General features: G+C 62.3%; 49 protein-coding genes, 1 tRNA gene and 1 riboswitch (2 of these 51 only partly in view). Of the genes, 27 read left to right on the top strand and 23 right to left on the bottom strand.

Going from position 1 to position 57,671, the window contains the following annotated elements; translation table 11 throughout:
- The 8 genes from FQV27_RS16275 to ilvA form a co-directional block, all read left to right on the top strand.
- Positions 1-537, top strand: partial view of a maleylpyruvate isomerase N-terminal domain-containing protein gene (locus FQV27_RS16275; protein ID WP_147100583.1) — the 3' portion only. It extends 27 nt beyond the left edge of the window; only the last 537 of its 564 coding nucleotides appear in the window; its start codon lies beyond the left edge, outside the window; its stop codon occupies positions 535-537.
- A gap of 26 nt (positions 538-563) precedes the next feature.
- Positions 564-1,517 (top strand): MBL fold metallo-hydrolase, encoded by a 954-nt coding sequence (locus FQV27_RS16270; protein ID WP_147100580.1) that lies wholly within the window; start codon positions 564-566, stop codon positions 1,515-1,517.
- Positions 1,518-1,552: 35 nt separating this feature from the next.
- Entirely contained in the window at positions 1,553-2,248 is a 696-nt protein-coding gene (locus FQV27_RS16265; protein ID WP_147100578.1) for a fumarylacetoacetate hydrolase family protein, read from the top strand.
- A complete protein-coding gene (gene maiA / locus FQV27_RS16260) occupies positions 2,245-2,883 on the top strand; it encodes a maleylacetoacetate isomerase (RefSeq protein ID WP_147100576.1) in 639 nt (212 codons plus the stop codon). Before FQV27_RS16265 ends, maiA begins: the two co-directional genes overlap by 4 nt.
- 41 nt (positions 2,884-2,924) lie before the next feature.
- On the top strand, positions 2,925-3,923 hold the full coding sequence (locus FQV27_RS16255; protein ID WP_222611718.1) for a TRAP transporter substrate-binding protein: 999 nt from the start codon (positions 2,925-2,927) through the stop codon (positions 3,921-3,923).
- Positions 3,920-4,438, top strand: a complete 519-nt coding sequence (locus FQV27_RS16250) for a TRAP transporter small permease (protein ID WP_147100574.1) — start codon at positions 3,920-3,922, stop codon at positions 4,436-4,438. The genes FQV27_RS16255 and FQV27_RS16250 overlap by 4 nt, the downstream gene beginning before the upstream one ends.
- Positions 4,435-5,697, top strand: coding sequence for a TRAP transporter large permease (locus FQV27_RS16245; protein WP_147100571.1), 1,263 nt, complete (start codon positions 4,435-4,437; stop codon positions 5,695-5,697). The genes FQV27_RS16250 and FQV27_RS16245 overlap by 4 nt, the downstream gene beginning before the upstream one ends.
- A 173-nt stretch (positions 5,698-5,870) precedes the next feature.
- On the top strand, positions 5,871-7,121 hold the full coding sequence (gene ilvA / locus FQV27_RS16240) for a threonine ammonia-lyase IlvA (protein WP_147100569.1): 1,251 nt from the start codon (positions 5,871-5,873) through the stop codon (positions 7,119-7,121).
- 23 nt (positions 7,122-7,144) lie between these two features.
- On the opposite strand, the gene FQV27_RS16235 is transcribed toward ilvA, so the two are convergent.
- Positions 7,145-7,477 carry an Hpt domain-containing protein gene (locus tag FQV27_RS16235; RefSeq protein ID WP_147100567.1) on the bottom strand — a complete coding sequence of 111 codons (333 nt, stop codon included), beginning with the start codon at positions 7,475-7,477 and terminating at the stop codon, positions 7,145-7,147.
- A gap of 125 nt (positions 7,478-7,602) precedes the next feature.
- Between FQV27_RS16235 and FQV27_RS16230 the strand changes: the two genes are divergently transcribed.
- The gene (locus tag FQV27_RS16230; RefSeq protein ID WP_147100565.1) at positions 7,603-8,826 is read left to right on the top strand and encodes an argininosuccinate synthase; all 1,224 of its coding nucleotides are present in this window, start codon (positions 7,603-7,605) and stop codon (positions 8,824-8,826) included.
- A gap of 48 nt (positions 8,827-8,874) precedes the next feature.
- Here the strand turns inward: FQV27_RS16230 and FQV27_RS16225 are convergent, their stop codons facing one another.
- Positions 8,875-10,050 (bottom strand): MFS transporter, encoded by a 1,176-nt coding sequence (locus FQV27_RS16225; protein WP_246133138.1) that lies wholly within the window; start codon positions 10,048-10,050, stop codon positions 8,875-8,877.
- A 94-nt stretch (positions 10,051-10,144) separates the two neighbouring features.
- Here FQV27_RS16225 and mog point away from each other — a divergent pair, with 94 nt between their 5' ends.
- Positions 10,145-10,690, top strand: a complete 546-nt coding sequence (mog, locus tag FQV27_RS16220; RefSeq protein ID WP_147100561.1) for a molybdopterin adenylyltransferase — start codon at positions 10,145-10,147, stop codon at positions 10,688-10,690.
- A gap of 327 nt (positions 10,691-11,017) precedes the next feature.
- Here the strand turns inward: mog and gcvP are convergent, their stop codons facing one another.
- From gcvP to gcvT, 3 genes are all read right to left on the bottom strand, one after another.
- The gene (gene gcvP, locus FQV27_RS16215; protein WP_147100560.1) at positions 11,018-13,855 is read right to left on the bottom strand and encodes an aminomethyl-transferring glycine dehydrogenase; all 2,838 of its coding nucleotides are present in this window, start codon (positions 13,853-13,855) and stop codon (positions 11,018-11,020) included.
- Positions 13,856-13,942: 87 nt separating this feature from the next.
- A complete protein-coding gene (gcvH, locus tag FQV27_RS16210; RefSeq protein WP_147100557.1) occupies positions 13,943-14,302 on the bottom strand; it encodes a glycine cleavage system protein GcvH in 360 nt (119 codons plus the stop codon).
- A gap of 11 nt (positions 14,303-14,313) precedes the next feature.
- Positions 14,314-15,426 (bottom strand): glycine cleavage system aminomethyltransferase GcvT, encoded by a 1,113-nt coding sequence (gene gcvT, locus FQV27_RS16205; protein WP_147100555.1) that lies wholly within the window; start codon positions 15,424-15,426, stop codon positions 14,314-14,316.
- 117 nt (positions 15,427-15,543) lie between these two features.
- Positions 15,544-15,632: riboswitch (glycine riboswitch) on the bottom strand.
- An 85-nt stretch (positions 15,633-15,717) separates the two neighbouring features.
- Between gcvT and FQV27_RS16200 the strand changes: the two genes are divergently transcribed.
- Together FQV27_RS16200 and rsfS are read left to right on the top strand one after the other, a co-directional pair.
- Entirely contained in the window at positions 15,718-17,067 is a 1,350-nt protein-coding gene (locus FQV27_RS16200) for a mechanosensitive ion channel family protein (RefSeq protein WP_246133137.1), read from the top strand.
- Between the two features lie 112 nt (positions 17,068-17,179).
- Complete coding sequence (gene rsfS / locus FQV27_RS16195) at positions 17,180-17,563, top strand: ribosome silencing factor (protein ID WP_186827338.1); 384 nt, start codon at positions 17,180-17,182, stop codon at positions 17,561-17,563.
- Between the two features lie 248 nt (positions 17,564-17,811).
- Here the strand turns inward: rsfS and FQV27_RS16190 are convergent, their stop codons facing one another.
- Positions 17,812-18,651: a DUF899 domain-containing protein gene (locus tag FQV27_RS16190; protein ID WP_246133136.1), complete on the bottom strand. Its 840-nt coding sequence runs from the start codon at positions 18,649-18,651 to the stop codon at positions 17,812-17,814.
- 203 nt (positions 18,652-18,854) lie between these two features.
- Here FQV27_RS16190 and FQV27_RS16185 point away from each other — a divergent pair, with 203 nt between their 5' ends.
- Positions 18,855-19,286, top strand: coding sequence for a winged helix-turn-helix transcriptional regulator (locus FQV27_RS16185; RefSeq protein ID WP_147100553.1), 432 nt, complete (start codon positions 18,855-18,857; stop codon positions 19,284-19,286).
- A gap of 230 nt (positions 19,287-19,516) precedes the next feature.
- Positions 19,517-19,984, top strand: coding sequence for a 23S rRNA (pseudouridine(1915)-N(3))-methyltransferase RlmH (gene rlmH / locus FQV27_RS16180; RefSeq protein WP_147100550.1), 468 nt, complete (start codon positions 19,517-19,519; stop codon positions 19,982-19,984).
- On the opposite strand, the gene FQV27_RS16175 is transcribed toward rlmH, so the two are convergent.
- From FQV27_RS16175 to FQV27_RS16150, 6 genes are all read right to left on the bottom strand, one after another.
- Positions 19,972-20,358: an MliC family protein gene (locus tag FQV27_RS16175; RefSeq protein WP_186827337.1), complete on the bottom strand. Its 387-nt coding sequence runs from the start codon at positions 20,356-20,358 to the stop codon at positions 19,972-19,974. The genes rlmH and FQV27_RS16175 overlap by 13 nt on opposite strands.
- Positions 20,359-20,515: 157 nt before the next feature.
- Complete coding sequence (gltB, locus tag FQV27_RS16170) at positions 20,516-25,063, bottom strand: glutamate synthase large subunit (protein ID WP_147100546.1); 4,548 nt, start codon at positions 25,061-25,063, stop codon at positions 20,516-20,518.
- Positions 25,064-25,148: 85 nt separating this feature from the next.
- Positions 25,149-25,760, bottom strand: a complete 612-nt coding sequence (locus tag FQV27_RS16165) for a hypothetical protein (RefSeq protein WP_246133135.1) — start codon at positions 25,758-25,760, stop codon at positions 25,149-25,151.
- Positions 25,761-25,951: 191 nt separating this feature from the next.
- Positions 25,952-27,433 (bottom strand): NAD(P)-dependent oxidoreductase, encoded by a 1,482-nt coding sequence (locus FQV27_RS16160; protein ID WP_147100543.1) that lies wholly within the window; start codon positions 27,431-27,433, stop codon positions 25,952-25,954.
- 246 nt (positions 27,434-27,679) lie between these two features.
- Positions 27,680-28,474, bottom strand: coding sequence for an undecaprenyl-diphosphate phosphatase (locus tag FQV27_RS16155; protein ID WP_147100541.1), 795 nt, complete (start codon positions 28,472-28,474; stop codon positions 27,680-27,682).
- 35 nt (positions 28,475-28,509) lie between these two features.
- On the bottom strand, positions 28,510-29,496 hold the full coding sequence (locus tag FQV27_RS16150; protein WP_147100539.1) for a complex I NDUFA9 subunit family protein: 987 nt from the start codon (positions 29,494-29,496) through the stop codon (positions 28,510-28,512).
- A gap of 171 nt (positions 29,497-29,667) precedes the next feature.
- On the opposite strand from FQV27_RS16150, the gene FQV27_RS16145 reads away from it, so the two are divergent.
- The 3 genes from FQV27_RS16145 to FQV27_RS16135 all read left to right on the top strand — a co-directional run bounded on the left by FQV27_RS16145 (position 29,668) and on the right by FQV27_RS16135 (position 32,367).
- Positions 29,668-29,752 (top strand) — tRNA-Leu (locus FQV27_RS16145).
- A 119-nt stretch (positions 29,753-29,871) separates the two neighbouring features.
- On the top strand, positions 29,872-31,410 hold the full coding sequence (locus tag FQV27_RS16140; protein WP_147100537.1) for a phospholipase D-like domain-containing protein: 1,539 nt from the start codon (positions 29,872-29,874) through the stop codon (positions 31,408-31,410).
- 51 nt (positions 31,411-31,461) lie between these two features.
- Positions 31,462-32,367 (top strand): sulfotransferase family protein, encoded by a 906-nt coding sequence (locus tag FQV27_RS16135; protein WP_281290032.1) that lies wholly within the window; start codon positions 31,462-31,464, stop codon positions 32,365-32,367.
- Here FQV27_RS16135 and FQV27_RS16130 read toward each other — a convergent pair.
- The gene (locus FQV27_RS16130; protein ID WP_147100533.1) at positions 32,352-33,617 is read right to left on the bottom strand and encodes an O-antigen ligase family protein; all 1,266 of its coding nucleotides are present in this window, start codon (positions 33,615-33,617) and stop codon (positions 32,352-32,354) included. The genes FQV27_RS16135 and FQV27_RS16130 overlap by 16 nt on opposite strands.
- Positions 33,618-33,776: 159 nt before the next feature.
- Between FQV27_RS16130 and FQV27_RS16125 the strand changes: the two genes are divergently transcribed.
- Positions 33,777-34,946, top strand: coding sequence for a glycosyltransferase (locus tag FQV27_RS16125; protein ID WP_186827336.1), 1,170 nt, complete (start codon positions 33,777-33,779; stop codon positions 34,944-34,946).
- Here FQV27_RS16125 and FQV27_RS16120 read toward each other — a convergent pair.
- The 5 genes from FQV27_RS16120 to FQV27_RS16100 are packed head-to-tail and all read right to left on the bottom strand — an operon-like array spanning position 34,919 to position 39,478.
- On the bottom strand, positions 34,919-36,043 hold the full coding sequence (locus FQV27_RS16120; protein ID WP_147100529.1) for a response regulator: 1,125 nt from the start codon (positions 36,041-36,043) through the stop codon (positions 34,919-34,921). The genes FQV27_RS16125 and FQV27_RS16120 overlap by 28 nt on opposite strands.
- Before the next feature lie 35 nt (positions 36,044-36,078).
- Complete coding sequence (locus tag FQV27_RS16115) at positions 36,079-37,251, bottom strand: DegT/DnrJ/EryC1/StrS family aminotransferase (RefSeq protein WP_147100527.1); 1,173 nt, start codon at positions 37,249-37,251, stop codon at positions 36,079-36,081.
- A 3-nt stretch (positions 37,252-37,254) separates the two neighbouring features.
- The gene (locus FQV27_RS16110; protein ID WP_147100525.1) at positions 37,255-37,941 is read right to left on the bottom strand and encodes a PIG-L deacetylase family protein; all 687 of its coding nucleotides are present in this window, start codon (positions 37,939-37,941) and stop codon (positions 37,255-37,257) included.
- Positions 37,941-38,870 carry a methionyl-tRNA formyltransferase gene (locus FQV27_RS16105; protein ID WP_186827335.1) on the bottom strand — a complete coding sequence of 310 codons (930 nt, stop codon included), beginning with the start codon at positions 38,868-38,870 and terminating at the stop codon, positions 37,941-37,943. Before FQV27_RS16105 ends, FQV27_RS16110 begins: the two co-directional genes overlap by 1 nt.
- Entirely contained in the window at positions 38,867-39,478 is a 612-nt protein-coding gene (locus FQV27_RS16100; protein ID WP_246133141.1) for a sugar transferase, read from the bottom strand. Before FQV27_RS16100 ends, FQV27_RS16105 begins: the two co-directional genes overlap by 4 nt.
- Positions 39,479-39,695: 217 nt before the next feature.
- On the opposite strand from FQV27_RS16100, the gene FQV27_RS16095 reads away from it, so the two are divergent.
- The 8 genes from FQV27_RS16095 (at position 39,696) to FQV27_RS16060 (ending at position 51,111) form a co-directional block, all read left to right on the top strand.
- On the top strand, positions 39,696-40,865 hold the full coding sequence (locus FQV27_RS16095) for a glycosyltransferase (protein WP_147100519.1): 1,170 nt from the start codon (positions 39,696-39,698) through the stop codon (positions 40,863-40,865).
- Complete coding sequence (locus FQV27_RS16090) at positions 40,862-42,733, top strand: GumC family protein (RefSeq protein WP_147100516.1); 1,872 nt, start codon at positions 40,862-40,864, stop codon at positions 42,731-42,733. The genes FQV27_RS16095 and FQV27_RS16090 overlap by 4 nt, the downstream gene beginning before the upstream one ends.
- Complete coding sequence (locus FQV27_RS16085) at positions 42,720-44,114, top strand: pectate lyase family protein (protein WP_147100515.1); 1,395 nt, start codon at positions 42,720-42,722, stop codon at positions 44,112-44,114. The genes FQV27_RS16090 and FQV27_RS16085 overlap by 14 nt, the downstream gene beginning before the upstream one ends.
- Positions 44,111-45,412, top strand: a complete 1,302-nt coding sequence (locus tag FQV27_RS16080; protein ID WP_147100513.1) for a polysaccharide biosynthesis/export family protein — start codon at positions 44,111-44,113, stop codon at positions 45,410-45,412. Before FQV27_RS16085 ends, FQV27_RS16080 begins: the two co-directional genes overlap by 4 nt.
- Positions 45,413-45,418: 6 nt before the next feature.
- Positions 45,419-46,252: a sulfotransferase family protein gene (locus FQV27_RS16075; protein WP_147100511.1), complete on the top strand. Its 834-nt coding sequence runs from the start codon at positions 45,419-45,421 to the stop codon at positions 46,250-46,252.
- 425 nt (positions 46,253-46,677) lie between these two features.
- Positions 46,678-48,705, top strand: coding sequence for a polysaccharide biosynthesis protein (locus FQV27_RS16070; RefSeq protein WP_186827333.1), 2,028 nt, complete (start codon positions 46,678-46,680; stop codon positions 48,703-48,705).
- A complete protein-coding gene (locus tag FQV27_RS16065) occupies positions 48,702-49,946 on the top strand; it encodes a glycosyltransferase family 4 protein (RefSeq protein ID WP_147100507.1) in 1,245 nt (414 codons plus the stop codon). Before FQV27_RS16070 ends, FQV27_RS16065 begins: the two co-directional genes overlap by 4 nt.
- A 58-nt stretch (positions 49,947-50,004) precedes the next feature.
- Positions 50,005-51,111: a glycosyltransferase gene (locus FQV27_RS16060; protein ID WP_186827332.1), complete on the top strand. Its 1,107-nt coding sequence runs from the start codon at positions 50,005-50,007 to the stop codon at positions 51,109-51,111.
- Here FQV27_RS16060 and FQV27_RS16055 read toward each other — a convergent pair.
- From FQV27_RS16055 to FQV27_RS16045, 3 genes are read right to left on the bottom strand one after another with little or no spacing between them, the layout of a single operon-like run.
- A complete protein-coding gene (locus tag FQV27_RS16055) occupies positions 51,081-51,749 on the bottom strand; it encodes an HAD family hydrolase (RefSeq protein WP_147100503.1) in 669 nt (222 codons plus the stop codon). The two genes, FQV27_RS16060 and FQV27_RS16055, sit on opposite strands and share 31 nt — an antisense overlap.
- Positions 51,750-51,757: 8 nt before the next feature.
- The gene (locus FQV27_RS16050; RefSeq protein ID WP_147100501.1) at positions 51,758-52,729 is read right to left on the bottom strand and encodes an ATP-grasp domain-containing protein; all 972 of its coding nucleotides are present in this window, start codon (positions 52,727-52,729) and stop codon (positions 51,758-51,760) included.
- On the bottom strand, positions 52,726-53,742 hold the full coding sequence (locus FQV27_RS16045; protein ID WP_147100499.1) for an NAD-dependent epimerase/dehydratase family protein: 1,017 nt from the start codon (positions 53,740-53,742) through the stop codon (positions 52,726-52,728). Before FQV27_RS16045 ends, FQV27_RS16050 begins: the two co-directional genes overlap by 4 nt.
- Positions 53,743-54,164: 422 nt before the next feature.
- On the opposite strand from FQV27_RS16045, the gene FQV27_RS16040 reads away from it, so the two are divergent.
- Positions 54,165-55,448: a lipopolysaccharide biosynthesis protein gene (locus FQV27_RS16040; RefSeq protein ID WP_186827331.1), complete on the top strand. Its 1,284-nt coding sequence runs from the start codon at positions 54,165-54,167 to the stop codon at positions 55,446-55,448.
- Here FQV27_RS16040 and FQV27_RS16035 read toward each other — a convergent pair.
- Together FQV27_RS16035 and FQV27_RS16030 are read right to left on the bottom strand one after the other, a co-directional pair.
- Entirely contained in the window at positions 55,445-56,323 is an 879-nt protein-coding gene (locus tag FQV27_RS16035; RefSeq protein ID WP_147100495.1) for an amidohydrolase family protein, read from the bottom strand. The genes FQV27_RS16040 and FQV27_RS16035 overlap by 4 nt on opposite strands.
- 1 nt (position 56,324) lies before the next feature.
- A protein-coding gene (locus FQV27_RS16030; RefSeq protein WP_147100493.1) for a TRAP transporter permease crosses the window boundary here: on the bottom strand, positions 56,325-57,671 show its 3' portion. The gene runs 585 nt beyond the window's last position; the window shows 1,347 of its 1,932 coding nt (coding positions 586-1,932); its start codon lies off the right edge, out of view; the stop codon is at positions 56,325-56,327.

Below are 57,671 nucleotides of genomic sequence, written 5' to 3'. Positions count from 1 at the left end.
GATCTGCGCGCACGGCAAGGGGCCGGCGCGCGCTATGACGCGGCGGCTGCCCCAGCCGAGGCGCTGCAACTCGCGCGGCGCGGCGTCGCCTATATGGCGCGCCTCATCAACGGTCTGGACGATACGGAGCTTGCCGCGCCGTCCGCCCGCGATGGATGGAGCCGCCGGCGCGTCATCGCCGCCTCTGCCCTGCAGGCGAGAGAAATCGCGCAGGCCCTTGAAGATGCGACGGGCCAGCAGGGCGACCGCGCGCCAACCGACGCAGCCGCGCTTGATCTGGCCGAGACGCTGCCCCCGCGCGCCTTGCGCCATCTTGTCAACCACGCGGACATCCACCTCAACGTGGTCTGGCGCGATTTGGGCGACGACGACTGGGACGCCCCGGTCACACTCGCAGGGCACAAAATCAGCGCACGCGACACCGCGACTTTGCGCGCCGATGCGCTGTGGCAGGCAGCGCTCGATCTCGACGCGGGCGCCCGCCTGCGCGATCTGCCCGAGGGCGTCCGCGTGACTGCCGCCAAGGCCCGAAACTGAAACGAAAATAGACGGAGAAGCCTGAAATGATCGGAAAACTCAGCTACGCTATCGCCGCCGCAACAGCATGCCTCATGGCCGTTCCCGCACAGGCGGGCGATTTCATGGTCACGCTTCTGGGCACTGCCAGCCCTGCGCCCCGGCCCGACCGCTCTGGCCCGTCGATCCTTATCGAAGGTGGTCAAAAACGCGTGCTGATCGACGCCGGCCGCAACGCGCCCGTCCGGCTGTGGCAAGCTAAGGTTCCGATCGGCAGTATTGATGCGACCTTCATCACGCATTTCCACTCTGACCACACCTCCGGGCTTGCGGATCTGTGGCTGACCGGCTGGATTGCGCGCCCCTTCGGTGGTCGCGACGCGCCAATGCGCGTCATTGGGCCGGTCGGTACCAAGGCGCTGACCGACGGGCTTCAGGCCGCTTATGACGGCGACATCCAGATTCGCCTCGTTGATGAGGGCAACCCGCCCGACGGCGTGAAAATCGAGACGACCGAGATTTCGGAAGACGGCGTGATCTTTGACGAGGGCGGGCTGAAGGTGACCGCATTTGCCACCAATCACGGCGAGAATATCAAGCCGAACTATGGCGTGATGGCCGAATATGACGGGCGCAAGGTCGTCATCTCGGGTGACACGACCTATGACGAGCGCATCGCCGAAAATGCGAAGGGCGCGGATCTTCTGATCCACGAACTTGGCGCGGCGCAACCCGGACTGCTTGAGGAAGACCACGCGAAACGCGTCATCGCCCATCACACGACGCCGCAGCAGGCCGGTCAGATCTTCGCGGCGGCCTCTCCCCGGCTGGCTGCCTATACGCATCTGGTCATGCTCTCGAACCCCGAATACCCCGAGCTTACGCTGCCCGAGATCGTCGCGCAGACACGCGAAACCTATGGCGGCCCGCTGGCAGTGGGCGAGGATCTGATGAACTTCGACATCGGCCCCGACGGAATCGCCACCTATATCCGCGACTGAACGATGCGGAACCGAATGAAAGGACCAAGCCAGAGATGACACAGACTGTTTTTGCCGCACCCGAATGGCCGACCGTTGACGTGAAAGGCGAAGCCGCTCGTTTCCCGGTGCGCCGCATCTTCTGCGTGGGCCGCAACTATGCCGCTCATGCCGCCGAAATGGGGGTCGAGGTGGACCGCGAAGCGCCGTTCTACTTCACCAAATCGCCGCTGACGATTTTGCCGACGGGCCAGGAATACCCATACCCGCCCGGAACCGACAATTTCCATTACGAGATGGAATTCGTCGTCGCCATCGGCAAGCCCGCTTTCCGTGTCGGCGTCGATCAGGCGATGGATGCGGTTTACGGCTATGCGACCGGGCTTGATATGACGCGGCGCGACCTGCAATTGGCGGCACGCGCCAAGCAGCGGCCCTGGGATTTGGGCAAGGATGTCGAAGGCAGCTCGGTCATCTCGGCGATCACACCTGCGGCGGATTTTGCCGTTGCCGAGCAACCTATCCGGCTTAGCGTCGATGGCGAGGTCAAGCAGGATGCGACGCTGGCCGATCTGGTCTGGTCGGTGCCGGAACTGGTCGCGGACCTGTCGAAATTCTATCACCTCGAACCGGGCGATCTGATCTATACCGGGACGCCCGCAGGTGTCGGTGCGGTTCTGCCCGGCGCCGTCATCCGCGGCACGATCGAGGGGCTCGACCCGGTCGAACTGACCATAGGTGCGCCGGAATGAAATTCCATGGCTATTTCCGGTCATCCTCGGCCTATCGCTGCCGGATCGCCTTCAATCTGAAGGGCATCCGGCCCGAGACCGAATTCGTGAACCTGCGCGACGGCGCCCAGAAATCAGATGCGTTCCGCGAACTGAACCCTCAAGGCCTCGTGCCCGCGCTGGAAACGGACGGCACGGTCCTGACACAGTCGCTGGCGATCATTGAATGGCTGGATGAAACCCATCCCGAACCGCCCCTGCTTCCCCCTGACGCGGTCGGTCGCGCCCATGCACGCGCCTTCGCGCAGATCATCGCCTGCGAGATCCATCCGCTGCATAACCTGCGTGTGCTGAACTATATCAAGCAGAATTACGGGCAGGATCAGGCCGGCGCGGATGCCTGGTGCCAACGCTGGATCGGCGACGGGCTGAACGCCTGCGAGGCGATTGCCGCAGCGCAGACGCATGGCGGGGCGTTCACCTTCGGCGATACGCCGGGTCTGGCTGATATCTGCCTGATGCCGCAGCTGTTCGCCGCCGACCGTTTCGGGCTTGATCTGACGCCCTATCCCCGTTTGCGCGAGATCAGGCAGAACTGCGATGCGCTGCCAGCCTTCGCAGATGCACATCCTGCGAAACAACCCGACGCAATCTGAGAAAATACTGTTAAAACAAGACGACAGCTGGGAGGAAATGCATGTCGATCACCAAACTTACCCGCCGCACCATCATGGCCACCGCGCTTGCCACCACCGCGCTGATTTCTGCCGGCTTTGCGCAGGACGCGGCCGCGCGTGAATTGCGCATGGGCCTTATCACCCCGCCCAGCCATGTCTGGACCAAGGTTGCCGAGCGTATGGCCGAAAAGCTGCCAGAGGCCACGGACGGCGAATTGACGATCGCCGTGTTCCCCGGCGGCCAGCTTGGCGTCGAACAGGAAATGTTCCAGCAGATGTCCGGCGGGCTTCTGGACAGCGGTCTGATGACTGCCGCGATTACCAGCCTGCGCGCGCCCTCGATGCAGGGGTGGTTCACGCCCTATCTGTTCGCCGATGTTGAAGCCGCCGCCGCCGCGTCCGACACGCAGGGCGCAAAGGATATGCTGGCGCAACTGGATCAGGCCGGTCTGGTCGGCCTCGGCTATACCTTCGCGGGTCAGCGTCACATCCTGATGAAGGACGCGCCGGCCACCAGCCCCGCCGATCTTCAGAACAAGAAGATGCGGATCGTGCCCTTCCCGGCCATGAAAACCTGGTGGGAAGCCATTGGCGCGGTTCCGACCCCCGTCAACCTGACCGAGGTCTATCAGGGTCTGCAAAGCGGGTTGCTGGACGGCATCGACATCGACCTTGACGCCCTTGTCGGGCTGAAGTTCGACGAGGTTGCCAAGGGCCTGACCATCACCAACCACATGCCCTTCCCTGCGGCGCTTGTCGTCAGCAAGACCACCTGGGATTCGCTGACCGATGAACAGCGCACCGCCTATACCGAAGTCGCGAACGAAGCGCTCGCCTGGGGCACCCAGCAGCAGGTCGAAGCCGAGAAAACCAACCTCGCGGCCCTTGACGGCAAGGTAGAGATCGTGACGCTGGAAAACGGGGCCGAGGTCTTTGCGGATGCCAACAAGGCCGTGCGCGACAGCTTCGCGGATGACGAGATCATCCAGCGCTTCCTTGGCGAAGTCGAAGGCAAATGAGCTGGCTGTCGGCCCTGTCGAACGGTCTGGCCCGCGTTGAACGCTGGGCCAGCCGGTTGCTTGTCGTGGCATTCGTGGCGCTGATCGTCGCGAATGTCACGATGCGTTACGTCGTGGGCCGGCCCATCGTCTATGCCGAGGAACTGGCCGCGATCCTGCTTGTCTGGCTTGCCTTCGTCGCGACCTCGATCACCGTGCATGACCGCGCGCAGATCGGGGTGACGCTGCTGACCGAACGGCTTCCCGAAGGCATCCGGCGCATCGTCGATATCGCCGTCATGGCGGTGATCGCGGCGATCCTCGGGGTGCTGCTGTGGACGTCCTGGAGATGGGCGACCTCGCCCATGGTCGATTTCGACCAGATCATCACGACCGGGTGGCCGAAGGCGCCCTTCTACCTGATCGTCCCGGTCTTCGCTGCTGCGGCATTGATCCACGTCCTCGCCGACCTGGCCGAGGCGATCACGGGACACAAACCGATAGAGCTTGCCACAGAAGAAGGAACCCAATTGTGACCGGATTTTCCTTCCTCGCCTTCATGCTGGCGGCCATGCCGATTGCCTTTGTCCTGCTGGCCGCGACCTTCGTTTTTGTGCTGATGACCGGCAATCTGCAGATCCTGAATTCGATCCCGCAGATCCTGTTCGGCTCGGTCGAAAGCTTCGATCTGCTGGCGATCCCGCTTTTCGTTCTGCTGGGCGAGGTGATGAACGAAAGCGGCCTGACACGCCGCATCATCATCGCCGCGCGTGTCTGGCTCAAATCGCTGCCGCATAACCTTGTGGTGGTGAACCTGATCTCGAACCTCGCACTTGCGGCGATCATGGGGTCTGCGACGGCGCAAATGGCCGTCATGTCTCGCGTTGTCGTCCCGGAGATGGAAAAGGACGGCTATGACCGCGGCTATGCGGCCTCGATCACTGCAAGCGCCGGGCTGCTTGGCCCGATCATTCCGCCCTCGATGGTGTTCATCATCTATGGCGTTCTTGCCCAGGTCTCGATCGCAGACATGTTAATCGCGGGGATTGTGCCGGGTGTGACGCTGTTCGCGCTGATCCTGCTGATCGCGCTGTGGCAGGCCGGAAAGCATCGCGACCCCGACAGCAAGGGCGCCCCCCTGCCCGAAGGTTCGCGCCTGAAAGCGACACTGCCGGGACTGGCGACGATGCTGATTCCGCTGACGATCATCGGTGGCATCAGCTGGGGCATCTTCACCCCGACAGAAAGCGCCGCAGTCGCTATCGTCGTAGCGCTGATCCTCGGCGGGCTGGTCTATCGCGAACTTCCCCTGTCGCGCGTGCCGCTGATTATCGACCGGACGGTGACGAACACCGCCATCGTCCTGTTTCTCATCATGGCGGCCAAGGTGTTCGGCTGGGTGCTGACCTTCAATCAGGTGCCGCAGGCCGTCGCGGCCTTCATCGTGTCGCTGACCAGCGATCCCACGATCTTCATGCTGCTGATCATGCTTGCGCTGATGGTGGTGGGCATGTTCCTTGACGGCATTGCCGCGCTGATCATCCTGACCCCGATCCTGCTGCCGGTCGCGATGTCGAATTATGGCATCGACCCGATCCAGTTCGGCGTGATGATGTCGATGACGCTGGTTCTGGGCCTGCTGACCCCGCCTGTCGGGACGGGCCTGTATATCGCCGCAGCGCTCAGCAATATCTCGATCACGCGGCTCTCGAAGCTGGTCCTGCCCTATATAATCGCCGCGATTGCGGTGATCCTGATGGTAATCCTCGTTCCGTGGGCGGTCAGGCCGTTCTGAGCATCCTGCGATGCCGGGCCGCCAAAGGGTCCGGTATTCTGCGCCGCGTCGGCGCGTGCTGAACGGCTGACAGGCGGATTGCACCTGCCTGCCGCGCCGCACGGCGTTCCGGGGCGTTATTGACCTTCGCCTACCATCGTGCCACCCCTGTCGGCGCTTTTCATGGGTGCCGCATGTCCGATTTCTCTACCGCTGTCGCCGATGCAGAAACCGCCTTGCGCGACCTGTTCCCGGCGACACCGCTGCAGCTGAACGACCATCTTTCGGCCCGCTACGGCACCGAGATCTGGCTGAAGCGCGAGGATCTGACCCCGGTGCGCAGCTACAAGCTGCGCGGTGCGTTCAATGCCATGCGCAAAGCCCTCGACGCGGGCAGCACACGGCATTTCGTCTGCGCGAGCGCGGGCAATCATGCGCAGGGCGTGGCCTTCGCCTGCCGCCATTTCGGGGCGCGCGGCACGATTTTCATGCCGGTGACGACGCCGAAGCAGAAGATCGACAAAACCCGGATCTTCGGCGGCGACAGCGTGGAAATCGTCCTGACCGGCGATTATTTCGACCAGACGCTTGCGGCGGCCCAGGCGTTTTCGGCGGAACATGGGGCGGCATTTCTGTCGCCCTTCGACAGCGCCGACGTGATCGAGGGGCAGGCGACCGTGGCGCTGGAGATGATCGAACAGCTTCCCGCGCCGCCCGATCTGGTCGTGCTGCCGGTCGGCGGCGGCGGGCTTTCGGCGGGCGTCACCCGCTATCTGGCCGAAGCTGCGCCCGGCACGGAATTCGTTTTTGCCGAACCCCGTGGTGGTGCCAGCCTGAAAGGCGCGCTGGAAAGCGGGGCGCAGCTGACGCTGCCTGCCGTCGACAGCTTCGTTGACGGCGCAGCCGTCGCCCGTATCGGAGATCTGCCGTTCAGCCAGCTTCGTCAGTTTTCGGCCGACCAGGTTCTGACTGCGCCCGAGGACCGGCTCAGCATCACGATCCTGGAGATGCTGAACGTCGAAGGCATCGTGCTGGAACCGGCCGGCGCGCTGGCGGTGGATGTCCTGCAGGACCTCGCGCAAAGCGGTCAACTTGCCGGCAAACGCGTCGTTTGCGTCTGCTCGGGCGGGAATTTCGATTTCGAACGTCTGCCCGAAGTGAAAGAACGGGCGCAGCGCTTTGCGGGGATCAAGAAATACTTCATCCTTCGGTTGCCGCAGCGCCCCGGTGCCCTGCGCGATTTTCTGATGCTTCTTGGCCCGGATGACGACATCGCCCGCTTTGAATATCTGAAGAAGTCAGCCCGCAACTTCGGCTCGGTCCTGATCGGCATCGAAACCTCGCAGCCCGCGAACCTCACCGCGCTGACGGAGCGTCTGACAGAAGCCGGTTTCGCCTATCAGGACATCACGCAGGACGAATTGCTGGCGCAGTTCCTGATCTAAGGCCCCGATCGGACCTTCGCTGCCTATGCCGCGCCGCTTTTCCGGCCACCGTTCCAGCCAGAAAATTCCTTCTTCGTCGCCGCATAACAGTCAAGCAGTGTGGCCAGATCAAACGCGTCGTGCCCGTCCCTCGCGCCGATCTCGCCCTGCTGGCAAATCTGTGCGAAGGCGGTAAAGCCAAGATTGGCTGCGCTGCCCTTCAGGAAATGCATGTCGTTTTCCAGCCGTTCGGCGTCGCCATGTGTCAGCCGCATCACGATGCCCTCGATCTCGTCAAGAAACAGTTCGACCACCGGGGCGAAATCGTCATCACCCAATTCGGCCCTGAGTTCGTTCACCCGTTTCCAGTCGATCATATCTGCCCCCGAATCGCCTGATATTCGCAATCTAACCCAGCCGCGCTAACAGTCGCTTAACGCCCGCCACTTGTGAGGTGCGCAGAAACCGCATAATCCAAGGCCAAATCAGAAAGGACTCGCCCATGACCGCGCCGAAGAAAGTCGTGCTCGCCTATTCCGGTGGCCTCGACACCTCGATCATCCTGAAATGGCTGCAGACCGAATATGGCTGCGAGGTGATTACCTTCACCGCCGATCTGGGTCAGGGCGAGGAACTTGAACCCGCGCGCAAGAAGGCCGAACTGCTGGGCATCAAGCCGGACAATATCCACATCGTTGACGTGCGAGAGGAGTTCGTGCGCGATTACGTCTTCCCGATGTTCCGCGCCAATGCGGTTTACGAAGGGCTGTATCTGCTGGGCACATCCATCGCGCGCCCGCTGATTTCCAAGCACCTCGTGGATCTCGCCCATAGGCACGGCGCCGATGCCGTGGCGCATGGCGCGACCGGCAAGGGTAACGATCAGGTGCGGTTCGAACTGTCAGCCTATGCGCTCGATCCGTCGATCAAGGTGATCGCGCCGTGGCGGGAATGGGACCTGTCCAGCCGCACCAAGCTGCTGGAATTCGCCGAGGCGAACCAGATCCCGATTGCCAAGGACAAGCGCGGCGAGGCCCCGTTCAGCGTCGATGCGAACCTGCTGCACACCAGCAGCGAAGGTAAGGCGCTGGAAAACCCGGCCGAGGAAGCGCCCGAATATGTCTATCAGCGCACCGTGTCCCCGGAAGAAGCGCCCGACACCCCCGAATATATCGAGATCACCTTCGAAAATGGCGATCCGGTCGCGATCAACGGCGAGGCGCTGTCGCCCGCGACGATCCTGACGCAGCTGAACGAATACGGCCGCAAGCACGGCGTCGGTCGGCTGGATTTCGTCGAAAACCGCTTTGTCGGAATGAAGTCGCGCGGCATCTACGAAACGCCCGGCGGCACCATTCTGCTGGAAGCCCATCGCGGAATCGAACAGATCACGCTGGACGCGGGCGCAGGCCACCTGAAGGACAGCCTGATGCCCCGCTATGCCGAGCTGATCTATAACGGCTTCTGGTTCAGCCCCGAACGCGAGATGCTGCAGGCCGCCATCGACAAATCGCAGGAGCATGTCACCGGCACCGTGCGGCTGAAACTGTACAAGGGCAGCGTCAACACCGTTGGCCGCTGGTCGGACCATTCGCTTTACAGCGAAAAGCATGTGACCTTCGAAGACGACGCCGGTGCCTATGACCAGAAGGACGCGGCTGGCTTCATCAAGCTGAACGCGCTTCGCCTGAAACTGATCGGCAACCGGAACGCCAAGTTCAGGTAAGCGATCTGCCGGACCCGGAACGCCGCGAGGATCGAACCTCGCGGCTTTTCATTTCGCGCGTCGCAAAAGCGGGCGCAAGGCCGCAATCCCCATCGCAGGGCCAAGCGCCATCAGCGCCAGCGCGGCAGGCCAACCCAGCCAGCCCGCAATCAGCGGTGTCATCTGCACGGTGAAAATGGTCAGCGCAAAGCCAAGCGCCGTCTGCATCGTCATCAGGCTGCCGGCGAGTTCCGGCGGGGCGGCATCCGCGATCATGGCGGAAAACTGCGCGCTGTCAGGAATGACGAAGGAACCCCATATCAGGATCAGCATGAGGCTCAGCCAGACCGGGCCGCCGAAGCTGACGGCCACGGCAATTGCCATGCATCCCGATCCCGCCATCGCCGCCGCTGAGACCCGCGCCTTGCCAATCCGATCCGCGAGCCTGCCTGCCGGCGCACAAAGCAGCGCGCCAAGGCCGATGGCCAGAAAAGCCGTCATGGCGGCCAGCGATGCGGCCTGATCCTCGGGCAGGCGGCGGCCGAACCCAATCGCGGCGGCTGTGCCAATCCAGCCCCACATGGCGTAAAGCTCCCACATATGACCCAGATAGCCGCCGGTCGCGCTGCGGATATCCCGGTTCGACCACATCAGCCCGATGGAGCGCGCGGAAAACGCCGCAGCCCGCGCATGATGCGGCCCCAACCGCAAAAGAAAGCTACCCGCCGCTGCCAGACCCGAGGCCGCCGCCGCCGCGCCGACGACAGGACGCCACGCGGTTCCACCGCCCCAGGCGAACAGATAGGGCAGCGCTGATCCCAGCGTCAGCGCTCCGACCAGCAGGCCGACCAGAAAACCGCGGTCACGCAGGCTCCACCCGACGGCAATTTTCATGCCCGGAGGGTAGATCCCGGCAAAACCGGCACCCGCGATCACGCGCAGCGCAATCGCCGTATTCGACCCCAGCGGCACCGCGAACAGGCCCGCCGTCGCCAGCGCGTTCATCAGCGCGGCACAGGCCATGACCCGGCGCGGATCGCAGCGATCCGACAAACCCAGCGCCGCCGAAGTCAGGGCGCCGATGACAAAGCCCGCCTGAACGCCCGAGCTCAGCAGGGCCTGCCGCCACGGGCTCAGCCCGCCCTCACGCGCCATGTCTGACAGCACGGCGGCTGTCGCGAACCACGGCGACATGCCGCAGATCACGACAAGGCAAAGCAGTGCAATGGCAGCAGGTTTCGACATCATCCCGTTTCTACGATGGTCTGGTCAGCTTGAAAACGACGCAGATTGGCGTCGCCACTTTCATTTCCTGCCTACCAACGGCAAGATGCGCCGCATGACTGATCGCACGAGCCCCGCCCACATCGCAATCCTGACCGTGTCGGACCGCGCCGCGTCCGGCGAATATGAGGACAAGGGCGGTCCCGGTGCGGAAGGCTGGCTGCGCGACACGATCACCTCTCCGATCGAGGTCATTCGTCAGATCGTCCCCGACGGCCGCGAGATCGTGGCAGAGGCCCTGCGCGATCTGTGCGACAACCAGCAGGCCGACCTGATCCTTGTCACCGGCGGCACCGGCCCGGCGCCGCGCGACCTGACACCCGAGGCCATAGCCGACATAGCGCATCGCGAATATCCCGGCTTCGGCGAGGAGATGCGCCGCGCCTCGCTGCTGGAGGTTCCGACCGCGATCCTGTCGCGTCAGACCGCCGTCAGCCGCGGTAAAACGCTGATTATCACCATCCCCGGCAAGCCCTCGGCCATCGCGACCTGCCTGAACGCGGTTTTCGCCGCTGTCCCCTATTGCCTTGATCTGCTGGGCGCGGCCTATATCGAAACCGACCCGGCGAAGATCAAGGCGTTTCGGCCCAAGGCGAAATAGACCAAATAAGCCGAACGGCCTCACCGACGACTGCTATCTCCTCTTTGCAGCAGCATTGCGTTTCCAGGACCGGTTTCGCCTGCTCGTCGTTCCCCCGCTCTGGAATCCCTTGGACAACCGGCCGCAGTAAGTCTTGCTTTCAACCGCCGATCCTGCATCGCTGGCGTCCTGAGCGGACGCCAGCCGTTTTTCGGATCTCGATCTTCACCTTCAGAACTCGCGGGCGCAGAGCTTTCTGTTCTGCCATCGTCCTGACAAGCATCATGTAGCCGGCATTCCTTACGAAATGCTGAACAACCGTGAATTATTTTTCGCCGGGCACAGCTGCTATTCTGCGGCTTCTGCGTAATCCTCGACCGGCGGGCAGGTGCAGATCAGGTTGCGGTCGCCGTGGACGTTGTCCACCCGGCCCACAGGCGGCCAGTATTTGTCCACCCGGAACGCACCTGCCGGGAAGCAGCCCTGCTCGCGGCTATAGGCCCGGTCCCAATCGGCCACCAGATCCTCGACCGTATGAGGCGCGAAGCGCAGGGGGCTGGCCTCTGCCGTGATCTCGCCATTCGCCACGGCCTGAATCTCCTCGCGGATGGCCAGCATGGCGGTGATGAAGCGGTCGATCTCTGCCTTGGTTTCGGATTCGGTCGGTTCCACCATCAGCGTGCCGGACACCGGCCAGCTCATCGTGGGGGCGTGGAAACCATTGTCGATCAGACGCTTCGCAATATCGTCCACGGTCACGCCGTGTTCCGCGAAGGGCCGGGTGTCGATGATGCATTCATGCGCGACGCGGCCGCGATTGCCCATGAACAGGATCGGATAGGCCCCGGCCAGACGGCTGGCGATATAATTCGCATTCAGGATCGCCACCCGCGTCGCCTGCGTCAGCCCGGCACCGCCCATCATCAGGATATAGGCCCATGAAATCAGCAGGATGGACGCGGACCCAAACGGCGCCGCACTGACTGCCCCTTCCCCTGTCTGCGGATCGCCCGGAAGATGCGGCGCAAGATGCGCCTTCACCCCGATCGGCCCCATGCCCGGACCGCCGCCGCCATGCGGGATCGCAAAGGTCTTGTGCAGATTCAGGTGGCTGACATCGCCGCCGATTTCACCCGGCTTCACCAGCCCGACAAGCGCATTCATGTTTGCGCCGTCGATATAGACCTGACCGCCGTGATCATGGGTGATCTTGCAGACCTCGCGCACGGTGTCCTCGAACACGCCATGCGTGGACGGATAGGTGATCATCACCGCCGCCAGCCTGTCGCCCGCAGCCTTGGCCTTGTCCGCGAAATCTTCCAGATCAATGTCGCCGTTCGGCGCGGATTTCACCACCACGACTTTCATGCCGCACATCTGGGCGGATGCCGGGTTGGTGCCATGCGCGCTTGACGGCACCAGACAGACATCGCGCTGATCGTCGCCATTTGCGCGATGATACGCCTGAATGGTCAAAAGCCCGGCGTATTCCCCCTGCGCGCCGCTGTTCGGCTGCATCGAAAACGCATCATAGCCGGTGATCGTGCAAAGCTTCTGCGTCAGATCCTCCAGCATCTCGGCATAGCCCGCAGCCTGATCGGCGGGCGCAAAGGGATGCAGCGCGCCGAATTCCGGCCAGGTGATCGGCATCATCTCTGCCGCCGCATTCAGCTTCATCGTGCAGGACCCCAGCGGGATCATCGCCCGATCCAGCGCCAGATCGCGGTCGGACAGACGCCGCATATAGCGCATCATTTCCGACTCGGCGCGGTTCATGTGGAAGACGGGATGGGTCAGATAGTCGCTCTCCCGCAGCAGCGCATCGGGGATCGCGGGTGCAACAGCCGGTTCAGCCGCATCGGTGATGCCGAACGCATCCAGCAGCCGCGCGATCACGCCGGCATCGGTGGTTTCATCGACGGAAATCCCGACCCGGTCCCGCCCGATCTTGCGCAGGTTGATCCCGTGCGCACGGGCCGCCGCCAGAATGCCCAGCTGCCCGACACCCACCCGCACGGTGATCGTGTCAAAGAACGCATCGGGCGACACCTCTGCCCCCGCAGCGCGCAGCGCATTCGCAATCGTCACCGCATTCAGATGCACCCGCTGCGCAATCGCGCGCAGTCCCACCGGCCCGTGGAACACCGCATAAAACGACGCCATCACCGCCAGCAGAGCCTGCGCGGTGCAGACATTGCTGGTCGCCTTCTCGCGCCGGATATGCTGCTCGCGCGTTTGCAGGGCAAGGCGGTAAGCCTTGTTGCCTTTGGCATCAATCGACACGCCGACAATTCGGCCCGGCATCGCGCGCTTGAACTCGTCCCGGCAGGACATGAAGCCCGCATGCGGCCCGCCATAGCCCATCGGCACCCCGAAACGCTGCGACGACCCGACGCAGATATCCGCCCCCATCGCGCCCGGTTCACGCAGCAGGCATAGCGCCAGCAGATCGGTCGCCACGACAGCCACCGCGCCCGCCGCATGCAAAGCGTCGCATTCCGCCGTCAGATCTCGGATATGGCCGTAAGTGCCGGGATACTGGAAGATCGCGCCAAAAACCTGCGATGGGTCCAGATCCTCGGGCTGACCCTTGATAATCTCGATCCCAAGGGGCTGGGCGCGGGTTTCAATGACCGAAATCGTCTGCGGATGCAGGTTCTCGGACACGAAGAACGCCTTCGCCTTCGACTTCGCCACCCGCTGCGCCATCGCCATCGCTTCCGCCGCCGCCGTTGCTTCATCCAGCAAGGACGCATTCGCCACCGGCAGCCCGGTCAGATCCGACACCATGGTCTGATAGTTCAGCAGCGCCTCCAGCCGGCCCTGCGCGATTTCGGGCTGATAGGGGGTATAGGCCGTATACCAGGCCGGGTTTTCCAGAATGTTCCGCTGAATCGCGGGCGGCGTGACGGTGCCATAATAACCCTGCCCGATCAGGCTGGTCATCACCCGGTTCTTCGCCGCCACCGCGCGCATCTTTTCCAGCAGCGCGGCTTCGGACAACGGCTCCCATCCCAAAGCCTTATCCTGACGGATGGACCCCGGCACCGTCTGCTCGATCAATTGATCCAGACTTTCGACACCGACGGCCTTCAGCATCTCGGCCATTTCTGACGGCGAGGGCCCGATATGGCGGCGGTTGGCGAAATCGTCGGGGTTATAGTCGGTGGGGGTCCAGCGGCTCATCACGTCCATCCTTGGCCAGAGGCAGCTTGCCTTCATTCTGGCCCAAATATCCTCGGGGGTTCCGGGGGCAGACAGCCCCCGGCCAGATTATCCGATCAGTGCGTTATAGGCGGCTTCGTCCATGAAGCCGTCGATGCCTTCGCCCTCGGCGGGCTTGATACGGAAGAACCAGGCCTTCATCGGGTCGTCATTGACCGCGCCGGGGGTGTCGGGAAGGTCCTCGTTCACTGCGGTAATCACACCCGCAATCGGGGCCACGATGTCGGATGCGGCCTTGACCGATTCGATCACCACGATCTCTTCGCCCTTGGCGACTTCACGACCAACCTCGGGCAGTTCGACGAAAACCACGTCGCCCAACTGCTCGCTGGCGTGGGCGGTGATGCCGACGACAACCTCGTCGCCATCCTGCTTAAGCCATTCGTGATCTTCGGTATATTTCAGCATGGGGACGCTCCTCAGCGTTTATAGTCAGGTTTGATGAAGGGCAGTGCGGCAATCTTCACCGCAATCCGCTTGCCGCGCAACTCGGCCCAGACGGTGTCGCCTTCGGACAGGTCTGCCGGCAGGATCGCCATGGCAACCGGCCCGCCAACCGACGGCCCGAAGCCGCCAGAACAGACGCGGCCGATCTCGGCCCCGCCGGTTTCAGCGTCAAAGATCGCGACACCTTCGCGAATGGGCGCACGGCCTTCCGGGCGCAGGCCAACGCGGATTTTCGCAGCACCGTTTGCCAGTTCCGGCAGGATCACATCCGCACCGGGGAACCCGCCTTCACGCTCGCCGCCCGCGCGACGCAGCTTCGGGATCGACCAACCAAGCGCAGCGGCGCCCGGCGTCACGCCCGCATCCATGTCATGCCCGTAAAGCGGCATCCCTGCCTCCAGCCGCAGCGAATCGCGTGCGCCAAGACCGATCGGCGCGACTGCCTCGTCCTTCAGCAAGGTTTCGGCAAACTCGCGGGCGCGCGCGGCAGGCACGGAAATTTCGAACCCGTCCTCGCCGGTATAGCCTGACCGGGAAACCCACAGCTCATCCCCATCCCAAGGCAGGATCGCCACATCCATGAACTTCAGCGCCGCGGCCTCCGGGATGATCGCAGACAGAACGCGACCCGCTTCCGGTCCCTGCAAAGCCAGCAAGGCGCGGTCCGTCACCGGCGTCACCTCGACCCCGTCCAGCGCTTGCAGCAAGGCAATATCCTGATCGGCGCAGGCCGCATTCACGACCAGAAACAGATGATCCCCGCGGTTCGCGATCATCAGATCGTCCAGAATGCCGCCCTGATCGTTGGTGAAGATGCCATAGCGCTGACGTCCTTCGGGCAGGCCAACGATATTCGCAGGCACGACGGTTTCCAGCACCCCGGCCGGGTCAGCACCGGTGGCGCGCAGAAGCACCTGCCCCATATGGCTGACATCGAACAGCCCGGCCTTTTCGCGGGTGTGCAGATGCTCGCCCATCACCCCCATCGGGAATTGCACCGGCATCTCCCAGCCGGCGAAAGGCACCATCTTGCCCCCCAGCGAGACATGCAGGTCATACAGCGGCGTGCGTTTCAGTTCAGTCACAGGCATCCTCCTTCGCGCGGCATGGCGCGGGTCTGGCTGCCCCCTCTGTCCCTGCCCGGTCACGGGCGCCTGAGATCGTCATCCTTCGGCGGGCCTCTCGGCCTCTCTTCAGAGTTTCTGCGGAACCGGTCCCTTGTGCCTGAGAGTTTACCGGGGCGGTTGCTCCTTCGGCCCTGACTTTCGCCAGCGTCTCCCGTGTTCCACGCGCAGCCCTAGCCGTGGCCTCGGATTCTGGCAAGCAGAATTTGCGGCTGGCATGCGCTGCATGCCCTTGCAGGCAGCCCCTGCCAAATGTCTAATCAGCATATGAACGGCGATACGCAGGAACAGATCATCGACGCGGCAGGCGGGTTCTGGGAACAGATCTACCTGACGCTGCGGCTCATGCTGATCCCTTCCCGGTTGAACCAGGTCGGCATCGTGCTGATGCTGATGCTGATTGCGCATCTGCTGTCGCGCTTCCTGTCGCCACGCCTGCGCGGCTGGCTGCGCACCCGAGAGGGCTGGCCGAAATGGCGGCTGCGCCTTGGGCTGATGATCGACCGTCGCCTGCGCCTGATCCTGTTCACCGCGATGACGTGGATTGTCGTGCTGGTCATGCAGCAGATCACCTTCCCATCGCTCAGCCATGTCATCCGACAGGCAGCGACCATCGCCACAGCCGTTCTGTTCATCGCCTTCATGTCGCGACTGATCGGCAATGCGCTTGTCCGGCGGATCGCGAAATGGGCCGCCTGGATCTGGGCGGTGCTGTATCTGCTGGATCTGTCGAACGACGCCGCCCGGCTTCTGGACAGCTTCGCGCTCAGCCTCGGGACGGTGCGGCTTTCGGCACTGACGGTTTTGCAGGCAATGGCGGTGATGACGGCGCTGCTCGCCGGCGCACGGCTGGTGACTGGTGCCGTATCGCGCAAGCTGGGCGAATCGGCGGATCTTTCGCCCACGATGCGTGTGCTGGTCGCGAAGATCCTGCAGATCGTTCTGTTCACGCTGGCCATCGTGGTCGGGCTGAAGGCGATCGGCGTCGATTTGACGGGCCTCGCGGTATTTTCCGGCGCGGTCGGCGTGGGTCTTGGCTTCGGACTGCAGAAGGTTGTGTCGAACCTCGTATCGGGGGTCATCATTCTGCTGGACAAGTCGGTGAAGCCCGGCGACGTCATCAGCCTTGGCGATACCTTCGGCTGGATTGATGCCCTTGGCGCGCGCTATGTCAGCGTCGTCACCCGTGACGGCAAGGAATACCTGATCCCGAACGAGGATCTTGTGACCAGCCAGGTCGTCAACTGGTCCCATACCAATGACTTCGTGCGTCTGGATGTGCATTTCGGCACCGCCTATCAGGACGATCCGCACAAGGTGTCAAAAGTCGCGATCAACGCTGCCATGTCAGTGAAGCGCGTTCTGGCGCAGCGCACGCCGGTCTGCTGGATCACGGGCTTTGGCGAAAGCTCGGTCGATTACGTGCTGCGGTTCTGGATTTCGGATGCGCAGGGCGGGCTGACCAATGTGCGCGGACAGGTCTTTCTGGCACTTTGGGACGCGTTCAAGGAAAACGATATCTCGATTCCCTTCCCTCAGCGCGAGGTGCGGGTTCTGGGCGATAATGGCGACACCACGCCGAAATTCATCGCAGGAGATTGAGATACCGCATCGAGTTGCTATATTAAGCCTATCCCGGCGCCGGGGCTGACAGGCGCGATGACCGGAGGATGAACCCCTGTCCCACCACGTCCAATCGGCTGACCAGCCGAATGTGACCGCCGCGCCGCAGGATCTGACCAGCGACGAGATCCTTCAGCGCATCCTGACCTCTCTTGACGATGACAAGGCAGAGGATGTCGTGACGATTGATCTTCGCGGCCGTTCCGCCATGGCCGATCACATGGTCATCGCCTCGGGCCGGAATGCCCGTCAGGTCGCCACCATCGCCGAAAAGCTTGCCCAGCGTCTGAAGGACGCCACCGGCCGCACCGCCCGGATCGAGGGCAAGGACGCCGGCGACTGGGTGCTGATCGACACCGACGATGTCGTCGTCCACGTCTTCCGCCCGGAAGTGCGCGAATTCTATCAGCTGGAAAAGATGTGGATGCCCACCGACCAGCTGAAGGCGCTGCGCGCCGACGCAGCACCGCATTAAGCCGAAACGGACTGCCGGATAGCGGGGGCGTTATCCGGCGGGTTTGTGGGGTGAAGCTGTCACTCGCTGCCGATACTCTATCGACCGGTCTCAGCGCAGACCCGCATCGCCGTAGTTTTGTCCGATGGACGAGGCCCAAATCTGTAGGTGCAGTGGCTTCGCCCATCCAAATCAACGTACAAGGCTGGGCGCAGGCTATCGGGCTTACCTTAAACACGGGCAGACGATGCCTGCCTGGCTGAGCAGCGTTAATATGTGTCGTGGAGGCGTACCCAGCTATGCGCGGCACCATCCTCATTGCGTCCTTTCGGCGTGAGATCTAGCCAGTTTGCAGCCCCCATCAGAAGCTCCGCGCCGCGGCGATAGGTGGAATAGCTGTGGTAAATGGCGTCATTGCCGGGACGCTGTACGAATATGGAAAGACCAAACATGTCGCTGGCCTTTTCGACGCGTTCCTTGCCGTAATTGTAGGGTGCACCGCCATTCGCGCGCTGCTCGGGCGAGAATGAGACGTTGAAATCATAATTGAAATCGCTGTCTCCCGATGAAAGCCACGCGAAGCGCCACCCCATCCGCGCCTTGACCGCCTCGATTTGCGCGATCGGCGCGCGGGAGATGGCCGCGAATGACAGGTCCGCCTGCTCGAAATGTTGCCGCGCTGCATCGACATGATCGGACAAATAGGCGCAGCCGGGGCAAATATGATCCGATCCGGGTGCCAGCATGAAGTGGTAAATCGCAAGCTGGCTGCGGCCGTTGAACAGATCCGAAAGCCGCGCCGGGCCATCCGGTCCTTCGAACACGTAATCCTTTTCAACACGCCTCCAGGGCAAGGCACGCCGCGCGGCGTGGAGTTTATCAAGCTCTTCGGTCAGTTCGCGCTCCTTCTTGAGAAGGTCGATGCGCGCCGCCAGCCAGTGTTCTTGCGAGACGACAGGGTGATCGGACAGTTTCGGCGTTTCGGGGGTCATAGGATGTTCCTTTCTGAGTGTTGAGAACGGGGGGCGAGCCAGCTTCCGAAATGGATAACTGCCATCAGCGCATACATCAGCGCCATGCTGTGTGCGGCGAGCCATCCAGAGCTGCACAGAGGAGAGGCGCTTGACTGGAGCATGGCGAGACCCGCCATCACCGCAAAGATCGGCGATGCGCTCAGCGCAAGCACGCGTGCGGCCCGATGGTTGCGGTGAAATCTCATGTCAGTCTGCATCTGCGTCTCTCATGCAATTTGCTTTCATCATGCAAGCGTAAATAACTTGCATGATGAAAGTCAAGAGAGTAGCTTTGCGCCATGCTCGGACGGTTATACACAACACAAGATTGCTCCGCCGCGCGGACGTTAGAGAGCGTCGGTGAGAGGTGGAGCCTCCTGATTCTGCGCGATGCGATCTTCCGCCATTATGTGCGGTTTTCGGATTTTCAGCGCAGCCTTGGCGTGGCTACGAACATCCTTGCGAAACGTCTGGATAGCCTTGTGGCGGACGGCATTTTCAAGGTGAAGAATGAGGGCGGTCACCCGGAATATCACCTGACGGAGAAGGGCCGTGATCTGAAACTGATCGTCATTGCGCTGACAGAATGGGGCGATAGATGGATCGCGCCCGGCCCGGTTGATTTCAAGCACGAGGGCTTCGACGAACCCGTGAAGCTGGCGCTCTATAGTGGAGCAGAACGCGTTGAGACTGATGAAGTGCGGGCAGTTCGGAAGCCAACAGCGGCATAGTGCGGCGTTCAGCGCCTTCAATGCCGAGATCGTCGACGCCTAGACGCCCAGAGCCGAAACTCGGCAGCCTTCTGAAGCTTTTTTGCATCACGCATGGCGACGTTAGCAGTGACAAGCTCGATTGCAGACAGAGCGTTTTTCATTTTCGACCATAGCGATCATCATCACGTCACCCTTTCCAATCCCGCCCGCCGCTTGACGCCCGCGCCCACACGCCCCAGAACCGCCACATGCGCATCACCCTTCTTGCCGTCGGCCGCCTGCGGAAATCGCCTGAACTGACGCTGATCGACGATTACCTCGACCGTTTCGCCAAGACCGGGCGCGGCCTTGGCCTGCCGCCGGTTCAGGTGATTGAGGTCGAGGACAAGCGCGGCGGTGGCATGGTGGCCGAGGCCCCGCTGATCGAACGCGCCATCCCGGCGGGCAGCTTTGTCGTGATGATGGACGAACGCGGCGAACAGCCGACCTCGCCAGAATTCGCCCAAAGGATCGCCAATCAGCGCGATCAGGGCCGCGACATCTGTTTCGTCATCGGCGGTGCGGACGGGCTGGACCCTGCGCTGCGCACGCGTGCCGACTGGCAGATCAGCCTTGGACGCATGGTCTGGCCGCATATGCTGGTCCGCGTCATGCTGGCCGAACAGCTTTACCGTGCCGCATCCATCCTGTCAGGCGCGCCCTATCACCGGATCTGACCGTACGCCGTCGGCACCTGATTGCAGTCGCGATACAGTTCCACTTCTTCATCGCCCAGTATGCGCAGGTCGGCGCTCATCCCTTTGGTCCACAGCTCCAGCAGGCCTTGCGGATCGGTATAGCGCGCGCCTGACCCACTCGGCGAATGGGTAAGCAGATGCAATCGCCCGGCGTCATACAGCACGGCATAGCTGGTGTGGCTGCCTTCGATGAATGCTGCCTGAATGGTGCGATCGTGATCGCAGACATAGGTAACAAGAGTTGCCGGCTGCGGCACCGCAGGCGGAGAGTTGGCCAGCACCCGCCCGCCGAGCCCTCCGAACCCGACAGAAAGGATCGCCAACGACGCATAAAGGCGGGAATAGGGTGCCATGTCTTTACCTTTCAGCAGATGCATTGCCCTGGCAGCGATGCTCGCCGTCATTGCCACGAAACTTGCTGGCTCGCCATGCACAGAATAATCCGGCACGCAGCGGCACCAATTAGAATGGCGGGACCAGCGGCCCCGCCATTACTGCCTGCGTTCGGGCTTATTCCGCCGGGACCGCCGCAAGATCGCCGCTTTCGGCGATCGGATGCTCCAGCAAAGGCAGCATCTCTTTCGGAACGACCTGCAGGAAGTTGCCTTTTTCCAGATCCCAGTTCGCAAGAATATCGCGCGCCTTGGCGGAATTCGTTTCCTCGGCATGGCGCTCGATCAGGGATTTAAGCTGATCTTCCCAATGGGCGACCGTGACCGGGCATGTCACCAGCGACTCCATATTGATGTAGTCCTGCGCGATCCCGTCCGGGTCGTAAAGATAGGCCATGCCGCCTGTCATGCCGGCGCCGAAATTCGCCCCGATCCGGCCAAGGATCACCGCGACACCGCCGGTCATGTATTCGCATCCGTTGGTGCCGCAACCCTCGATCACCACGGTCGCGCCCGAATTGCGGACGCCGAAGCGCTCTCCGGCGCGGCCGGCGGCGAACAGATAGCCGTCGGTCGCGCCATAAAGGACCGTGTTGCCGATGATGACGTTATCGGCCGCCACCAGAGGCGAGATCATCGGCGGCCGCACGACAATCGTGCCGCCCGACAGGCCCTTGCCGACATAGTCATTGGCATCGCCCGATACCTCGATCTTCAGGCCGGGCGCGGCGAAAGCGCCCAGTGACTGCCCGGCGCTGCCGGTCAGACGGATCGTCAGGTGGTCGGGCTGCAGCTTGTTGCGCATGCCGAATGTCTGCACGATCATCGACGAGGTGCGCGTGCCGATGGTGCGCAGCGTGTTGCGCACGGCATAGTGAAGCTGCATCTTCTCGCCGGCGCTGAAGAACCGCTCCGCATCGCGGATGATCTCGGTATCCAGCGTTTCCAGCACGGCATTGCGCGGCTTGGTGCGGTCATAGACGATCTTGTCGGCACCATCGACCGTGATCAGCAGCGGGTTCAGGTCCAGATCGTCCAGATGCGCCGACCCGCGGCTGACCTGCGTCAGCAGATCCGCACGGCCGATCACCTCATCAAGGCTGCGCGCCCCGATGCTTGCCAGAACCTCGCGCACCTCGGTCGCGTAGAAGGTGATGAGGTTCACCACCTTGTCGGCGCTGCCGTTGAACATTGCCCGCAGCTTTTCGTCCTGCGTGCAGACGCCAACGGGGCAGGTGTTCGACTGGCACTGGCGTACCATGATGCAGCCCATGGCGATCAGCGCGGCGGTGCCGATGCCGTATTCCTCGGCCCCCATCATCGCCGCCATCACCACGTCGCGGCCGGTGCGCAACCCGCCATCCGTGCGCAGCGTGACGCGTTCGCGCAGGTTGTTCATCGCCAGCACCTGATGCGCCTCGGTCAGCCCCATCTCCCACGGCAGACCGGCAAACTTGATGCTGGTCGCGGGCGACGCCCCGGTGCCGCCATTATGGCCCGAGATCAGGATGATATCCGCCTTGGCCTTGGCGACGCCCGCCGCAATCGTGCCGACGCCGCTTGAAGCCACCAGCTTCACGGTGATCTTGGCGCGCGGGTTGATCTGCTTCAGGTCATAGATCAGCTGGGCCAGATCCTCGATACTGTAGATATCGTGATGCGGCGGCGGAGAGATCAGCGTAACACCCGGCGTCGAATGGCGCAGACGCGCGATCAGCGCCGTCACCTTCATGCCCGGAAGCTGGCCGCCCTCGCCGGGCTTGGCACCCTGCGCGACCTTGATTTCCAGTTCCTCGCAGGCGTTCAGATATTCCGCCGTGACACCGAACCGGCCCGAAGCGACCTGCTTGATCTTGGCGCAGGGGTTGTCGCCATTGGGCAGCGGGTGGCTGTGCGCCGGGTCTTCACCGCCTTCGCCGCTGTCGGATTTCGCACCGATCCGGTTCATGGCGATGTTCAGCGTCATATGCGCCTCGGGCGACAGCGCGCCAAGCGACATGCCCGGCGTCACGAACCGCTTGCGGATCGAGGTGATGCTTTCCACCTCCTCCAGCGGGACCGGCTTGCCCAGCGGCTTGATGTCCAGCAGGTCGCGGATATGGATCGGCGGATTGGCACGCATGGTCTTGGAATACTGCTTCCAGACATCATAGCTGGCCTTTTCGCAGGCGAGCTGCAGCAGCCGCATGGTATTGGCTTCCCATGCATGCTTTTCGCCCGAACGGCGCAACTTGTAGAAGCCGCCGACCGGCAGCAATTCGTCGCCATTGCCAGTAAACCCGCGGGCATGAACGCCTTCCAGCTTGTGCTGGATGCCGTGCAGGCCGATGCCAGAGATACGGCTGTGCATGCCGGGGAAATATTCGTTCACCAGCGCGCGCGACAGCCCGACAGCTTCGAAGTTCAGACCGCCGCGATAGGATGACAGGACCGAGATCCCCATCTTCGCCATGATCTTCAGCAGCCCCTGATCTATGGCGTCGCGGTAACGGCGCATATTGTCGATCAGGCTGCCTTCCAGAAGACCGCGTTCGATCCGGTCGGCGACACTGTCCTGCGCCAGATAGGGGTTCACGGTCGTCGCACCGCAGCCGATCAGCACCGCGAAATAATGCGGGTCGATGCATTCGGCCGAACGCACGTTCAGCGAACAGAAGGTGCGCAGGCCCTTGCGCGTCAGCCAGCTGTGAATGGCGCTGGTGGCAAGGATCATCGGCATCCCGATCCGGTCCTCGGACACGCCTTCATCCGTCAGCACCAGATGCCCCGCGCCCGAACGGACCGCGTCCTCTGCCTCGCCGCGGATGCGCGCCAATGCCTCGCCCAGCGCGTCATTGCCTGCGCCTTTCGGGAAGGTGCAGTCGATGCGGGTCGCCGCATCACCGAACATCTGCATCATCTCGGCGAATTCGCGGTTCGCCACGAAGGGCGTTTCCAGCAGCAGGATTTCGGTCTGCGCGCTGCTTTCCTCCAGCACGTTCTTCAGGTTGCCGAAGCGCGTTTTCAGCGACATCACCCGCGTTTCGCGAAGCGAGTCGATCGGCGGGTTCGTCACCTGACTGAAATTCTGACGGAAGAAGTGGCTCAGCGGACGATACTGATTGGACAGGACCGCAGGCGGCGTGTCGTCACCCATCGAGGCCAGCGCCTCCTTGCCGTCCTCGGCCATGGGGGACAGAACGTTTTCCAGTTCCTCAAGCGTGTAGCCCGCGGCGATCTGGCGGCGGCGCAGATCCTCGCCCTTCAGGGTGGTGCCTTCCGGCAGATCACGCATCTGCTCGGACAGCTGGGCAACCTTCTCGATCCACTCGCCGAAGGGCTGCGATGCGGCAAGCCGGTCCTTGATCTCGGAATCGTGGTAAAGCCTGCCCTCTTCCATATCGACGCAGATCATCTGGCCGGGGCCCAATGCGCCCTTCTCGACAGCGGCGGCTTCGTCGACCGGCACCATGCCCACCTCTGATCCGGCAATCAGCAGACCGTCGCCCGTCACGACATAGCGCATCGGCCGCAGCCCGTTCCGGTCAAGCCCGCCGCACACCCAGCGGCCATCGGTCATCGCAAGCGCGGCGGGGCCGTCCCACGGCTCCATCACGGCGTTGCAATAGGCATACATATCGGCCCATGCCTTGGGCATGTCCGTGGTCGCCTTCGACCAGCTTTCGGGCACGAGCATCGTCTTGGTCATCGGCGCCGACCGGCCCGAACGCACCATCACCTCGAACACGGCATCCAGCGCCGCACTGTCGGACGACCCGCCCGGCACGATCGGCTTGATATCGTCCGCCATCTCGCCGAAGGCACCTGACGCCATGCGGATCTCGTGGCTTTTCAGCCAGTTGAGATTGCCCTTCAGCGTGTTGATTTCGCCATTATGGGCCAGCATCCGGAAGGGCTGGGCCAGCCACCACTGCGGGAAGGTGTTGGTCGAATAGCGCTGGTGATAGATCGCGAAGGCGCTTTCGAAGCGTGGGTCTTTCAGGTCGGGATAGAACTCGGCCACCTGCTCGGCCAGCATCATGCCCTTATAGATGATCGACCGGCAGGACAGCGAACAGAAATACAGCCCCTGCACCCCGGCCGCCATCGCGGCGCGTTCGATCCGGCGGCGAATGATGTAAAGCTCGCGCTCGAACTCGATCTGGGACAGACCCTTTTCGTTGCGGATCAGGATCTGCTCGATCTCGGGGCGGGTGGCATTGGCCTTTTCGCCCAGCACGGCGGTGTTCACCGGCACATGCCGCCAACCATAGATATAGTGACCCATGCGGATCACTTCTGATTCCACGATGGTCCGGCAACGCTCCTGCGCGGAAAAATCCGTGCGTGGCAGAAACACCTGCCCGACTGCGATCAGCTTGTCATGGTCAGGCTCGTGCCCGGTACGGCGGACCTGGTCATAGAAGAAGGGCACCGGGATCTGGACATGGATGCCCGCGCCGTCGCCGGTCTTGCCATCGGCATCGACCGCGCCGCGGTGCCACACCGCTTTCAGCGCGTCGATCCCGTTCTGCACCACCTGCCGCGACGGTTTCCCGTCGATGGACACGACCAGCCCGACCCCGCAGGACGCATGTTCATCCTCGGCCCGATACAGGCTGTTTTCGGCCATCCACGTGCGGCGGGCTTCTTCGTTGGCTTGCCAGTTTTGCGGAAGTTCTGTCATTGGGTGACCTCCTGAAGGGTATCGTTCGGAAAAGCCGGGGGCTGTCCGGCCTGATTTCGGGTATCTGGATATGCATGCGCGGGCATCATGACGCACCGATCTGGCGGCGCGGCCGGAACGTCACCATCTGCATCTCGCAATCGAAAAGCGGCTCGGTCGATGCGAAACCCGCATCGCCGGGAAAGGCGAATGTGACGGGGCTGTCATTGTCGTCGGTGACTTCGCCGGTCCAGTCCTCGGAATGCTCGGTCCCGCCATAGAAGCGGCCATGTTCCCGGTTGATGAATTGCTGACCGCGAGAATCGATCAGCAACTGACCGTCAGCGGCAAAGGTGCGCAGGCGGAACTCTGTCAACTCCAGCGGGACGCCGTCGATTTCGACGGTTTCGCCGGTCAGCCGATCCTCGCCGATATGGCGCAGACGCTCGCCACTGTTCGATTCGGTCACAAAGTCGAAATCGTCGCGTCCGGTTTTCAGCAGCGTGGAAAATGACGCGTCGTCCGCCGCATCGGGCATGAGAAGATCGGTCAGCCCGGTATCGAGATCGTTCGATTCCAGCCAGCGCGTTTCGGCGTCGATATGAGAGTGATAGCTCGGGCCCTGATCGTCATAGTAAATGACATGCTGATCGCCCGGCTCGTCACTCGCGCAGACATAGTGCTGTGCGACCGTGCAGCCGCGATTCTGGACGGTCATTTGCAGCTTGCACCCCTCGGGCGGGGAGTAGACGCCCGCACCGGCGGCCGAAACAGTCAGCAATGCTGCCATAATCACGACCAGCCCAGACAGGGCCATCGCCGCCAGGCGCGACGCTGTATCTACACGATAGATACGCGTTATGGACGCATTATATGCGCGATATTCGCCGGCGTTTTTCGCCGCCCGGATCATTCCGCCGCGACCTGAGCGGATGCGCCAAGGAATTCGGCGATGCTGTCGGCAGCCTCGCGGCCGTCGCGAATGGCCCAGACGACCAGCGATGCACCGCGCACGATATCGCCCACCGCGAACACCCCGGCAAGGCTGGTCTGGTGGCTGCGGAAATCGGCCTTCACGGTGCCCCAGCGCGTCACCTCCAGCCCCTCCACGCCCCAAAGACGCGGCAGTTCCTCCGGCTCGAATCCAAGGGCCTTGATGACCATTTCAGCAGGCTCGTCATAGTCTGCGCCGTCGATCAGCTCAGGACTTTGCCGACCGGACACATCGGGCTTGCCAAGCCGCATCTTCTGGACACGCACCGCAGAGATGGCGGCCTGCTCGTCATTGATATCGGTATCACGGCCGGTTTCGCCCTCGACCGCGCCGACAAAGCTTCCCGGCGCCGAAAGCCAAACGAATTCAACGCCTTCTTCCTCGGCATTCTGAACTTCGCGCTGGCTGCCCGGCATGTTCGCGCGGTCGCGGCGATACAGGCACTTGACCGATTTCGCGCCTTGGCGGATTGCCGTGCGCACGCAGTCCATCGCCGTATCGCCCCCGCCGATGACCAGCACGCGCTTGCCCTTCGCGTCAAGCTCTCCATCCGCGTAATCCGGGATTTCGTCACCCAGATCTATCCGGTTCGAGGCGGTCAGATAATCCAGCGCGCGGATCACGCCCTGCGCATTCGCGTTGTCGATATCAAGATCGCGCGTCTTATAGACGCCCGTCGCGATCAGCACTGCATCATGCTTGCCGCGAATGGCGTCAAAGCTCAGATCTTCGCCGACATTGCAATTCAGCACGAATTCGACGCCGCCTTCCTCAAGCTGCGCGTTCCGACGCTCGACAATGTTCTTTTCCAGCTTGAAGCCCGGAATCCCATAGATCAGCAACCCGCCCGAGCGGTCGTGCCGGTCATAGACCGTAACCTGAAAGCCCATCCGGCGCAAACGGTCGGCAGCCGCCAGCCCGCCCGGCCCGGCACCAATGATGCCGATGGATTCTCCGCGCTCCTCGGCGGGGCGGATGGGCTCGATCCAGCCCTCTTCCCAGGCCGTATCGGTGATGTATTTCTCGATCGCGCCAATCGTCACGGTGCCGTGGCCCGACTGTTCGATGACGCAGTTTCCTTCGCACAGACGGTCCTGCGGGCAGATCCGCCCGCAGATCTCGGGGAAGGTATTGGTGAACTGGCTGACCAGATATGCTTCTTTCAGGCGGCCCTCGGCGGTCAGGCGCAGCCAGTCCGGGATATTGTTGTGAAGCGGGCAGTGGCTTTGGCAATAAGGCACGCCACATTGGCTGCACCTGCTGGCCTGTTCCGTCGCCTTCGCATCGGCGAACTCGCGGTAGATTTCGTGAAAATCCTCGCTCCGCTCATCTGCCGAGCGCTTCTCGGGCATCTCGCGCCCGAGATTGACGAATTTCAACATCTTCTGCGTGGCCATATGCTGCGCCCCCTAAAGTTCCCGCATACCCCACTATACAAGCTGAAAACTGAATAAAAGTATCACATGCTGACCTATTTGTGGATTTCAGCCGAATCCGATGAGATTCAGGGAAGATTCTTCCTGACTTTAGGTCAGTATCTTTTACCAAATACCAAAAATATGCGTAAAATCAATAATATAAAAATCACGCCCCGCCCGATTCGATCTCGGGCGGAACCTGAATCTTTGCGATCTTAACACAGATCAGTGGACGAAGCCGCCCCAGGCCAGGGCCAGCAGAATAGCGCCGAAAATGATGCGGTAGACGGCGAAGACCGTGAATTTGTTGGTGCGGATATAGTCCAGCAGCCATTTGACCGAAATGAAGGCGGTCACGGTTGATACGACGAACGCCACCGCCAGTCCGGCCCAGTTTTCGCCGCTGGCCCCGCCCGAAAGCTCTTCCAGCAGCTTGTAGCCGCTGGCGGCGTACATCGTCGGGATGCCGACCAGAAACGCGAACTCTGTCGCGGCGGCACGGTTCGAGGTTCCCAGCAGCATTGCCACGAAGATCGTCGTGGCAGAGCGCGACGTGCCCGGAAAAACCCCGGCCACGACCTGCGCGATACCGACCGCGATCGCAACGCGCCAGGTGATGCGGACACTGTCGGGCAGTTTCCCGGCAAAATGTTCGGCGAACATCATCCAGATACCGCCGATCACCAGCGCCCAGGCAATGGGCGTGATTGTCTCTGGCAGCTGGAAGCCCATCTTGTCCACGATCAGGCCCAGAACCGCCGTGATAAGGAACGCTGTCATCAACTTGGCCAGATAATCGCGATTCTCCGGCTCGCCCCAGCCAAGGGCAAGGTCAACCAGCCGTCGCCAGTAGATCATCGTCACGGCAAGGATCGCCCCGGCCTGAATGACGACGACATACATATCGGACCGCGGACCCAGCCAGTGCTCTGCCAGAAGCAGGTGGCCGGTGCTGGAAATCGGCAGGAACTCGGTAATGCCTTCGATGATACCGAAGAGCACGTCACTGAAATAAGACACGCAGAATATCCCTTGATGGCGTCAAAGACGCAAAGTCAGCGGACGCGAAGATTCTTCGCAGATGCCGTCATATCCGCATATTGCCCGCTTGGGCGGAACCGCCACAGATAGTCACCGATGACCGATTCCGCCGATGTCGGCTCTATCCCCAGTTCGTCGAACCCGGTGGCATCGGCTGACACGACATTGTCGCGACGCAGGGTGCGAAGCTGATCGCGCGTCAGCACCCGGTTCGTCAGCAGCCCGCCCGTCAGCATAGATGCGATATCCAGCGCACCGGCCCCGATTCCGGCAAGCCAGAACGGAACCCCGACAACTGCCTTGCGGCGATAGGTTGCCGCCAGCGTCTCGGTCGCGGCTTCGCGCAACGTCACGACATCCGGGCCACCAAGCTCATAGATGCCGGGCGCAACCTGCCCGAGCAGCGCCTTTTCGACGACGCTGACGACATCCTGCACATAAACCGGCTGAAGCTTTGTGCCAGCACCGGCAATGGGCATGACAGGGCCAAACCCGATCGAGCTTGCCAGACGCTCGTAAAGGCCGCCCTCCGGGCCAAACATGAAGGACGGGCGCAGGATCACCGCATCGGGCATATGCTCCAGCACAGCGCGCTCGCCCTCGGCCTTCGTGGCAAGATAGTTGCTGTCCGATTCGGCATCGGCCCCGAGCGCCGAGATATGCACGAAATTCGTGATACCGGCATCTGCGGCCAGCCGCGCGACGCGACCCGCGCCCTCGACATGCACGGGCGCAAAACGGTTCGCCCCTTCGTTGACCAGAATACCCACGCAGTTGACCACCGCATCGGCGTCATACATCGCAGCCCGGACAGAGGTTTCATCCCGGATGTTGCAGGGCACAGGCTCTACCTGGCCGACGGCACCATAGGTGCGCACGAACAGGGCTTCGCTGGGGCGGCGCACAGCCACCCTGACGCGCCAGCCGAGTTTGGCCATCTGGCGGGCGACCTGTCGTCCGACAAAACCCGAACCACCATAAATCGTGACGATCTTCGACATGAGCTGGCCCTCTTTCACGGCTTTCTCAAGCTGATAGCGCGACAACCCGTGACGGGCAAGCGCGGGGCGTTTTTCGCGGCATCAAGCCGCCGTTATGAAGCTGGCAAGATTTTTGCGAATGCCCGTTGACACCCCCATGCCGGACGGCTAATCACCCGCCTCACGACACCTGCCCAGGTGGCGGAATTGGTAGACGCGCACGGTTCAGGTCCGTGTGCCGCAAGGCGTGGAAGTTCGAGTCTTCTCCTGGGCACCAAAAAACCCGCGGTCCTTCGTGGCCGCGGGTTTTTTGCTGCCGCTCGGCATGCTCGCGACGGAACCTCGTCAATACTGACGTGTTCAGATCAGGACCAACAGCGACGCAGGCCTAACATCATGCAACAACTCAGCTTCCTTCGCGACCGCAATTGCTGGCGCGTTGCTACCGCATACCGTTTCGCCGTGATCGTCGATGGCGCGGATTATTTCCGCGCTCTGCGCGAATCGCTTCTGCAGGCTGAACGCCTTGTGACGCTGGTCGGATGGGATTTCGATTTCGAGATCGAGATGCTGCCGGGAGAGGGCGATGCGGACGGAAACGCACCCGACGGGTTTCCCAACCAGATCGGTCCCTTCATCGACGCGCTTGTCGACCGCCGCCCCGGCCTTGAGATCTATCTGCTGAAATGGAGCGGCGGCGCCCTGATCGCGCCCGGCCGCACACTTCCCGCCGCCCAGATCAAACTGCTTTCGCCAGAACAGGTTCATCTCGCTTTCGATGGCCACCACCCGATCGGTGCCTGTCATCATCAGAAAATTGTCGTGATAGATGATTCTCTTGCCTTCTGCGGTGGTATCGACGTGACTGATGGTCGCTGGGACACCCCGGAACATGCGCCTGAAGATCAGCTTCGAACATTGAAGAATGGCGAGATCGCGCAGCCCTGGCATGACGTGACCACAGCCATTTCGGGACCGGCCGCCGCCGCGCTTGGCGGGCTGACCCGCATCCGGTGGCAACGCGCCCAGGGCAAGCCGATGGATGAGGCGTTCAAGCCCGGCAAGCATCTTTGGCCGGACTGCATCAAGCCGGATTTCGAGGATATCGACATCGCGATAGCCCGGACCGAGCCGCCCGAGAAGGATTCCTCGATCACGGCAGAGATCGAGGCGCTCTATCTGGACAGCATCGCTGCCGCAGAAGATTACGTCTATCTGGAATCTCAGTATTTTTCATCCGATGAAATCGCCGAAGCCGTGGCTGCGCGCCTGTCCGAGAAGGGCGGCCCGGACATCGTCGTCATTAACCCCGACGCCGCGCAGGGCCTTGTTGAAGACGAGGCGATGCATGTCACCCGCAGCCGGCTGATCCGCGAATTGCAGGCCGCAGATCATGAGGGGCGCTTTCGCATCCTGTATCCCGTCAACGCCGCCGAGGAGGCGATTTACGTTCACGCCAAGGTCACGATCATCGATGACTGCTTCCTGCGCATCGGGTCGAGCAATATTGACCGGCGCTCCATGGGTTTTGACACGGAATGCGATGTCGCGCTGAAGGCGGATGACGATGATGACCGCCGCACCGTGCGCGAATTGCGCAACCGGTTGCTGGGCGAGCATATGAACTGTGAACCCGCCGAGGTGGACGAGGCGATCCGTCGCGACGGTCTGGTCGCGGCGGTGGACAGCCTGAACCCGCAGACCGGACGCGGCCTTCGCCCGATCGTGCCAAAAGACGAAACCGTGCTCGGCAAGTTTCTGTCGGACACGCGATTGTTCGATCCGCGTTATCGCCACAGCGCACAGGCAAGGCTTGGCATCACCTCGCGACACGCGATGATGGGGGCAGCGATTGTTGCGCTTGGCCTTGTGATTTGGTTTCAGCGGCCTTCCCGGAGATCACGCGGGCACTGGCGTCGTAATCGCTTGATATGACGGGCGGCGCGGCCCATTCTGACGCCGAACGAAAAGCGGAAGGCGACCGTTGTGTTGGAAAAACTTGTTTTTATAGTTGGTTACGGTCGCAGCGGCTCGACCTTGCTTGATATGATGCTGGACAGCGACCCGACTGTTTTCGGGGCGGGAGAGATGTCCACGATCTGCCGCCACGTCTGGCCGAATAACGAATATTGCTCGTGCCACGAAAGGGTGCAGGATTGCGTGCTGTGGTCGAAGATCATGGCGGACTGGCAGGCCGGCGGGGTCGATCTGGCCGAGCATGCCAGGTTGCAGCGCCGGATCGAACCGGTCGTGTCGCCTGCGCGCTATCTCGGCGGGAAAAGCTGGCGGCAGTATTACGATCAGACGCTCGCGCTAATGCGTCTTTCTGCGCAACATGCGGGCCAGCCCGTGCTGCTCGACAGTTCGAAATCGCCCGGTCGCGGTCTGGCGCTGGCGCGTGGTGCGCAGGCCGACGGACTGGATATGCGCGTGATACATCTGGTGCGCGACCCGCGTGCCGTTGCCTATTCGATGTCAAAGCCGATGAAGGTCGATACTGCGGCCGGCGTTCAGAAGAAACTGCGCGCGCACCCGGTGGCGCGGACGGCATTGCGCTGGAACTTCGTGAACTCTGGCGCCGATGCGCTGATGCGGCTTATCCCGGAAGGGCACGCGATCCGCGTCCGCTACGAAGACCTCGTCGCCGATCCGGCTGCAACGCTCCGCGCAATAGGCGAGGCGGTCGGCCTGGATCTTGCCGATCTCGGCAACCGGATCGCGGCGGGTGAGGCTATCGCAGCCGAACATCAGGTCGCGGGCAGCCGCATCCGCATGTCCGGGCCGATGTCGCTGAAGGCCGACATGAACTGGCAGGACCGTATGTCGCCGTCGGCGCAGCGACAGGTGGAAAGGCTTCTTGGCAAGCGGATGCGGCGCTATGGGTATTCGTAAGCGTCGTCCGGCTCTTCATCCTCGGCATCCGGTATCAGGCTGAGCGAAATCGCCAGAAACCAGGGCACGGCCCAGAAACGCGCATAGAAATGCGCCAGCCCGTTCTGGACCAGCGCCAGCATGACGATGGTGGTGATTGTCAGCGCGCCGTACCAGCGGGTCTTGCGCGACAGCAGCACCGGCAACCCGACCAGAAGCCCGGTCATCATCATCCCGAAATGCCCCAGGAGGCTTATCAGCCCACCTTCCGCAAGCAGCAGCAGATAGGTGTTATGGACGGGCGCGCCCTCGGCGCTGATCAGACGATACTGGTTCGCGCCAAGCCCCAGCAGGATCGTATCGCGCGTGACGCCATAAGCCTCGTGGATCAGGAACATGCGGTCCGAGAATGTGCCCGCCTCGTCCAGATTTCCCGTCTCCAGCGCGCCGAGAACGCGCTTGATGAAGATTTCCGGCAGAAACAGCTCTCCCCAATTGTAGATCACGAAGAACAGCAGAAAGCCCACGACGACCATACCGGCCAGCAGGCGCAACGCGCCGCTGAAAAGGGCAAGGCTGAACATGCCTATGGCCGTCAGGAAGAACCCGGTGTTCGACCCCGTCAGCAGCAGACCGTATCCCAGCGGCGCAATCAGGATGAGCAGCAGATACATCCTGATCTGTCCGGTGAAATACATCCACATGCTGAACGTGATGGCGAGCGCGGCAAGCGCACCTGCGGCATTCTCGCGTTCGACCAGCGATGACAGGCGTCCGCTGGGGGTGACGAAACGGAAATCCTTGGGCGCGAATTCCATATACCAGGCACCGTGCAGCATGACGAACACCATGGCGAGCACGAAGATCTTGATCAGAAGAAGCACCTCTGCGCGCGGACGCTGCAGAAACAGCAGCGGAATGAGCATCAGCGAAAAGCAATATTGGGCGACCACTTCCAGCCCCGCCTGCAGGTCGCCGTTCACCGCCGAACTTGCCAGAAGCCCGAAGATCAGCAGAAACACGCTGCAATACCACGCCTTCGATGCCCGCCCGAACGGATGCAGGGGTATGCGCCCGGTGACGTACATCAGGATCAGCGTCATCATTGCAAAGACATCGCTCGCCGTCACATAGGCGAAATCCGCGCGAAGATAGTTGATTGGCGACAGAAAGACCGTGATCCCGGCAAAGATCATCTCGGCGCGCCAAAGCGACTGATGGCGCGCTTGCGGCGGCGCGGCCGTGTCCGTCAAAAGGGTATACTCGGTCAAAACTGTGTTCCGTAACCGTCAGCACGGTGAAAAGACCGTCCGATTATGTGGCCGCAAGGGATTCGCCGCAAGACGCTTTGTCCCGCGCAAGCGATCGTGCTACGGCTTGGCCCCGACGTAACGAGTGCGGCTGCGGGCCACTCAATCAAGGACATGGTCATGGCGCGGACACGCATCCTGTTTCCCTTTGCCGGCGATACCGGACTCGGCGGCAGCCACGTTTCGGCGCTTGATCTGATTGCGGGTCTGGACCCGGAACGCTTCGATCCGCGCATTCTTCTTCACCAGCAAGAGGGGAAGGTCGGTGCCTATGCCCGCGAATTGGGTCTGGATTTCGAAGTCGCCCCGGATCTTCCGCTGATGCGCAGCCGGAACAACCCGCGGAAGGCCGATATAGGTGTGCCGCGCTATCTTCTGCGGAACATCCCGCGCCTCATGGCCGAGATCCGCCGCATTGATCCCCAGATCGTTCACACCAATGAAGGCCGCATCCACACCAATTGGGTCATCCCGACGAAACTTGCGGGGCGCAGGCATCTTTGGCATCACCGCCAGGACCCGCGCGCCTTTGGCATCAACAAGCTCGCGCCGCTGTTTTCGGACGCGATCGTCAGCGTATCGGAATTTTCGCATCCCGTGCGCCCGGTCCGGTCGGTCAGCAGCCGCTTTACAGTCGTGCGCAGCCCCTTCGATTTCAGCGCCGATATCCCCGACAAGGCAGATGCCCGTCAGATGATCCTGACAGAGTTGAGCCTTCCCGCCGAAACGCTGCTTCTTGGCTGGTTCGGCACGCTTACCGAACGCAAGAAGCCCGTCCGCTTTGCCGAGGCCGTCGCCGAAATCTCGCGCGCGATGCCCGACCGGCCGGTCCACGGGCTTCTGTTCGGTGGCTCGGTCGAGGCGCATTCGACGCTGGACCAGCAATGCGCCGCGCGCGCGAACGAACTCGGGATCGAGTCTCAGGTGCATCTGATGGGCTTCCGCAAGCCGCTTGCGCCTTATATGGCCGGGGTCGATCTGAACATCGTCACCGCGCTGCACGAACCCTTCGGGCGCACCCTGATCGAATCGATGTATCTCGGGACGCCGGTGATCGCGACGCGGCACGGCGGCAATCCCGAGGCGATCGAGGACGGGAAAACAGGCTTTCTGGTCGAGCCAGAGAACCCCGCAGCTTTCGTTGCCCCCGCGCTGAAGCTGAGCGCCGACCGGGCGCTTTACGACACCATCGCGCGTGCTGCGCAGGCAGATGTCACCGCGAAATACGGGCGTGAAATCCATATCCGCCAGATTTCCGAAATCTACGACCGGCTTTCCCCGCCGATCTGACGACGCGAGCCGTCAGCGGGATGCGCCGAAAGATGCTGCGCATCGGTCAGGTGAACGGCTCGCAGCAGGTTGATGACATCCGACTGCCGGGATGCGCCGCTTTTCTGATAGATATTGCGCAGGTGGTAATTCACCGTCGGCCGCGCAATCGACATCATTTCACCGATTTCGTCCAAGCGCATGCCTTCGGCCAGAAACGCCGCCAGCCGGGATTCGGTCGGGGTCAGCCCGATCGCCTCGGCGACCAGTTCGCCGCCCAGATAGCCCCAATGCGCCGAGGCGAACGTCGTGGCGGCAAAGACCGTTTCGGGCTCGCCGGGGTCGGTCAGGGCCAGAATCACCACGAACAGGTGCTGCGTGGTATTGCTGTGCGAAACGCCGGTCGGGATCATGCGGAAATCCAGCACGCCCGGACCCGGTAGCATCTCGCTGCTTTCCGCGCGGTTCGCCTGCCCCACATGACGCGCGACCCATCCCCGGATCGTATCCGCATTCGTCCTTGGCAAGCCGCGCGCTGCACGATTGCAGAAAATCTCGTGACCCTGCGCGTCAAACAGCTCGATGCCGAAGGACAGGCGGTCCATCAGGTCAAATGCCGCGTTCAACCGTGGAGAGCGACCCTCTGCGCTTTCCTTTTCCAGAACCGCAAGCCTGACCCGCGCCGCCTGACGGATCTGCACCTCAAGCGAGGCGACGAGCATCGGGTGATCGACCGGCTTCACAAGATAGTCGTCAGCCCCCGCCAAACGTCCCGCGACCATGTCCGAAGGCTCGGCAAATTCCGACAGGACGATGATCGGCATTTCACCAAGATCGGGCCGTTCGCGCCGGATCTGCTGAAGAAACGCGATCCCGTCATGATCGGGAAGCGCCTGATCGCACACCATCGCCGCAAACCGCAGATCGCCCATCAGAAACATCGCATGATCGGAATCGCGCGCCCAGACCACGGTGAAACCGTTTTGGTCCAGCATATCGCCAAGATCGGCGCGCAAAGCCGTATCTGCCGTGCAAATGATGATCCGTTGACGTCTGACAGGGGCGGTGCGGCTAGTCATCGCCGCCACCGGGATCGTATCGCTGCGAAAGCGAAGCATTCCCCGTGCCGCCTGCGCGGGTTACTGGTATGCCCCTACGCTTCGGCATCTGAAAGAACCTCAAGCAGAGAGGACGTAAGGGTGTCCAGCTCTGCCGCTGTCCATGTCGGATCAACGAGGAAGGCCAGACTCGTCTCGCCCAGTTCGCGGGCCGCAGGCAACGGCTCTGCGGGGCGGTTGCCGGGCGCGGCGAATACCTCCTCAAGATAGATTTCCGAACAGCTTCCGGAAAAGACCGGCAGGCCACGGGCGTTCGCTTCGGCAAGGATGCGGTCGCGGTCCCAGCCCTTGGCCATCCGCTCTGGCCGGACATAGGCATAGAAGCGATACCAGGCATGCGTCAGTCCGTCATCCGGCATAGGGATGCGCAGCAAATCGGACTGTTCCAGCGCGGATGCCAGCCGTGCCGCATTATCCCGGCGGGCCTCATGCCATTCCGGCAGGCGGCGAAGCTGCACGCGCCCGATCGCCGCCGAAGGTCCGGTCATGCGAAGGTTGGTTCCCGGTCCGGCCGCGTGCAGCCAGCGGAAGCCGGGGGCCGGATTCGGCGCGAAGACAAGCGTGCGGTCCTTGCCGTGATCCTTGAAGCTCCACATCCGGTCATAAAGGGCGTCGTCATCTGTCACGATCATCCCGCCCTCGCCGCCGGTGGACATGATCTTGTCCTGACAGAACGAGTAGGAACCGATTGTGCCCAACCTGCCAAGGATTTGCCCGTCGATCCGCGCGCCATGCGCCTGCGCGCAATCCTCGATCACCCATAAGCCATGCTTACCCGCCAGCGCCATGATACCGGCCATGTCGCAGGGCCAGCCGGCCAGATGCACCGGAATGATACCCCGCGTCCGTTCGGTGATAAGCGGCGCGATGGTTTCGGGTGTGATATTGCCGCTGTCGCGGTCGATATCGGCAAAGATCGGGGTGCCGCCCGCCAGCAGTACGCAGCTTGCCGAAACGACGAAGCTGCGCGGGCTGACGATGACCTCGTCACCGGGCTGAAGATCCAGCGCCCGCAACGCCGAATCAAGCGTGACCGAGCCATTGGCCATTGCGATCGCATGGGCCGTGCCGGTATGGGCCGCGAACTCGTCTTCGAAGGCGCGCACATCCGGTCCGGTCCACGCGTTCACCTTGCCCGAGCGCATGACCTCGGTGACCGCCGCGATCTGTTCGTCGTCGAAGACCGGCCATGTTTGAGAGCGTTGCATGATCTATTCTACCATTCTTACGGTGACAAAGCCCTCTGCCGCGTGACGGTGGACCGTCGCGCCGCGAAGGGTGGCAAGGGCGGTCAGCGACTCGACCGAACGTTCATGCGGCGGCGCCTTCTGCTGGCTTTCAAACAGCGCGAAGGCGTCCAGCTTGCGCTGCAGCGTATCCGTGATGTCGACAAACAGGTTCGGCAGGAAGCCGGGCGTCAGATAGGGCGCGTTCCAGTTCGTTTCCGACAGCGTTTCATAGGCGAAGATGCGCGCCGGATAGTCATGCTGGTGCGGCCGCGACGCGACAAGCGCCGACAGAAAGCTGAGCTGATGATCCAGATGGATGTCGCCCGGATGCGGCGCGAACAGCGTGCGGGGGCCAATCTGCTGCACGATGGTCGCAATCGCACGGTTCAGATCGGCATGGGCAAATTCGCCCAGCTCCGCCGCCGGGCAGTCAAGATAATGGGTCTGCGTGACGCCCAGAAGGGCATGCGCGGCTGCGGCCTCGGCCCGGACGCGATCAACCTGATCGGCTGCGAAACGCGGCGCGCGCCCCGTTGTGACGATGGCGACATGGACCTCTGCCCCGGCATCGGCAAGCCGCGCCATGGTGCCGCCCACGCCCAGCACCTCATCATCGGGATGCGGTGCGATGACCAGAACAGGTCCTTCCTGTGCGATACCTGAAGCCATTAAGTCCTTCCCAAAATCGTGTGTCGGCCAAGTTTTTCCGGTCCGTTCCATTCCAGCAGATCTATGCAGCGACCATCGCCGCACATCACGGTGACGGCGTCAGGGGCAACGTCCTGCACCTGCCCCGGCATTCCGATGAAATAGCCCTCGCGCGGGTGGCGCCTTGCGCGGGTGACTGTAACGGTCGCTCCCTTCGCGCTGCGTGTTGTAGCGCCGGGATAGGGGGGGCCAACGGCGCGGATCAGACGCTCGATCTCGTCGGCGCTTCTGGTCCAGTCGATCTCGCCGTCTTCGGGCCGGCGGCGCGCACAGATGCTGGCCTGCGCGTGATCCTGCGGCGTTGCGGGGCGTTCGCCATTGGCAAGCTGGCCGACCAGATCCGGCAAAAGCCGCGCCATCTCGTTCACGGAAAGGTCGTAAAGGCCCCGCGCGTCGATCGTCTCGGGGTCGATGTCAAAGACGCTCTGCGCGGCGATCGGGCCGTCATCGACACCCTCGTCGATCCAGAACAGGGTTGCGCCGGCTTGGCGCTGCGCCGTCAGGATCTGCCAGGGAATCACCGCCCGCCCGCGCATCTTCGGCAGCGGCGCGGGGTGAAAACCGATCACCCCAAGGCGCGGCAGGTCCAGCATCTCGCGCCCGACAAGCTGTGACCAGCCGATGATGAGGATCAGGTCGGGGTTCAGGCCCCGAAGCTCTTGCACCAGATCGGCATCATCGGTTCGCGGAACGCGACGCAGCGCAATTCCGTGTTCGGATGCAATCGGCGCAAGATCGGCGAAATCGGAATGCGAATCAGCTTTGGCAAGCGGCAGCGTCACGACCAGATCAGGGGCCATGCCCGCCTCGCAAAGCGCCTGAAGCGCGCGGGCAGAGCCTTCAACCGCCCCGATGAATACGGTTGTGAGAGGGTTGTTCTTTGCGGTCATGCATTCGCCTTTGCAGCAGCGTCGAGCGAGGCGCCGAACTGGGCGCGTGCCCATTCGGTCGCGGCGTTCAGGCGCGAATCATCACGTATTTCGCCGCGCAGCGGCACCATTATCGTCTCGGCCAGCACACGCAGATCCAGACGTGGCGTGCGATGCGCGACGTACCAAAGGTCGAGTGCCAGCTTTTCGGTATTCGAAAGCCGGGTGTTCCCGTTCACCTGCGCCCATCCGGTCAGACCCGGCCGGACAGAATTCCTGAGCTTTCCCAGCGCACCGAACCCGTCCAATGTCGAAGGCAAAAGCGGGCGCGGACCCACAAGGGCCATCTGGCCGCGCAGCACCAGCCACAGCTGTGGAAGCTCGTCACAGCGCAGGCGTCGCACGATTCTGGTGAAGCGCGTCTCTCGTTCGGCATCGGGAAGCAGATCGCCATTCGCATCGCGCGCGTCTGACATGGTCCTGAATTTCGGGACAAGGATATTGCGCCCATCCAGACCCGCGCGGGTCTGGCGAAACATTAACGGCGATCCGAGTTGAATTCGCAAAGCTAATGCAACGATAAGTTGAATTGGCAGAGAAATCAGGAACAGAAGGAACGCGATCAGCACCTCTTGATTACGAGTCACGTTAACCGTCCACTACCTGTTCAACACAACAACCACAGCACTGCCCAAAACGGGGCATGTCTTTGAAACGAGATTGATAAACCTGATTTCGACCCCCCCATCTTGCTGCACCGCGACATTTTTTTCAAGTTTCCATTTCTTTGATCGGCATTCTGGATTAGTTTCAGGGCGTACCTCTAGTTGCATTGTTTCCCGGAAAATGGCCCCTGCTAAAATTGTTCATGTGATTACGGGCACCGCGATCGGTGGCGCTGAGATCATGCTATTGCGCTATCTCCGCGCCCTCGGCGACGCCCGCAGTAACCACACAGTCGTCTCGATGATGCCCTGCGGTCCGGTTGCGGACATGATTCGCGATGCGGGGGTCGAGGTTATCGACCTTCAGGCGGGTTCCGCCGCGCGCATCCCTTCCGCCATCGGTCGGCTTCGGTCGATCATCGCGCGTAAATCGCCCGATGTCGTGCATGGATGGATGTATCATGGAAGCCTCATCTCGGCATTGGCGCTGCGGCTTGCGCGGCGCGCCGATATCGGGCTGGTCTGGGCGATCCATCATTCACTTTCCGATCCGGCAAAGGAAAAGCCCATGACTCGGGCCGTTCTTCGCGGGCTGCGCATGCTGTCAGGCCGGGCCGACTGCCTGACCTATTGCTCTCGCCAGTCGGCGGAGCAGCATCTCGCCTACGGGCTTGAGGCGGATCGCAACGAATTCGTGCCGAATGCCATCGATACGACAGAATTTCGCCCTGATCCCCTTGCTGGTGAAAGGCTGCGCGCGGCTGCCGGCATTCCCGAAGGCCGCTTTGTCGTCGGCAGCGTGGCGCGCGCGCATCCTATGAAAGACCATGTCAGCTTCACGCGCGCCGTCGCGGCCCTTGCCGAACGCGGCATGGATGTGCACGGCGTGCTGATCGGCGCCGGCCAGCCCGACAGCCCCGCCGCTGCCGAAGCATCGAAGCTTGGGATCAAGGAACGCTTCACGGCGCTTCCTGCCCGCGACGACATCGCGCAGCTGATGCCCGGGCTGGATGTCTATCTTCTGTCCTCCGCCTGGGGCGAGGCCCTGCCTCTGGCCGTTGGCGAGGCAATGGCATCCGGTGTCATCCCGGTCGTCACAGATATCGGCGATTGCGCCTGGCTCGTCGGCGATTCCGGTGCAACCTGCCCCCCCGAGAGGCCCGACCTTATGGCAGACGCCATTCAACATTTCCTGCAACTCCCCCCGGCAGAGCGCGAGGCGCTTGCCGCGGGCGCGCGTGCACGGATCGAGGATCAGCTTTCAATGCGCGACTATATCGCACGCCATGACGAAATTTATCACCGCGCTCGGGCAGAGCGCAGCGCGGCACAGCCGGCGGTAGCAGCATGAACGACCCGATCCGCCGTCGCCCCCGCCAACCCGTCAAGGCCGCACCTGCCCGTGTCGAGCGCATGGACAGCGAAGAGTTCATGCAGCTTCTGCGGCGCAATATCTGGCTGATCCTCGTCGTTGTGCTGCTGGTGATAGGCGGGACTGCCGCCTATCTGATGCGCCAGACCCCGCTTTATTCGGCTCAGTCGGCAATGGCGCTGACCAATTCCGAGGTCAGGATCAGCCAGATCGACACCCAGATGGAGGTCTATGACCTGACGAGGGCACGGGTCGAGACAGAGTTGGACCGCCTGCGCTCGCGCAGCTTTGCCGAAGATGTCGCCTCGCGTCTGGACCTGTTCGCGAACACGGAATTTCTGCCTGTGACGGAGGACGGCCCGCCGTTGGGAAGTTCCGAACGTGCGCGCGCCGTCATCGACAAGCTGCTGAAATCCTACAGCGTTCAGCGCACCGGCGAGAGCTTGGTCATCACCATCATGGCCGAGGCCGCCTATCCCCAGCTTGCCGCAGACATCGCGAATGGCGTGGTCAATGCGTTCATTGACCAGTCCGTGACCCGCCAGGTCGAGGGGATCGAGCGTTCAACCGAATACCTGCGCCGCCAGATCGACACGAGCGGCGAGCAACTGACGCTAGAACAGATGCAGATGGCGGACTTCATCCGCGAGAATGTGCTGGACGACGCAGAGCTTCCCGAAAGGCTGCGCCGCGAACGCAGCCACATGACATCGGTTCTGGCGGTCATGGACGGTCGCGCGCAAGGCGATACGGCAGAGCGTCAGAAGCTGGAAGCTGACCTGAAAGAGGTCGAGGACCAACTGGCCGAGCGTACGCGCAACGAAATGCAGCTCAGCCGGATGGAACGCAGCGTCGATCTGCTGAGCACGCGCTATCAGACCATGGTCGAACGCCTGAATCAGCTTGAACCGCAGCGCGATCAGGTCGATCCCGATGCCCGTCAGGTGACAGCGGCAGAGGTACCTTACGAACCGTCCTGGCCCAATATCCCGACAACGCTGGCGCTGGCGCTGCCTGCCGGGCTGGTCCTCGGGTTTATTCTGGCGCTGCTGCGCAGCAGCATGAACCGCCAGATCTGGACCGGCGCGCAGGCCACACATCTGACGCAGCTTCCCAATCTGGGCAATATCCCGCGCCTCGCAGGTCGTCGCCTGTTCGGACGCAAACATGCGCCGACGCGCTTTCTGCGCCGCTTCCCGCGATCAGAGTTCTCAGAGGCGATCCGGTCACTGGTCACGATCTGGTCCAGCCAGGGGACAAGCAATGTCCGGCACCGGCTGGCCATGGTCACATCGGCCCTGCCGAACGAGGGCAAGTCGACCGTGGCGACCTCGCTCGCCGCAGTCGCGGCGCTTGATGGACAACGTGTGCTGCTGCTTGACTTCGATCCGCATCGTGCCGGCGCCAGCCTGATGATCGAAGGCAACCGCGAAGCGCACCCGCTAGGCGCGCTGAATGACGGCTCCGTTCCTGTGGGTGACGCAATCTATCCCGTGCCGGAATACGAGAATTTCGATGTGCTGCGGATCGACCGCGACAGCCGCCTGACGCCGAAGAATATCGACGACTTCGGTGAGACGGTGCTGCCGCAGCTCACGTCGGAATACGACCTGATCGTGATCGACACGCCGCCGGTTCTGGGCATGGCCGATGCCGCGCGGGTGGGTATTCTGGCCGACGAGACGCTTGTGGTCGTGCGTGCCGGCAAGACCCCTGAAAGCGCGCTGCGCAACTGCGTCGAAAGGCTGGAAGACAGCGGCGTCCGCCTTTCCGGTACTGTCCTGAACGATATTGACCCGCGTCGTTATCGCCAGATGAACCTGGGTGGAGGTTATGGCTATTACTGATGCGCAGACCAAAGGTGCCGGCGCGGTGCTTCTGGCCATAGGCCTTTTTCTGTTCACCGCAGCCATGCCCGGCGCGAGCCATGCCGAAACCGCGTTTCCCGGCGCGGTCGGCTATGGTGCAGAAGCAACAGGCTGGCGCGGCGGCAAGCTTATCCCGGTCACCAACCTGCGCGACAGCGGGCGCGGAAGCCTGCGCAACTGCGTCGAAAAGAAGATACCGCGCGTCTGCGTCTTCCGGGTTTCGGGGACAATCATGCTGCGCTCGGCGCTGATGGCGCGCTCTAACCTTTATATCGCGGGTCAGACCGCGCCGGGTGATGGCATCCAGCTTCGCAACGCCAAATCGCGTCAGGGGCCGCTCATCGTGAAAGAGGCTCGCGATGTGGTCGTGCGCTTTCTGAAGCTGCGCCCAGGTCCCGGTGTCAAGGGCGCGCCGAATGTCGATGGCATCACGGTCGAGAATGCCTCAAATCTCTATTTCGGCAATCTGTCTCTGATGTTCTCGGTCGACGAAAGCTTCAATATCCACGTCAATAACGGCACGGCGACGGATATCACACTGGCAGACAGTATTCTGGCCTTCAGCCTGGATCATTCCACACATCCCGAAGGCCGCCATTCCAAGGGCGCGCTGATCTGCTCGGGGGACGGAACCAACAATTCCTGCGGGCGCATCAGCCTGCTGCGCAATATCTTCGTTCACCACCGCGACCGGAACCCGGACCTGAAGGGAACCGATACCGGCCCGATCGAGGTCGTCAACAACATCTTCTACGACGCCATCAGCCAGTTCGGAGAGTTCTACGACCTGCTCGGCGACCTTCAGGTGGCCTATGTTGGAAACCTCGCGCTGCGCGGCCCCTCGTCCACAGAACGTGCCAATGTCGCGCTTGAGGTCTTCGACTGGACCGACGGCAACGATATCTCGGTTTGGGCGAACGACAATGAGGCGCGGGATTGCGAAACCGGCACCCCGTTCGACATTCTGGGGCCCGATGCGCAAACCCATCAGGCGGCAGAACCCATCCCCACGACAATCGAGCCGATGCCGGTTGGCGAATTGCTGACCGTATTGCCCGAACGGGCGGGCGATAACCTGCCGGAACACCGCCACCGTGACCGTCTGGACAAGCGCGCCCTGTCCAATCTGGCAGATTGCAGCGGCAAGGTCATCGACCATCCCCGGGCCGTGGACGGGTGGGCCGACATCCCGCCATCGCAGCCGCCGGAAGACAGCGACGGTGACCTGCTTCCCGACGAGTGGGAGGCCGGGCAAACCGGTCTTGATCCCGACCGCGCCGACGATCCCTGGCAGATCCTTGACTCAACCGGTCATTCTGCCGTGGAGAGCTGGCTCGCAGAGCTGGCAGGAGACACATGAGCCAAGGCAAACGCAAAGACCAGAACTTCGCGCCGTTCGCGAGGCGCATTGCGCAACCCTGCGGCGCGGCATTTGCGACTTTCGTGCTGGCGGCCGCGATGGTCCAGTCCCTGCCCGCCCTTGCGCAATCGCCGCAGCCCGCCGCCGCCGAAGCACAGGAAGCTTACCGCCTTCAGCCGCAGGACAAGCTTCTGATCCGGGTCATGACCTGGGACTTTCGGCAAAACAGCATGACCGGCTGGGAAGGTCTGTCTGGTGAATACACGATCAGCCCCGAAGGCAATCTGCATCTTCCGCTGACCGGTTCGCTGAGCGCTGTGGGCCTGACCCAATCCGATCTGGCAGACCAGCTTTCCGATCTTCTTCGCCGCCGCGCCGGGCTGGACGACCAGCCGCAGCTTTCGGTCGAACTCGTTTCAAGCCTGCCGGTTTATGTGCTGGGCGCTGTTGAACAGAGAGGCGCGGTGCCGTTCCACCCCGGCCTGACCGCCCGGCAGGCGCTTGCCCTTGCCGGTGGCATATTCCGGACGCCGCAAAGCGCCGACATCGCCCGCGGCATCATGCTGTCGGGCGAAGCGACCGCCGCCGCTGACAGGCTGCGCTGGCTGAAGGCAGAACAGGCGCGCATCAGTTCCGAGCTTGCTGCGCTGGAAGCGGGCGACACCGCGCCCGCGCCTGTCGCGGGTGCCGCACCCGTCGGCGACGTGCAAAGCCAGCTTCAGGATGCGGACCGCCACGCGCGGCAGGTGCGGCTGGACAGTTATAACGACCTTCAGACCGTGTTGCGCGAACGCGGCGAAAGGCTGCAGCAGCAGCTCGCCTTGCGTGACGAACAGATCGCGGCCACCCGCAAGGAGCTGGAGGATATCACCAGCCTTAACGAGCGTGGGCTTGCGGTGAATGCGCGCGTGACCTCGCTGTCCACCTCGCTGAACGATCTTGAAGCGAAACGGCTGGAACTGGAAACCGCGCAGCTGCTGCTGGACGAACAGCTTAATCAGGCAGAGCGTGACAGCAGCACGATCAGCACCGATGCGATCGCGGATCGCCTGCTTCGCCTGTCGCAACTGCAATCCGAAATCTCTGCCGCAGAAATTCAGGAAAGGACTGCGCGCGCGCAGTTCACCGCGATGATGGATGCCGCAACGCCACAGGACGCGGGTACGATTGCGGAAACCGATCTGACTTTCGTTGTGACACGCGGCGCAGATCGCAACGAAGTTTCACCAGAGGCACGGCTGATGCCCGGCGATACGCTGGATATTCTGCCGCCTTCCGTCCAAGCGAATGAGGAATGACGACCGATGACTGATGCTTTACGGCTGCCCGACTTTATCATTGCCGGCGCAGCGAAATCGGCGACCACATGGCTTCAGCGCTCGCTTCAGCAATCTGCCGCGATCCACATGCCCGATCACGAACCGCATTTCTTCTCTCGTCGTTACGACAAGGGCATTGACACGTATCTTGAGGAACTTGGGCAGGCGCCGGACGGCGTTCTTCTGGGCGAGAAATCGAACAGCTATCTGACCGAACCGGAAGCCGCGGCGCGTATTCACAAGCATATTCCCGATGTAAAGCTGGTCTTTCAGTTGCGCAACCCGGTCGCACGCGCCTATTCGGACTATTGCATGTTGCTGCGGCGCGGCGAAGTCGATGCGGATATCGCGCAGCATCTGGACCCTGACAAGGCGGCGGAGGGCCGATTTCTGGGCGACGGACGCTATGCGCATCACCTGCAACGCTTCTATGACCTGTTCGCACCAGAGCAAATTCTGGTTCTGCGCTATGAAGACGTTCTCAGCGATCCGGAGGGCCAGCTTGCGAAGCTTGGTCAACATCTGGGGCTGAGCGATGCGCTTGCGCCGCCCCTGCAATCCCGTGTGAAAGATGCCCGTGCGACGGCGGTTCCACGTCCTTTACGCAAGATTCTGGCCCCGTTCCGGCCATTGCTCGATCCGCTTAGGGAGACTGCGCCAATGGTGAAGCTGCGAAACCTTGTCGCGCGCCCGCAGCGCTATCCGGCCTTTGAGCCTTCGCTCAAGTCGGCCGTGCGGAGCTACTATCAGCCTCAGATCGACGAATTGTCGAAGCTTACCGCGACGGATTTCGACATATGGCGCACTGACAAAGGATAGGGTGTCAACTGTTATATAGTTGCCCTTACGTCATCGGCGAATCGCCGCCGAGCAGAGCGGCGCGAGACTTTGCCTAAAGTTAACCGCGCCTTAGCAGCTGCGTTGCAGCGACCATCAACAATTCAATTAAAAGTTGAACCGCAATCAGGGTGCATCGCGGCGATCACGCGCTATGCCCCATGCAATGCAGCGCAAATCTGTATCAATGGTGTATTAATCCCACGTTCATCGACCCTAGGTGGTATTTTCCCAGCCCGTCTGAATTGACGGGGTTCTGCACCTGCAAACATGCGATGATAGGCAGAGTTAATTCGTGTAGGTGGGAAAACGGCCGCTCGCAGTCTCTGCGCAGCGCCTGGGGTATAGTAGTCATGCAAGCGAACCTGGAAGAGCTTCGTCGGTACAGTGGTGCCGCGACGAAAAAATTGCGTTTTAATAAGTCGGAACTCCGTTCAAATCGAAAACTCGTCGTTGCAGATGCGGTCGCTATCGCCCTTTCTGCCTCGATTGCAGTCGTTCTCGCTTCGGGTTCGTATTTCAGTGCGGTCGAACGTGCCGTGGTGCCGGGCTTCGTGCTGACTGCGCTGCTGGTGACGATGCCCATTCTGTTCGCATCGGGCTTCTATCGGCGGCACCGCCACTCGACTACGATGCCGGGCATGCTGGCGCTGATCCCCGGCGCAACCCTTTCGGTCATCCTGATCCTTTTGCTGACCCGCGGGACCGGCTGGATGTACCAGCTGCCGCTGACCACCTTCCCCATCATGCTTATCAGCATGCTGCTGCAATTCGTCGGCGTCCGCGTGATCGCGCGCACCCGCGAGCATCTGCGCAACCGCCCGATGGCAAGCGCCGATGGCCTGCCGGTTGTTCTGGTCGGGCTTGATGCCACCAGCGATCTGTTCATTCGCGCCGCCTTCCATGGTCTGTCGAAATACCGCGTCATCGGAATCATAGACGATTCCTTCGACAGCACGGACCTTCTGTATCATGGGGTGCCGATCCTCGGGTCGATCCGCAATCCCGCCGCGGTCATCCGCAGGCTGACGGCCTCGGGGCAGATGCCGCGCCGTCTTCTGCTGACCAAGACGGTGACGCATTTCGACCGCGACGGGATCGAAACCTTGAGCGCCTGGGCAGAGGCTCAGGGCATCAAGGTGCGCATGCTGCGCAACCTGACGGATGACGACGCGGATATTACCGGCGGTGCGACCGCCGCGACCATAGACCCGGAGGACGTGCTGACCCGTCCGCAGAAGACCGTCGAGATGCGGCTGCTGCGCGAAACCTATCGTGGTCAGAAGGTGCTTGTGACAGGCGCCGGCGGCTCGATCGGCAGCGAGCTGGTGCGCCAGATCGCCTCGCTCGATCCGGCAGAGATCGTGCTGATCGAGAACAGTGAATTCAACGCCTATCAGGTTGACCGCCTGCTTGCGCGCCATTTCCCAGACGTGCCGCGCAAGCTGCACCTGTGCTGCATCCGTGACCGAGTTCACCTGCAGGCGATCTTCGAAGAACATCAGCCGGACATGGTCTTCAACGCGGCCGCGCTGAAGCACGTCCCGCTGGTCGAGGCGAACCCCTGCGAGGGTGTGCTGACCAACGTCATCGGGACGCGGAATGTCAGCGATGCCGCGCGCTCGGTCGGCGTGCGCGCCTTCGTGCAGGTTTCGACCGACAAGGCCGTGAACACCACGAACATCATGGGCGCGACGAAGCGGGTGGCAGAATTCTATTGCCAGTCGCAGGATCTCATCAGCCGCGACACCGGCTGCGATACGCGCTTCTTTGCGGTGCGCTTCGGGAATGTGCTCGGCTCCTCTGGCTCGCTCATCCCGCTGTTCCAGGAACAGATTGCGCGCGGCGGTCCGCTGACCGTGACGCATCCGGACATGGAACGGTATTTCATGACCATCCGCGAAGCGGTCGAGCTGACGCTTGTCGCCGCGGCGCAGGGACTGCGGATGAACGACGACAATGGCCGCATCTTCGTGCTGGACATGGGCAAGCCGGTCCGCATCGTCGATCTTGCAGAGCGGATGATTCGCATGGCCGGCAAGGTGCCGGGCGAAGACATCAAGATCGACTATATCGGCATCCGTCCGGGCGAAAAGCTGTTTGAAGAGCTGTTTGACCGCAACGAGAAAATCACCCCGGCTGGCTTTGCTGGCGTAAGCTGCGCAATCCCGCATCCGGTGCCGATCTCTCGCCTTCGGGCAAGCCTGCTGCAATTGGAACAGGCCGCACGCTCTGGCAATGCAGAGGCGGTGCGGAAAGGGCTGGTCGATCTCGTGCCGGGCTTTGGTGATGAACAGCCCGAAAGCGATGTGCGACCCTTCCCGCGCCCCGTCAGCAGGCCCAGCAATCGCGGCCAGATTGCAGCCGCACAGACCGCACGCCGCGATGAAAGCCACGCGAATTCTGATCCTGGGCGAGGAAAGGCCTTCGCGTGACCGAATTTGCTACGCGCGAAATGCGCGCCGCTGTTCCGGCTGGCGCGCATGAACGCCTTACTGTTCTGGTCATCGCTGGCCTCGCCTGGTCGCTGGTCAACTTCCGTCTCGATCTGATGCGGCGTATGGTGGCGAACGGGCACCGTGTCCTTGCGGCTGCGCCCGATTTCGACCCCGAAACAGAGTCGACCCTGCGCGCCGAAGGGATCGAGCCGTTAAGCGTCCCGATGAACCGCACCGGCCTGAACCCGGCACAGGATCTGAAAACGCTCTCGGCCCTTCGGAAGCTGATCCGCGATCGCCGTCCTGATGTGGTGCTTCCCTATACGATGAAGCCCATCGTCTGGGGCACACTCGCCGCGCGGCTGGAAGGGAACACCCGCTGCTACCCCTTGTTCACCGGGCTTGGCTACGCCTTCTCGGACCCGAACCCCAAGGGCAAGCGCCGTCTGGTCCGGCGCATCGCGATAGAACTGCACCGCCGTGCCTTACGCTCTGTCAAACTGGGCTTTTACTATAACGCGGCAGAGCTGCATGATCTGCGCCGCTTCAGGATGATCCCGGAACAGACCCGCATGGTCGCGATACCCGGATCGGGCGCGGATACAGAGCGTTTTGCACCCACGCCGATCCCCGACGGCCCACCGGTCTTTCTGTTCATCGCGCGGATGCTGCGCAGCAAGGGCTTGGAAGATCTGTTGGCGGCCGCGCGCATCCTGCGTGCGGAAGGTCGTGACTTTCAGGTCGCCCTGCTGGGTCCGACCGACACCAACCCTGACGCCGTTGACGAGGGTACGCTGCGGCAATGGCACGAATCCGGTGATGTCGTCTACCACGGCGCGACGCGTGACGTGCGCCCCTATCTGGCCGACAGTCATGTTCTGGTGCTGCCGACGCGCCTGCGCGAGGGCGTGCCGCGCACGATCCTTGAGGCGATGTCATCCGCGCGCCCTGTCATCACGACCGACGCGCCCGGATGTGGCGAAACGGTCGGCGATGGTGATGGCGGGTTCGTGGTTCCGGTTGGCGATGTCGATGCGCTGGCATCTGCGATGCGTCGTTTTATCGACGATCCGCAGCTCGCGGCACGAATGGGTCAGCAGGCGCGGGCCAGAGTTTGTCGAAACAATGATGTTCATCTCGTGAATCGGTTGCTTCTTACCGAAATGGGTCTGGAACGCGAAACACCTGCGGCGCAGAATGCGCCTGGAAAACTCGCAGTGGTCGGCGCAGTCGCCTGATTGGCGGCGATCCACAGTCTCAAATCACGCTAACACAAAAGGCCAGAAGACTAGCGGCATGAAAATACTGTTCATACAAGGTGGCTTCGGGGCTGGTGGCGCCGAAAAGGTAATGGCTGACGTGGCAGCGCATCGTTTGGCGCAGGGCGACGAGGTCGATGTCGCGGCGATGGTGATGCCCAAGGAGGGCTCGTTTTTCGATTACCCGGCAGGCGTGCGTCTGCATGTGCTGGACGCGCCGAACCGAAAACCTGGTGGGCGCTTGCTTCAACCCCGCAGAGCTTTCGCAATCCGGCGGCTGATAAAGAAAGTGCAGCCGGATATCATCGTCAGCTTCCTGACCAAGGTGAACTGCCTGACGCTTCTCGCGGCCACAGGGACCGGGATTCCGGTCGTGATTTCCGAACGCAACAACCCTGCAGTGCAGTCCGCCCGCTTCTGGCGTCGGCTTCAGATCGCGCTGATGCCCCGCGCGGCGGGGATCGCCATGCAAACCGAAGGCGCCGCGTCCGACCTGCCGCCAGCGCAGCAGGCACGCTCGCATATCATTCCCAATCCGTGCCTTCCGGTTGCCTATACCCCTGCCCCGCCGTCGGATACGTGCCGTTTTGTCGCGGTCGGACGGTTGGATCACCAGAAGGGTTTCGACATGCTTCTGGACGCATTTGCACGTCTGCCGCGCGAATTGCCGGCCAATCTGACGATCTTCGGTGAAGGCAAGGCGCGCCCGAGGCTGGAAAAGCAAATTCGCGATCTTAAGCTGGAAGGCCGCGCAAGGCTGGGCGGGCTGGTCCCGACTGCCGCCGACTGGCTGAGCAAGGGCGACGCCGTGGTTGTCAGTTCGCGCTATGAGGGCTTCTGCAACGTGGTGGCAGAGGCGACATGTTCCGGTTTTCCCACCATCTCGTTCGATTGCCCGTTCGGGCCGTCCGAGATGGTGCGTGACGGCAAGAACGGCCTTCTGGTCGCGAATGGCGACATCGTCGGGCTGGGTGCCGCCATGACATGGGTCGCCAGCGACCGAGCGCTTCGCGAAAGGCTGGGCAAATCTGCCCATATTGTCGCGGACAAACTCGACCCGGCGCATATCATGTCGCAATGGGACACGATCATTGCCGAGGCGATGACGGTGCCTCAGACAGCCGAGAGCTTCGCCTCAAGCTGATCCAGCGATGTAATAACGGTCTGCGCGGCATGTTCCGCGTCAGGCGCGGCACCGTCATGGACCCGTTCGGGCCGCAGGATCTGCACGGTCAGCCAACCCAGCCGGTTGGGCGTCACGAAATCTTTCGCCGCGTTATCCGCAACGTAAACACAGCGTCGACCCCGCGCCGAGGCTTCGATTTCCTCATAGGCGCGGGGATGCGGCTTGCCGAAACCCTTTGGCCATTGACCCGTCGGAATGACCTGATCGCAGAAGGCATCAAGGCCAAGCGCCGCGATCTTCGCGCGCTGCGTGGCCTCTGGTCCGTCGGTGATAAGCCCGAATGGGCCACGGCCTGCGTTCAGAAAACGCTTCGCATCGGGGCAAAGCGCAACCTGAGGATCATGCCCGCGATACAGCGCGACCAGTTCCGCCACGGGCTGCCGCCCTGCCAGACCGGCGATACGCAGCGCCTCGTCGAAAATGGCGGATCGGTGCGGGCCGTCGAAAAGCTCGCGGCAGATCTTTGCAAAGCCGGTGATCCCATGCCGAGAGGCGACGTATGCCCCCACCGCGTCAAATCCGCTGAAGGCGAAATCACGCTCCAGATACAGGGTGTCGTCCAGATCGAACACGATCCTGAGCGGCTGCATCGCCATCGTTCAGCTCAGCCGGTGAAAACTGCGTCGTCGTAACGCAGCATTGTCACCCCATCGCGCCAGTCGTCGCCGGCATCCGATTGCCGGCCTGCGACCTCGGCGATCAGCCAGTCGGCAAAGCGCGCGCCGGCATGATGGGCCAGCGGATAGCCACCGCCGAAGCGTGCATTGATCTCGATGACTTTCGGGCCGAGACGCGGGTCGTCAATCACCTGGAAGCACATCACGCCGCGCGCGTCAGGCAAGGCGCGGCAAATCCCCTCGGCCAACGCGCGCAGATCGGCGCGGCGCTCTGTCCGACCTTTCTCGACCTCGCCGGCGCGGGTCTGAATACGCAGATGCGGGATCACGCAGCGCAGTTCTCCGCCCTCGTCGACGAACATGTTTACGGTGTATTCTGCACCTGTCAGGACCGGTTGGAACATCATCGGCTCTGCGAAGCTGGCGCTCAGATCCTCGGGTCGCGCATAAACCCCAAGGCCGCGACTGGCGCTGCCGCCAACGGGCTTGCCGAAAACCGGCCAGCCAAGACGGCCCGGATCGGCGCGCAACTCCTCCTCGGTGCAGCTTTCGGGCACGGGAACGCCCGCTTCTGCCAGAACCCGCATCGTCTGCAGCTTGTCGCGCACTGCCGCAATCACACCGGGCGGCGAGACATGGACACGCGCGCCCGCTTCGGCCAGCCGCTCCGCCGCGCCGGCATAGGCAGCAAGCTCGGTGTCGATTGTCGGCACGATCAGGCGAATATTGTTTCGGCGCGTGATCTCCTCGATCCGGTCGATAAAGCCCGGATCGGTGCAGCGCGGGACGCGATGGGCGTGATCGGAAAGCTGGCAACCCGACGACAGATCAGGATTCAGATCGCAGCCGTGAACCACGACGCGCGACCCGTCGCCGCCAGCCTGCTGAAAGGCACGCACAAGCGCACCGCGACGTCCGGCGGACGAGATCAGAACCGGGATTTCATCAGTTTGCGTCATGCGCCGATCCCATAATAGTCGCGGTACCAGTCCACATAAGCCTGCGCGCCTTCGCGAACCGAGGTCTGCGGCGCATAGCCTGTCAGGCGGCGCAGCAATGTCGTGTCAGCCCATGTCGCTGGCACATCGCCGGGTTGCATCGGCATCAGGTTCTTGACCGCCTGCCGGTTCGAAGCCGCCTCGATCGCGGCGATGAAATCCAGAAGCTGCACCGAATCGCCATTGCCGATATTGACCGCCCGCCACGGCGCGACGGGCGACAGGCTGTCGCCTTCTTCAATGGCATCAGCGCTTTCGGGTCGCACCGGCGGCGCGTCGATCAGCAGCCGGATCGCGCGGACCAGATCGGTAACATAGGTGAAATCGCGCCGCATGTCGCCATGATTGAAGACCTTGATCGGGCGGCCTTCGATGATTGCGCTTGTGAAAAGATAAGGCGCCATGTCGGGTCGCCCCCACGGTCCATAGACGGTGAAGAACCGGAACATGGTCGTCGGCACACCGAACAGATGGGCATAGCTATGCGCCATCGCCTCGTTCGACTTCTTGGTCGCCGCATAGAAGGACATCTGCGTGTCCACCTTGTCGGTCTCGCGATAGGGCATGTCGGTATTCGCGCCGTAAACCGAGCTGGTCGAGGCCATCAGCAGGTGTTTCGGCGGATAGGCGCGCGCGGCTTCCAGCAGTTCGAAACTGCCCAGCAGGTTCGCCTCGACATAGGCGCGCGGATTTTCGATCGAGTAGCGGACACCGGCCTGCGCGGCCAGGTGAACGACGGCATCTGGTCTGTGGGTGTCGAAAAGCTCCATCAGAAGGCCGGGCGTTTCGACCTTGCCATGCACGGAGTGATAGCCCTCTTGCGCCACAAGCTTCGCCTCGCGCGCGGCTTTCAGGTCGGGGTCATAATAGTCGTTGTGACTGTCGAGCCCGACGACCTCATGACCTTCCTTCAGCAGCAAATCGGACAGATGAAACCCGATGAATCCGGCAGCGCCGGTAACCAGAACCCTCATTCACAAACCTTTCAGTGATATCTTGGCATCTTCACAGGCGAGATTTCCCAAGCGCATCCATCGGCTGCCATCATCATCATGTAAAACTGACCCGCAAGTCACCTTTTCCAGATTTCCCTAACGCGACGATACCCTGCCTCATCATATTTGGCGGGGAATGGTCAAGACGCTGATCGCATTTCAGCAGCCTGATTGTATTGACCTGTCCATTTCGACAGGTGAACCGGAAAATATCCCGTCGAGTCGATCGCGAATTCAGGACCTCCTAGGCTTACGTATTGAAAAATAGACGAATATTCTGCTTTATACTATAGCGACATAGGACTATTTGACGGTAGCTTGTTGTTACGCGTATCGGACGTTACCCCGAAATGGCCAATTCTGTCGAAGCTCAACCCAAAGCGCGATCGTTTCGCGCGCGCATGTCGCGCAACCTGTCCTGGACCTTTGGCAGCCAGCTTTTCATTTCTGTGGCGGCGGTAGCCACGCTATTCATCACCGCGCGCGCATTGGGGCCGACGAATCTGGGGATTCTCGCCCTTGTCGAAGCCTTTGTGCGCATTGTCGACCTGATCGTGCGGCTTGAGCCGTGGCAGGCCGTCATAAAATACGCGATAGGTGCGCAGGACCGGCGCGACGCACCCGCCTTCCTTCGACTGATAAAGCTGTCGATCCTGATCGACGCATTTGGCGGCATCCTGTCCGGACTGACATGTATCATCCTTGCCAGCTTCATCGCCCCGATGATCGGCCTGTCGGATGAAAGCGGCGCGCAGTACATCTGGTTTGTCGCCTTCGGACTGTTCTTCTCGTACCGCTCGACAGCCACGGCCATCTTGCGCATCTTCGACCGCTTCGACCTGCTGGCGCGGATCGACATGATAACGGCGCTGATCCGGCTTGCCCTGACCGTCATCGCCTGGGCCAGCGGGCTTGGCATATGGGCGTTTCTTGCGCTGCTTCTGGCGCAAAGCCTTATGGACGGGCTGGTCGCCTTCTTCTGCGCGCTGAAGGAACTGCACCGCCACGGATATCACGGGGTGCGCGCGGCCTCGGGCCTTCAGGCGCTGCGCGAGAATCCGGGCTTCCTGCGCTTTCTCTGGAACTCGAATTTCAACGTGATCCTGCGCCAGTCGGCAAATCGTTTCGATATCCTTGTTCTTGGCGCGATGATGAACCCGGCGGCTGTCGGCATCTATCAGCTTGGGAAGCGCGTCATGAACCGCGTTACCAAGCTGGCAGGGCCGATCCGGCAAACCATCTATCCCGAGCTTGCCCGGCTTTGGGAACAGGGAAAGATCGCGCAGTTCAACCGGGTTGTGCTGATCGTCTCAGTCTCGATCCTGATGATGCAGCTGGTCGTCGCACTGCCGATCATGCTGAACATGGAATGGGTGATCGAGCGGCTGTTCGGCAATGCTTATGCGGGTGCGGGTCCGGTCATGAACATCCTGCTCGGCTCCTCGATCATCTTCGCGTCGGGCGTGGCGCTGAACCCGGCGCTGCTGTCGATGGGCAAAGACCGGATTCTGGTGCGCGTCACCGTGATCTCGACCGTGCTGTTCGCGGCGTCCTTCCTGCCATTCGTCCATCTCTGGGGGGTCGAGGGCGCCGCATTCAGCAACCTCGTCTTCAACCTCAGCTGGACGATCGGCTGCATGCTCGCCTTCCGCCGGGTCCGCGCCAAAAGCGGCACCCCGTCCTAGGGGGCCTGTTCGGGCCAGTAAAGCCGGGTCGGATTGTCGACCAGAAGCTTGTGCAGATGTTCCGCAGACGGCGCGATCCGGGCCAGAAGGTTCACAAGCGCCCCGTCATCCGGCATGTCCTTCCTGATATTGGGATGCGGCCAGTCCGTGCCCCACAGCACCCGGTCCGGGAAGCGCGTCACCAGATCGCGGGCGAAGGGCACCGCGTCGCGATAGGGCGGGCCCTCGCGGGTCAGACGCTCTGCGCCGGACACCTTCACCCAGAAGCGCTCATCATCCATCAGCTCCAGCAGCATCCGCCATGCCGGCTGATCCATCCCCTTACCCATATCGACGCGCCCCATATGGTCGATCACCATCGTCACGGGCAGGGCTTTCAGCATCGGGGCAAGCGTTTCCAGCCGGTCGGCTTCGAAATGCACGACAGCGTGCCAGCCCAGCGGGGCAATACGCTCTGCAAGGGCCTGCACAGTCTCAATATCGGCGTCCTTGCCCAGATGCGTGACAAAGTTGAAGCGGATGCCGCGCACGCCAGCCGCATCGAGGCGGCGCAGCTCTGCATCGGTCACATCGCGACCAACCATAGCGACGCCCCTGCATGTGCCGTTCGACTTCTCGATGGCATCCAGCATGGCAGAGTTGTCCGTCCCGTGGCAGCTTGCCTGCACCAGCACGGTCCGGTCCAGCCCAAGCAGCTCGTGCAGCTTTTCCAGCGTCTCCCACGGACCATCGACGGGGGTATAGGTCCTGCCCGGCGCAAAGGGAAAGCGCGCGGCGGGGCCGAAGACATGACAATGCGCGTCGCAGGCACCCTTTGGCAGCGTGATATCCGGGGCCGAGGGGTTGGGGTGGAAGGGCAAATTCTCGGCTGTCATCTCAGCGCTCCGTCTGACGGGGTGGGGCAGATGACGCGCGGCGCAGCAGAACAGCCAGCCCGGCCAATCCTGCAAGCCGCGCGATCAGGGTCACGGTATCGGTCGCCGTCACGTCGGTGGGCCACAGCACCAACATGGCGCAGACGGCCAGCAGCAGACGCTCTCCCATTCGCAGGGGGCGCCACAGCCAGCCTGCGAAGGCAACCGTCAGCGCCGACAATCCGGCAAGGGAAAGCAGCATGGACAGCACGATCTGCGCGCCGCTGCCCAGCATCAGCAGGCCCGGCATCGTCACGAACAGAAACGGCACCAGCAGCTTGACGAAACCCAGCCGGATCGCCTCGACCGCGGTTGCATTGGCATCAGCACCAGAGATCGAGGCCGCCGCATAGGCAGCCAGCGCGACCGGCGGCGTGATCGCCGAGACGAGGCCGAAATAGAAGATGAACATATGCGAAACGATGGGTGGCAAGCCAAGCTGGGTCAGCGCGGGCGCGATCAGCACCGCAAGCAGCAGATATGCCGCCGAAGTCGGCAGACCCATTCCCAAAATGAAGGACACGAAGGCCGTCAGAAGCAGGATCACCCAGATATTCTGGCCGCCGACATCAAGGATCAGCCCCGACAGCATCAACCCAAGCCCGGTCAGGTTCAGCACTCCGATGACCACGCCCGCCGCAGCGACGGCCGCGACAATGGGCATGACGGAAACGAGCGTATCGCGGCAGACCTGTATCAACCCCAGCACACCGATCCGCGTATCCGCCCGAAAGACCGAGACGATCAGCCCGGCGACCAGGCTCAGCACGGCGGCGCGCGTCGGGGTGTAGCCGGCGAACATGAATCCGATCAGTGCCAGCAGCGGTATCAGTAGATAGCCGCGACGCAGCACGGTGTCGCGCAGCAGCGCAAAACCCGCGCTCGGGTCGCGTTCCAGCCCAAGGCGACCGGCCTCCAGCCACACGGCAAGCATCAACGCGACAACATAAAGCAGCCCCGGAACCAGTGCCGCCAGCGCAATCTGGCCGTAGGGCACGCCGATGATTTCTGCCATCAGGAAGGCGGCGGCCCCCATGACCGGCGGCAGGATCTGCCCGGCCGACGATGCCGCTGCCTCGATCGCGCCAGCCAGCGTCGCGGTGTATCCGGTGCGCTTCATAAGCGGAATGGTGAAGGTGCCGGTCGTGACCACATTCGCCACCGCACTGCCATTGATCGTGCCGAGCAGGGTCGATGACAGCGCCGCCGACATCCCCGGCCCGCCCCGCATCCGACCCGTCAGGCCGCGTGCCATATCGACGAAGACCTCTCCGGTCCCGATCTTCATCAGCAACCCGCCAAGCAGCGA

This window comes from Paracoccus aurantiacus (assembly GCF_007993065.1).
GTDB classification, from domain to species: Bacteria; Pseudomonadota; Alphaproteobacteria; order Rhodobacterales; family Rhodobacteraceae; genus Paracoccus; species Paracoccus aurantiacus.
Note: the sequence above shows the minus strand (reverse complement) of the source record. Positions and strands in the feature narration are given on the sequence as shown.

What these genes read in the sequence shown, in the direction of transcription:
- FQV27_RS16270 (WP_147100580.1), top strand. Translation starts at nt 564, where the DNA reads ATGATCGGAAAACTCAGCTACGCTATCGCCGCCGCAACAGCATGCCTC.
- FQV27_RS16265 (WP_147100578.1), top strand. Translation starts at nt 1,553, where the DNA reads ATGACACAGACTGTTTTTGCCGCACCCGAATGGCCGACCGTTGACGTG.
- maiA (WP_147100576.1), top strand. Translation starts at nt 2,245, where the DNA reads ATGAAATTCCATGGCTATTTCCGGTCATCCTCGGCCTATCGCTGCCGG.
- FQV27_RS16255 (WP_222611718.1), top strand. Translation starts at nt 2,925, where the DNA reads ATGTCGATCACCAAACTTACCCGCCGCACCATCATGGCCACCGCGCTT.
- FQV27_RS16250 (WP_147100574.1), top strand. Translation starts at nt 3,920, where the DNA reads ATGAGCTGGCTGTCGGCCCTGTCGAACGGTCTGGCCCGCGTTGAACGC.
- ilvA (WP_147100569.1), top strand. Translation starts at nt 5,871, where the DNA reads ATGTCCGATTTCTCTACCGCTGTCGCCGATGCAGAAACCGCCTTGCGC.
- FQV27_RS16235 (WP_147100567.1), bottom strand. Translation starts at nt 7,477, where the DNA reads ATGATCGACTGGAAACGGGTGAACGAACTCAGGGCCGAATTGGGTGAT.
- FQV27_RS16230 (WP_147100565.1), top strand. Translation starts at nt 7,603, where the DNA reads ATGACCGCGCCGAAGAAAGTCGTGCTCGCCTATTCCGGTGGCCTCGAC.
- FQV27_RS16225 (WP_246133138.1), bottom strand. Translation starts at nt 10,050, where the DNA reads ATGTCGAAACCTGCTGCCATTGCACTGCTTTGCCTTGTCGTGATCTGC.
- mog (WP_147100561.1), top strand. Translation starts at nt 10,145, where the DNA reads ATGACTGATCGCACGAGCCCCGCCCACATCGCAATCCTGACCGTGTCG.
- gcvP (WP_147100560.1), bottom strand. Translation starts at nt 13,855, where the DNA reads ATGAGCCGCTGGACCCCCACCGACTATAACCCCGACGATTTCGCCAAC.
- gcvH (WP_147100557.1), bottom strand. Translation starts at nt 14,302, where the DNA reads ATGCTGAAATATACCGAAGATCACGAATGGCTTAAGCAGGATGGCGAC.
- FQV27_RS16200 (WP_246133137.1), top strand. Translation starts at nt 15,718, where the DNA reads ATGTCTAATCAGCATATGAACGGCGATACGCAGGAACAGATCATCGAC.
- FQV27_RS16185 (WP_147100553.1), top strand. Translation starts at nt 18,855, where the DNA reads ATGCTCGGACGGTTATACACAACACAAGATTGCTCCGCCGCGCGGACG.
- rlmH (WP_147100550.1), top strand. Translation starts at nt 19,517, where the DNA reads ATGCGCATCACCCTTCTTGCCGTCGGCCGCCTGCGGAAATCGCCTGAA.
- FQV27_RS16175 (WP_186827337.1), bottom strand. Translation starts at nt 20,358, where the DNA reads ATGGCACCCTATTCCCGCCTTTATGCGTCGTTGGCGATCCTTTCTGTC.
- gltB (WP_147100546.1), bottom strand. Translation starts at nt 25,063, where the DNA reads ATGACAGAACTTCCGCAAAACTGGCAAGCCAACGAAGAAGCCCGCCGC.
- FQV27_RS16165 (WP_246133135.1), bottom strand. Translation starts at nt 25,760, where the DNA reads ATGACCGTCCAGAATCGCGGCTGCACGGTCGCACAGCACTATGTCTGC.
- FQV27_RS16160 (WP_147100543.1), bottom strand. Translation starts at nt 27,433, where the DNA reads ATGGCCACGCAGAAGATGTTGAAATTCGTCAATCTCGGGCGCGAGATG.
- FQV27_RS16150 (WP_147100539.1), bottom strand. Translation starts at nt 29,496, where the DNA reads ATGTCGAAGATCGTCACGATTTATGGTGGTTCGGGTTTTGTCGGACGA.
- FQV27_RS16140 (WP_147100537.1), top strand. Translation starts at nt 29,872, where the DNA reads ATGCAACAACTCAGCTTCCTTCGCGACCGCAATTGCTGGCGCGTTGCT.
- FQV27_RS16125 (WP_186827336.1), top strand. Translation starts at nt 33,777, where the DNA reads ATGGCGCGGACACGCATCCTGTTTCCCTTTGCCGGCGATACCGGACTC.
- FQV27_RS16120 (WP_147100529.1), bottom strand. Translation starts at nt 36,043, where the DNA reads ATGCTTCGCTTTCGCAGCGATACGATCCCGGTGGCGGCGATGACTAGC.
- FQV27_RS16115 (WP_147100527.1), bottom strand. Translation starts at nt 37,251, where the DNA reads ATGCAACGCTCTCAAACATGGCCGGTCTTCGACGACGAACAGATCGCG.
- FQV27_RS16110 (WP_147100525.1), bottom strand. Translation starts at nt 37,941, where the DNA reads ATGGCTTCAGGTATCGCACAGGAAGGACCTGTTCTGGTCATCGCACCG.
- FQV27_RS16105 (WP_186827335.1), bottom strand. Translation starts at nt 38,870, where the DNA reads ATGACCGCAAAGAACAACCCTCTCACAACCGTATTCATCGGGGCGGTT.
- FQV27_RS16095 (WP_147100519.1), top strand. Translation starts at nt 39,696, where the DNA reads ATGGCCCCTGCTAAAATTGTTCATGTGATTACGGGCACCGCGATCGGT.
- FQV27_RS16090 (WP_147100516.1), top strand. Translation starts at nt 40,862, where the DNA reads ATGAACGACCCGATCCGCCGTCGCCCCCGCCAACCCGTCAAGGCCGCA.
- FQV27_RS16085 (WP_147100515.1), top strand. Translation starts at nt 42,720, where the DNA reads ATGGCTATTACTGATGCGCAGACCAAAGGTGCCGGCGCGGTGCTTCTG.
- FQV27_RS16080 (WP_147100513.1), top strand. Translation starts at nt 44,111, where the DNA reads ATGAGCCAAGGCAAACGCAAAGACCAGAACTTCGCGCCGTTCGCGAGG.
- FQV27_RS16075 (WP_147100511.1), top strand. Translation starts at nt 45,419, where the DNA reads ATGACTGATGCTTTACGGCTGCCCGACTTTATCATTGCCGGCGCAGCG.
- FQV27_RS16060 (WP_186827332.1), top strand. Translation starts at nt 50,005, where the DNA reads ATGAAAATACTGTTCATACAAGGTGGCTTCGGGGCTGGTGGCGCCGAA.
- FQV27_RS16055 (WP_147100503.1), bottom strand. Translation starts at nt 51,749, where the DNA reads ATGGCGATGCAGCCGCTCAGGATCGTGTTCGATCTGGACGACACCCTG.
- FQV27_RS16050 (WP_147100501.1), bottom strand. Translation starts at nt 52,729, where the DNA reads ATGACGCAAACTGATGAAATCCCGGTTCTGATCTCGTCCGCCGGACGT.
- FQV27_RS16045 (WP_147100499.1), bottom strand. Translation starts at nt 53,742, where the DNA reads ATGAGGGTTCTGGTTACCGGCGCTGCCGGATTCATCGGGTTTCATCTG.
- FQV27_RS16040 (WP_186827331.1), top strand. Translation starts at nt 54,165, where the DNA reads ATGTCGCGCAACCTGTCCTGGACCTTTGGCAGCCAGCTTTTCATTTCT.
- FQV27_RS16035 (WP_147100495.1), bottom strand. Translation starts at nt 56,323, where the DNA reads ATGACAGCCGAGAATTTGCCCTTCCACCCCAACCCCTCGGCCCCGGAT.